General features: G+C 60.8%; 34 protein-coding genes and 18 pseudogenes. 22 read left to right on the top strand and 30 right to left on the bottom strand.

Features of this window, described 5'->3' with window-relative positions:
• Positions 1 to 213: 213 nt before the first annotated feature.
• Positions 214 to 804 (top strand): annotated as a pseudogene (locus tag JEY66_RS43300) (ACT domain-containing protein); the annotation flags it as partial.
• 13 nt (positions 805 to 817) lie between these two features.
• Here the strand turns inward: JEY66_RS43300 and JEY66_RS43295 are convergent.
• The 3 genes and pseudogenes from JEY66_RS43295 to JEY66_RS45340 all read right to left on the bottom strand — a co-directional run.
• Positions 818 to 2,764, bottom strand: a complete 1,947-nt coding sequence (locus JEY66_RS43295) for a glycosyltransferase (RefSeq protein ID WP_026193421.1) — start codon at positions 2,762 to 2,764, stop codon at positions 818 to 820.
• Complete coding sequence (locus tag JEY66_RS43290) at positions 2,761 to 4,128, bottom strand: HlyD family secretion protein (RefSeq protein ID WP_018273926.1); 1,368 nt, start codon at positions 4,126 to 4,128, stop codon at positions 2,761 to 2,763. The genes JEY66_RS43295 and JEY66_RS43290 overlap by 4 nt, the downstream gene beginning before the upstream one ends.
• A gap of 370 nt (positions 4,129 to 4,498) precedes the next feature.
• Positions 4,499 to 4,594: pseudogene (locus tag JEY66_RS45340) on the bottom strand (transposase); the annotation flags it as partial.
• A gap of 81 nt (positions 4,595 to 4,675) precedes the next feature.
• Between JEY66_RS45340 and JEY66_RS43285 the strand changes: the two are divergent.
• Positions 4,676 to 4,945 (top strand): hypothetical protein, encoded by a 270-nt coding sequence (locus JEY66_RS43285; protein WP_018273925.1) that lies wholly within the window; start codon positions 4,676 to 4,678, stop codon positions 4,943 to 4,945.
• On the opposite strand, the gene JEY66_RS43280 is transcribed toward JEY66_RS43285, so the two are convergent.
• From JEY66_RS43280 to recD2, 5 genes are all read right to left on the bottom strand, one after another.
• On the bottom strand, positions 4,923 to 5,273 hold the full coding sequence (locus tag JEY66_RS43280; RefSeq protein ID WP_155258298.1) for a hypothetical protein: 351 nt from the start codon (positions 5,271 to 5,273) through the stop codon (positions 4,923 to 4,925). The two genes, JEY66_RS43285 and JEY66_RS43280, sit on opposite strands and share 23 nt — an antisense overlap.
• Positions 5,274 to 5,298: 25 nt before the next feature.
• The gene (locus JEY66_RS43275; protein ID WP_018273923.1) at positions 5,299 to 6,219 is read right to left on the bottom strand and encodes an SWIM zinc finger family protein; all 921 of its coding nucleotides are present in this window, start codon (positions 6,217 to 6,219) and stop codon (positions 5,299 to 5,301) included.
• Positions 6,220 to 8,922, bottom strand: a complete 2,703-nt coding sequence (locus JEY66_RS43270) for a DEAD/DEAH box helicase (protein ID WP_018273922.1) — start codon at positions 8,920 to 8,922, stop codon at positions 6,220 to 6,222.
• A gap of 87 nt (positions 8,923 to 9,009) precedes the next feature.
• Positions 9,010 to 9,387 carry a hypothetical protein gene (locus tag JEY66_RS43265; RefSeq protein WP_018273921.1) on the bottom strand — a complete coding sequence of 126 codons (378 nt, stop codon included), beginning with the start codon at positions 9,385 to 9,387 and terminating at the stop codon, positions 9,010 to 9,012.
• A gap of 29 nt (positions 9,388 to 9,416) precedes the next feature.
• On the bottom strand, positions 9,417 to 11,561 hold the full coding sequence (gene recD2 / locus JEY66_RS43260) for an SF1B family DNA helicase RecD2 (RefSeq protein WP_051110248.1): 2,145 nt from the start codon (positions 11,559 to 11,561) through the stop codon (positions 9,417 to 9,419).
• Between the two features lie 34 nt (positions 11,562 to 11,595).
• On the opposite strand from recD2, the gene JEY66_RS43255 reads away from it, so the two are divergent.
• Positions 11,596 to 12,725, top strand: a protein-coding gene (locus JEY66_RS43255) for an IS3-like element ISRj2 family transposase (protein WP_085967151.1) whose coding sequence is annotated in 2 segments (ribosomal slippage) — positions 11,596 to 11,848 and positions 11,848 to 12,725 — 1,131 coding nt in all. Because the reading frame shifts where the segments join, the coding sequence is not laid out codon by codon here.
• A gap of 635 nt (positions 12,726 to 13,360) precedes the next feature.
• Here the strand turns inward: JEY66_RS43255 and JEY66_RS43250 are convergent.
• The 5 genes and pseudogenes from JEY66_RS43250 to JEY66_RS43230 all read right to left on the bottom strand — a co-directional run.
• Positions 13,361 to 13,936 (bottom strand): annotated as a pseudogene (locus tag JEY66_RS43250) (transposase); the annotation flags it as partial.
• 414 nt (positions 13,937 to 14,350) lie between these two features.
• Positions 14,351 to 15,902 (bottom strand): annotated as a pseudogene (gene tnpC, locus JEY66_RS43245) (IS66 family transposase).
• Between the two features lie 134 nt (positions 15,903 to 16,036).
• Positions 16,037 to 16,393 carry an IS66 family insertion sequence element accessory protein TnpB gene (tnpB, locus tag JEY66_RS43240; RefSeq protein WP_011090953.1) on the bottom strand — a complete coding sequence of 119 codons (357 nt, stop codon included), beginning with the start codon at positions 16,391 to 16,393 and terminating at the stop codon, positions 16,037 to 16,039.
• On the bottom strand, positions 16,390 to 16,788 hold the full coding sequence (locus JEY66_RS43235; RefSeq protein ID WP_026193420.1) for a transposase: 399 nt from the start codon (positions 16,786 to 16,788) through the stop codon (positions 16,390 to 16,392). Before JEY66_RS43235 ends, tnpB (JEY66_RS43240) begins: the two co-directional genes overlap by 4 nt.
• Positions 16,789 to 16,860: 72 nt before the next feature.
• The gene (locus tag JEY66_RS43230) at positions 16,861 to 20,946 is read right to left on the bottom strand and encodes an amino acid adenylation domain-containing protein (protein ID WP_198390678.1); all 4,086 of its coding nucleotides are present in this window, start codon (positions 20,944 to 20,946) and stop codon (positions 16,861 to 16,863) included.
• 239 nt (positions 20,947 to 21,185) lie between these two features.
• Here JEY66_RS43230 and JEY66_RS43225 point away from each other — a divergent pair.
• A pseudogene (locus JEY66_RS43225) lies at positions 21,186 to 22,467 on the top strand (IS256 family transposase).
• Between the two features lie 849 nt (positions 22,468 to 23,316).
• Positions 23,317 to 23,952 (top strand): annotated as a pseudogene (locus JEY66_RS43220) (IS256 family transposase); the annotation flags it as partial.
• Positions 23,953 to 24,183: 231 nt separating this feature from the next.
• Here JEY66_RS43220 and istA (JEY66_RS43215) read toward each other — a convergent pair.
• Both istA (JEY66_RS43215) and JEY66_RS43210 read right to left on the bottom strand, forming a co-directional pair.
• Positions 24,184 to 25,146, bottom strand: a pseudogene (gene istA / locus JEY66_RS43215) (IS21-like element ISFK1 family transposase); the annotation flags it as partial.
• Positions 25,147 to 25,320: 174 nt separating this feature from the next.
• Positions 25,321 to 25,590, bottom strand: a pseudogene (locus JEY66_RS43210) (transposase); the annotation flags it as partial.
• A 717-nt stretch (positions 25,591 to 26,307) separates the two neighbouring features.
• On the opposite strand from JEY66_RS43210, the pseudogene JEY66_RS43205 reads away from it, so the two are divergent.
• From JEY66_RS43205 to JEY66_RS43185, 5 genes and pseudogenes are all read left to right on the top strand, one after another.
• A pseudogene (locus tag JEY66_RS43205) lies at positions 26,308 to 27,039 on the top strand (transposase); the annotation flags it as partial.
• 120 nt (positions 27,040 to 27,159) lie between these two features.
• Positions 27,160 to 28,701, top strand: a complete 1,542-nt coding sequence (gene istA / locus JEY66_RS43200; RefSeq protein WP_166341218.1) for an IS21-like element ISFK1 family transposase — start codon at positions 27,160 to 27,162, stop codon at positions 28,699 to 28,701.
• 18 nt (positions 28,702 to 28,719) lie between these two features.
• Positions 28,720 to 29,444, top strand: a pseudogene (istB, locus tag JEY66_RS43195) (IS21-like element ISFK1 family helper ATPase IstB).
• 178 nt (positions 29,445 to 29,622) lie between these two features.
• On the top strand, positions 29,623 to 34,779 hold the full coding sequence (locus JEY66_RS43190; protein ID WP_209911825.1) for a Ulp1 family isopeptidase: 5,157 nt from the start codon (positions 29,623 to 29,625) through the stop codon (positions 34,777 to 34,779).
• Positions 34,780 to 35,219: 440 nt separating this feature from the next.
• Entirely contained in the window at positions 35,220 to 36,500 is a 1,281-nt protein-coding gene (locus JEY66_RS43185) for an IS110 family RNA-guided transposase (RefSeq protein ID WP_244620943.1), read from the top strand.
• Positions 36,501 to 36,767: 267 nt separating this feature from the next.
• On the opposite strand, the pseudogene JEY66_RS43180 reads toward JEY66_RS43185, so the two are convergent.
• Positions 36,768 to 37,652 (bottom strand): annotated as a pseudogene (locus tag JEY66_RS43180) (IS256 family transposase); the annotation flags it as partial.
• Between the two features lie 101 nt (positions 37,653 to 37,753).
• Between JEY66_RS43180 and JEY66_RS43175 the strand changes: the two are divergent.
• The 3 genes from JEY66_RS43175 (at position 37,754) to tnpC (JEY66_RS43165) (ending at position 40,184) form a co-directional block, all read left to right on the top strand.
• The gene (locus JEY66_RS43175; RefSeq protein ID WP_026193420.1) at positions 37,754 to 38,152 is read left to right on the top strand and encodes a transposase; all 399 of its coding nucleotides are present in this window, start codon (positions 37,754 to 37,756) and stop codon (positions 38,150 to 38,152) included.
• Entirely contained in the window at positions 38,149 to 38,505 is a 357-nt protein-coding gene (gene tnpB, locus JEY66_RS43170; RefSeq protein WP_011090953.1) for an IS66 family insertion sequence element accessory protein TnpB, read from the top strand. The genes JEY66_RS43175 and tnpB (JEY66_RS43170) overlap by 4 nt, the downstream gene beginning before the upstream one ends.
• Before the next feature lie 134 nt (positions 38,506 to 38,639).
• A complete protein-coding gene (gene tnpC / locus JEY66_RS43165) occupies positions 38,640 to 40,184 on the top strand; it encodes an IS66 family transposase (RefSeq protein WP_224517700.1) in 1,545 nt (514 codons plus the stop codon).
• A 111-nt stretch (positions 40,185 to 40,295) separates the two neighbouring features.
• On the opposite strand, the pseudogene JEY66_RS45245 reads toward tnpC (JEY66_RS43165), so the two are convergent.
• From JEY66_RS45245 to JEY66_RS43155, 3 genes and pseudogenes are all read right to left on the bottom strand, one after another.
• Positions 40,296 to 40,418: pseudogene (locus JEY66_RS45245) on the bottom strand (IS256 family transposase); the annotation flags it as partial.
• Positions 40,419 to 40,790: 372 nt separating this feature from the next.
• Complete coding sequence (locus JEY66_RS43160) at positions 40,791 to 41,672, bottom strand: aldo/keto reductase (RefSeq protein ID WP_018273895.1); 882 nt, start codon at positions 41,670 to 41,672, stop codon at positions 40,791 to 40,793.
• 398 nt (positions 41,673 to 42,070) lie between these two features.
• Positions 42,071 to 43,135 (bottom strand): IS630-like element ISRj1 family transposase, encoded by a 1,065-nt coding sequence (locus JEY66_RS43155; RefSeq protein WP_011084514.1) that lies wholly within the window; start codon positions 43,133 to 43,135, stop codon positions 42,071 to 42,073.
• 437 nt (positions 43,136 to 43,572) lie between these two features.
• On the opposite strand from JEY66_RS43155, the pseudogene JEY66_RS43150 reads away from it, so the two are divergent.
• Positions 43,573 to 43,897, top strand: a pseudogene (locus JEY66_RS43150) (hypothetical protein); the annotation flags it as partial.
• A gap of 142 nt (positions 43,898 to 44,039) precedes the next feature.
• On the opposite strand, the pseudogene JEY66_RS43145 reads toward JEY66_RS43150, so the two are convergent.
• The 3 genes and pseudogenes from JEY66_RS43145 to JEY66_RS43140 form a co-directional block, all read right to left on the bottom strand.
• A pseudogene (locus JEY66_RS43145) lies at positions 44,040 to 45,201 on the bottom strand (transposase).
• A gap of 512 nt (positions 45,202 to 45,713) precedes the next feature.
• Positions 45,714 to 45,866: a transposase gene (locus tag JEY66_RS45635; protein WP_018273892.1), complete on the bottom strand. Its 153-nt coding sequence runs from the start codon at positions 45,864 to 45,866 to the stop codon at positions 45,714 to 45,716.
• A 95-nt stretch (positions 45,867 to 45,961) separates the two neighbouring features.
• Complete coding sequence (locus JEY66_RS43140; protein ID WP_129557537.1) at positions 45,962 to 46,177, bottom strand: hypothetical protein; 216 nt, start codon at positions 46,175 to 46,177, stop codon at positions 45,962 to 45,964.
• Between the two features lie 1,822 nt (positions 46,178 to 47,999).
• Between JEY66_RS43140 and JEY66_RS43130 the strand changes: the two are divergent.
• The 8 genes and pseudogenes from JEY66_RS43130 to tnpC (JEY66_RS43110) all read left to right on the top strand — a co-directional run bounded on the left by JEY66_RS43130 (position 48,000) and on the right by tnpC (JEY66_RS43110) (position 53,889).
• A pseudogene (locus tag JEY66_RS43130) lies at positions 48,000 to 49,084 on the top strand (HlyD family secretion protein).
• 30 nt (positions 49,085 to 49,114) lie between these two features.
• Positions 49,115 to 50,209 (top strand): ABC transporter transmembrane domain-containing protein, encoded by a 1,095-nt coding sequence (locus JEY66_RS45630; protein WP_420888293.1) that lies wholly within the window; start codon positions 49,115 to 49,117, stop codon positions 50,207 to 50,209.
• Between the two features lies 1 nt (position 50,210).
• Positions 50,211 to 50,522 carry a 6TM ABC transporter family protein gene (locus JEY66_RS45625; protein ID WP_420888292.1) on the top strand — a complete coding sequence of 104 codons (312 nt, stop codon included), beginning with the start codon at positions 50,211 to 50,213 and terminating at the stop codon, positions 50,520 to 50,522.
• Positions 50,522 to 50,821, top strand: coding sequence for an ATP-binding cassette domain-containing protein (locus JEY66_RS45620; protein WP_420888291.1), 300 nt, complete (start codon positions 50,522 to 50,524; stop codon positions 50,819 to 50,821). The genes JEY66_RS45625 and JEY66_RS45620 overlap by 1 nt, the downstream gene beginning before the upstream one ends.
• Positions 50,764 to 51,270 carry an ATP-binding cassette domain-containing protein gene (locus JEY66_RS45615; RefSeq protein ID WP_420888290.1) on the top strand — a complete coding sequence of 169 codons (507 nt, stop codon included), beginning with the start codon at positions 50,764 to 50,766 and terminating at the stop codon, positions 51,268 to 51,270. Before JEY66_RS45620 ends, JEY66_RS45615 begins: the two co-directional genes overlap by 58 nt.
• A gap of 190 nt (positions 51,271 to 51,460) precedes the next feature.
• Positions 51,461 to 51,859: a transposase gene (locus JEY66_RS43120; RefSeq protein ID WP_026192391.1), complete on the top strand. Its 399-nt coding sequence runs from the start codon at positions 51,461 to 51,463 to the stop codon at positions 51,857 to 51,859.
• The gene (gene tnpB / locus JEY66_RS43115) at positions 51,856 to 52,212 is read left to right on the top strand and encodes an IS66 family insertion sequence element accessory protein TnpB (protein ID WP_018273887.1); all 357 of its coding nucleotides are present in this window, start codon (positions 51,856 to 51,858) and stop codon (positions 52,210 to 52,212) included. Before JEY66_RS43120 ends, tnpB (JEY66_RS43115) begins: the two co-directional genes overlap by 4 nt.
• Positions 52,213 to 52,346: 134 nt before the next feature.
• Positions 52,347 to 53,889 (top strand): annotated as a pseudogene (gene tnpC, locus JEY66_RS43110) (IS66 family transposase).
• A gap of 260 nt (positions 53,890 to 54,149) precedes the next feature.
• Here tnpC (JEY66_RS43110) and JEY66_RS43105 read toward each other — a convergent pair.
• The 8 genes and pseudogenes from JEY66_RS43105 to JEY66_RS43080 form a co-directional block, all read right to left on the bottom strand.
• Positions 54,150 to 54,255: pseudogene (locus JEY66_RS43105) on the bottom strand (transposase); the annotation flags it as partial.
• Between the two features lie 92 nt (positions 54,256 to 54,347).
• A pseudogene (locus tag JEY66_RS43100) lies at positions 54,348 to 54,611 on the bottom strand (IS110 family transposase); the annotation flags it as partial.
• 1 nt (position 54,612) lies between these two features.
• Positions 54,613 to 54,903: a (2Fe-2S)-binding protein gene (locus tag JEY66_RS45610; protein WP_420888294.1), complete on the bottom strand. Its 291-nt coding sequence runs from the start codon at positions 54,901 to 54,903 to the stop codon at positions 54,613 to 54,615.
• Between the two features lie 119 nt (positions 54,904 to 55,022).
• Positions 55,023 to 55,682, bottom strand: a complete 660-nt coding sequence (locus JEY66_RS43095) for an NAD(P)/FAD-dependent oxidoreductase (RefSeq protein WP_248887636.1) — start codon at positions 55,680 to 55,682, stop codon at positions 55,023 to 55,025.
• Positions 55,683 to 55,851: 169 nt separating this feature from the next.
• The gene (locus tag JEY66_RS43090; RefSeq protein ID WP_248887635.1) at positions 55,852 to 56,019 is read right to left on the bottom strand and encodes an NAD(P)-binding protein; all 168 of its coding nucleotides are present in this window, start codon (positions 56,017 to 56,019) and stop codon (positions 55,852 to 55,854) included.
• Positions 56,012 to 56,305: a (2Fe-2S)-binding protein gene (locus tag JEY66_RS45605; RefSeq protein ID WP_080650474.1), complete on the bottom strand. Its 294-nt coding sequence runs from the start codon at positions 56,303 to 56,305 to the stop codon at positions 56,012 to 56,014. Before JEY66_RS45605 ends, JEY66_RS43090 begins: the two co-directional genes overlap by 8 nt.
• Entirely contained in the window at positions 56,298 to 57,470 is a 1,173-nt protein-coding gene (locus JEY66_RS43085; RefSeq protein WP_248887634.1) for an NAD(P)/FAD-dependent oxidoreductase, read from the bottom strand. Before JEY66_RS43085 ends, JEY66_RS45605 begins: the two co-directional genes overlap by 8 nt.
• Positions 57,463 to 57,660, bottom strand: coding sequence for a hypothetical protein (locus JEY66_RS43080; protein WP_338075596.1), 198 nt, complete (start codon positions 57,658 to 57,660; stop codon positions 57,463 to 57,465). Before JEY66_RS43080 ends, JEY66_RS43085 begins: the two co-directional genes overlap by 8 nt.
• Between the last annotated feature and the right edge of the window lie 11 nt (positions 57,661 to 57,671).

Below are 57,671 nucleotides of genomic sequence, written 5' to 3'. Positions count from 1 at the left end.
CTGAAGGGCGCAAGCGGGAGGCTCCGCGCGGCCACAACGAGCCGTCGACCACAGAAGTTCCGACGTGGCCCTTGAGGAAATGTCCCTGAAAGTCCGTGGTCCCCGTTCCCGCGACCGAGTGCTTCGGAATAACCGTCGCCTGCGAAGCTATGAGGCGTGGCGACCATGAGGCCATCGCCACGAACGCACGATCCGCAATCGATACGCTGTCCTATCCGCGCCGTCACCGAGCTCACGATCCTGGCGACCGACCATCCCTGGCTGCTGTCGATCATCGCCGGCGCCTGCGCCTCGGCCGGCGCCAACATCGTCGACGCGCAGATCTACACCACGACCGACGGCCGCGCGCTCGACACCATCTCGATCTCGCGCGAATACGACCGTGACGATGACGAAGGCCGCCGCGCGACGCGGATCGGCGAGATGATCGAGCAGGTGCTGGAAGGCAAGCTCAGGCTGCCCGAGGCGGTGGCCAAGCGCGCGGTGCGCAGCAAGGCGCGGCCGTTCGTCGTCGAGCCCGAAGTGACCGTCAACAACCAGTGGTCCGACCGCTACACCGTGATCGAGGTCTCCGGCCTCGACCGCCCCGGCCTGCTCTACCAGCTGACGACCGCGATCTCGAAGCTCAACCTCAACATCGCCTCGGCGCACGTCGCGACCTTCGGCGAGCGCGCCCGCGACGTGTTCTATGTCACCGACCTGCTCGGCGCCCAGATCACCGCGCCGACCCGGCAGGCCGCGATCAAGAGCGCGCTACTGCATCTGTTGTCGAGCGAGGACCAGGTGGCGAAGCCGGCAGCATGACGCTCCGCCCGCTCTAGCCGAACAGCCGCATCAGCAACGCCTTGCCGACCGGCGCCGCGCGCACGCTGCGGAAGGCGCGGACATATTCACCGGCATAGAATGCGCGGACGACATTGATCCGCGTCGCAACCGCGTCCTCGAAACGGACGCCGAAGCCGTCGCGGGAGCGGCGGACAACGGTCGCGCTCACGTTCTGGCCGTAGACATTGCACTTGATCGAGGCGCCGATTGCGGGCGGGGCCGGATCGATGAAGCGCGCGCCCGAAATCGAGATGTCGGCCATCCGCACCAGCCGCGGTTCGGCGCCTTCGTGAACCAGGATCGGCTCGTCGCGCTCGAAACGCTCGGCCTTGCGGCGCCGCGGCTGCTCGATGCAGATGAAGCACACGATCGCGAGCACGACGCAATTGTACAGGCTCCAGGCCAGTGCCAGTCCGCCATAGGCGATGTTTTCGCCGCGCAGGTGCAGGATGAAGGCGTAGGCGATCGCCACCAGCGTAATCAGCAAGGCACCGCCATAGAGCCGCAGCAGCGGCCACTCGATGAAGCGGCGGTTGCGGTCGCCGCCCTTGGCGGTCACCTTGAATTTGTGGCCCTGCGGCTTGACGAGGCCGGTCACGACCGCCTTCAGGACCGCCGGCGCCGCGATGTATTGCGAGACGTCGGTCATGATCGCAAGCGAGCGGCCACGCGATATCCAGGCCATCGTGAAGGCGTGCCAGACATAGAACGGCATGAAATATTTCAGCAGCTCGAACAGATCGGCATGGACCGCCTTGATCCCGAACAGCAGATAGAGCCAGGGCACCACCAGGCCGAACACCTTGGTGCCGTAGACCGCCGACCAGCTCATGAAGGCATCGATCAGCGACAGCCGGTCGATGAAGGCGAGCCTGGATTGCCGCGAGAACGGCCCGCTGCGGCCTCTGAAGATCTGCATGAAGCCGAGGCACCACCTCCCGCGCTGGGTGATGTATTCCTTCAGTCCCTCCGGCGCGAGGCCGATGGTCAGGCGCTCGTTGAGATAGACCGTGCGCAGCCCCTTCTCCTTCAGCCGCAGCGTGACGAGATAGTCTTCCGTCACCGAATCGGTCGGGAAGCCGCCGATCTGCATCAGGCCGGAGAAGCGGATCAGCGATGAGGTGCCGCAGCAGAATGCGGTGCCCCACGCATCCTTGGCCGGCATCAGGATATCGAAGAAGAAGCGCTGCTCGTCGGGCCAGACGTCGGTCGCGGCGAGGTTGGTCTGGATCGGATCCGGATTGATGAAGTGCTGCGGCGTCTGCACGACGCCGACGCTGCCGTCCTGCATCAGGCTGATCGCCCGGGTCAGGAAGTCCGGCATCGGGACGAAGTCGGCATCGAGGATCGAGATGAACTCCGGCCTCTCCGGCAGGGTGGATACGTGCCGGAGCGCATGATTGATGTTGCCGGCCTTGGCGTGGCGGTTGTCCGGACGGGTCAGATAGTTGCAGCCGAGCTCCTGGGCGAGCCGGCGCAGCCAGAGCCGCCGCCCATCGTCGAGCACCCAGACGCGGTAATTGGGATAGTTCAGTCCCGTCGCGCCGATGATGGTGCGTTCCAGGATCGCCTTCTCCTCATTGTAGGTGCAGATGAAGACGTCGACGAGCGGCGCATCTGTCGACGCCCTGGATCGGCGAAGGATCGCATTGACCTCGGGCGAGCGGTCGATGGTCCTGGAGAGGAACAGCAATGACAGGCACACCGCGATCATCGAGGCCGCCTCGGCCACCACAAAGGGAAAGCCGACCAGCGCGTCGGCGGTGAGGCCCGGAGGCGGCAAGGTCTGGGTCACCCGCCAGACGAAGTAGTGGAGCAGCAGCACGAACGACACGCCGGTCATCATGACGCGGGCCAGCGTGTGCTCGCGCCGGAGCAGCGGCAGGATCGCAAGGCAGGCGCCAAAGGCGACCAGCCCGGGCGCAAAGGCCGCCATCATGACTTTGCCGCGTCCCCGTTGAACACTACCCGCCCGGTGCGGCCGACCGCGCATTCCTTGCCCGTGCTGTCGAGCGCCGGCATCGAGACCGTCACACGATACGGTTCTTTGTTCAACGCATCCGGATTGATCGCAAGGTTCGCTGGCGCGCCCGATGCGCCGGTGAGATTGACGATCTCACCATGGATCGCCGCACTGCCGTCATTCGGCTCGAAGCTCGCCTGCTCGCCGAGCCGGAGGCGGTTGTAGACGCCTTCGGTGACGTTGGCGGTGACCACGGCGCCGCTGCAATCGAGCAGCTTGAGCAAGGGCTGCCCGGCCCGGACATCCTCGCCCGGCGACGTCATCATCTCCCAGATACGCCCGGCGACCGGCGCCTTGATGTCGGCTTCCGCCCGGTTGACGTAATGCAGCTGCTCGACGGCGATCTCGTGGGTCAGCCAGTCGATCTCGGCATCGGCATGTGCCAGATCGGCGCGCAGATCGCTGGCGCGCTGTCGCATCTCCTCTTCGCGTTGAGCGGAGCTCGGCCGGTCGTTGTAGCTGTCGCCGAGATAGGTGCCGCTCCTGACAGCGGTGAGCTCAACCTTGGCGGCATCGAGCCGGCGGCGGGCACCGATCTCGGTCTGCTGGGCGATCGCCTGCTCGCGCGTCAGGCGGGCCATTTCGACCGTCGAGACGGTGCCCGATTTGATCAGTGAAGAGGCCCGCTCGACGGCGGCCACGGCCTCCTCCCGTCGCGCGGCCGCGGCCTCGATCGCCGACTGGATTTCGGCGATGCGCGCCTCGAGCTGAAGGATGCGGCCATCGCGGAACTGGCCCGCCTGGCGGGCGAGGTCCTGTTGCGCGGTCTCGGCGGCCGCGAGCTTGGCGGCCAGGCTCGGGCGCTCGTTCTCCAGCCGCGACATCTGCCGCCGGAGGTCATCGAGCCGTACGCGATCGCCGCGCGCGTTGACGACATGAAGAATCGCGTCGCCCTCGTGAACCACGCTGAGTTGCGCGGAGCCCTGCGGCTTCGCACTCACGGTGCCGTCGATCGGCGAGCGCAACGTCACGATCCTGGCATTGACCACGGCCTCGACGCTCGAAGTCTGCAGCACGGCCTTCAGCGGCAACCATCCGAAGACGGCCACGATCGCAAGGCCAATGCCGACCTTGAGCAGGCGGCGAACCCACCGGCCCGAGCCTGCAGGTGCTTCGGGATGGGGAGCACTATCGCTGACGGGCTCGCTCACCGGCTCGTCGTGCGCCGGCTGCAACCGATCCTGCAAATCGCGCTGCAATCCGCATGCGCCCGCGTCCTTATCCTTGGTGACGTAAACTTTGTCTTCAGGAGAGGGCTTCTGCTGCTGTGCCTGATTCATTGACCGGCCCCTGAATTGTCAGTGCGGGCGGGGTTCAGAAACCGTAATCCTGAACGGCCAATGTGCTTTTGGGGTGCCCCTTCGACATGGGAGCACCGTCCCACCGAACGGGGCCGTTATACGCTGGCCCATTGATGGCCACTGATGCTATCTTGCTTGCTTGGGTTTCTGAGGCCCAACCCTATGGTTGCACGCAACCTAGACGGTTGCAACAGTCATTTTCTACTCAGGGCGCGACGAAACCGCGCGCTCTCGTAAAGCGGTTGCAAGGCTCGACGTGTGAATCGGCGTGGGGTCCGGACGCCGATCGGCGTCCCAAGCGCGTGATTGACTTCGCGCGTGCGGGGTCAATGTTCGGCCTCGATTCACAGCCCGCCTTCCGGCAAACCTCGGCGACTGGCGTCCTTTCCTCTGCCTGACGCAAAACGAAAGCGATCTGTGCCTCGGTGAACTTCGATGCCTTCATGGAACTCTCCTCGTCCCCAAGGGGATCATAAGTGGAAAATTCCAGCTCCGATTGGCCTAATCTGCGGGGAGCACGTCAGTCTTGGGCCAGAGCGAACTTCAAACTGGATTAAGCCTGAGGGGCAAGGTCATTGCCGATGCTGATCGGATGCACCACGTCGTCTGGGATTTGTCATACGCCGGTGACGAGGGCGGCATCATCTGCCATTTGTCTCGCTCGGAAGAAACAGGCAGAGCGCTTGTCGTCTCCCTCACACCTGTGAGCGTGCCGCGCTCGATGCCACTTGCAGCGGCCGTTCTCGATTATCAGAAGCACCGAGTGAAGAAGCTCAAGAAGCCGGGCCGGAGGTAGCATAGAAATGGCGCACGCGATCATCCGAGGAAAGAATGGTCGCCGATACGAAGTGGATTTTGACGACGCGCCGGTACGCGTCGAAGTTCATGCCAGTGAGGAGACCGTCGAGATTTTTGTGGAGGCAGATTTTGAAACGCACCTGGAAGAACGGCGACGTTTTGCGATAATCAGCATCCCCCGCCACTTGTTCAGCGAGGCCACGGGTCGGACGGCGCGACGCGCAGCGAAGGATCGTTAATGCCGCTGCCGCGCACTCTGTGGCGCTTCCCCCTTCAGGCCGCAGCCATGCGCTCCCTACCGCGGAGCGGTTTAGTGCAACATTCATTCTGGCAACCTCGGCCCGACATAGTTCAACAGCGATCGGGACATCCCCGAGTGCGCCGTTTCCTGGCACTTGCTCGGGTTGTCTTTTTCGTTCCCGAACAGGCCCGAGTCGCACGATGTAAGGCGACATCTGTCTTCGCTGCTCGTTTGGTCTTTCTGGCAGATATCTTGCCTTTTTGCGACTTGGACTGTTGGGGTCTCTTTGAGACTGTGAAGGCAGGATTTGGGGTATCGGGAGTTTCGGCCATCTCCAGCCCGAATAGAGCGGCGACATCGCCTTCATCAAGCACCTTCGCCGCGCCTGGCGCCGTTGTTAGCGGAGAATCCTGTCCAGCGCTGGCGAGCATTTCAGTTTCATCCACATCACGCAGCACAAAAAGAAGCTGAGGCTTTTCATCTAGCCGGGCGCCGACACCATACAGTGCTGCCGCAACGTGCTTGCACATGTCCGCCCAGTCCGGACAGCTGCAGGACAGCTTGATTTCCGTCGGCGACGGAAACAGGCCGTCACCCTCTCGACAGACCCGGTCCATCACGCCTTTCGCCAAGCGGCCCTGCAGGAGCTCAACTAGCGAATCGACGGTCCCGGCGCAGTCCCGACAGATGGATTTCCAGCGTGCCCGCGTAATTGGTGCGATGGCAATCTTGATTTGGTAGACCTCAGACCCGGCGACCATTGCGGAGATCTCGCCCTTGGCAATATGCAGGTCGATAACCGAGCCGTTTCGGACATAGGTCCGACCGCGCGGCAAGCGGTTCTCATAGTCGCTGTATCGTTCGAGGTTGACGCACCAAGAATTGCCCCAGAAGCTCTTGGTAATTTTGCGTCCCTCGATCCTCACGGGCGCAACGGATCGTCCCTGCTTCTTGAGCTTGGCCAACTTGCGTTCTGCCTGCCGCCGCTTCTCAGCTACCGGCACGTAAGCGTGCCACCCGTAGTAGCTCATTCATCCCACTTCCTTCATCGCCGCACCCAAATCGAGAGTCACGAGCTTAAGCAACGCCTCATCTTTCATCTCAGTCAACAGGATGTCAGCTCCACCGCTGAGGAAATCCCCAGCCAATTGTTTCTTCGACTCGATCATATCGTCGATCTTTTCTTCCACGGTGCCGCGACAAAGGAACTTGTGCACAAGCACATTCTTGGTCTGTCCGATCCGGAAGGCACGGTCGGTGGCTTGGTTTTCGACGGCCGGATTCCACCACCTGTCGAAATGAATGACATGCGAGGCCGCTGTGAGATTGAGCCCGGTGCCGCCTGCTTTGACCGAGAGCACGAAGAACGGGACGTCTTCGTCTTCCTGAAATTGGCGCACCAGGTCCTTGCGCTTCTTAATCTCTGTCTCGCCATGCAGGACGAGGCCGGGCCTTCCGAATGCGGAGCCCAGGAACGCCCCTAGTGGCGCCGTTGCCTCCTTGAACTGGGTGAAGACAAGTGCCTTCTCCTGCCGGGCGGCAACCACTTCCGCGATGTCGCGCAGACGCCCAAGCTTACCGCTATCCTCCTCATTCCACGCGCCGTCGCCGAGCCACTGCGATGGATGGTTGCAGATTTGCTTCAAGCGCATGAGAAAAGCTAGGACGATGCCTCTCCGTTTTATTCCATCGACCTCTTCGAGTTGGTCGGCCAGCTCTGCCACTGCTTGCTGATAGAGCGCCGCCTGCTTGCGGCTCAAGGGGCAGAAGGTTTTCACCTCGGTCTTGTCGGGCAGGTCGGCAATGATGCTCTTGTCGGTCTTCAGCCGTCGCAGGATATAGGGGCGCACCAGGTCGCGGAGCGGACCGTAAGGGTTATGTGGCCGGTCGGCGAGGCGTTTGACGAATGCCGAAAATTCCTTCGACGATCCCAACAGGCCAGGATTAATGAAGTCGAAGATCGACCAAAGGTCACCGAGCCGATTCTCGATCGGCGTGCCGGTGAGCGCAATGCGCATTTCTGCCTTGAGCCTCTTGACCGATTTTGTCTGCTTGGCAGCCGGGTTCTTGATGGCCTGTGCTTCATCGAGCACCACAAACCGCCATGATATAGTTTCTAGCCAAGGCGTACGCATCAGAAAGCCGTAGCTCGTGATTACGAGATCGACATCTGCGCATCTGTCCGCACTGTAAGTGTTCAGTTTCTCGGACGGCGCAGCCGATGGATGGACCACGACTGTTTTCAAGCTTGGCGCAAATCGGGAAATCTCGGCGGCCCAATTGGCTAACAACGAGGCGGGGGCTACGAGCAGGCACGGTTTCCGTGCCATGTCCTCATTCTTGATCACCAGCAGCAGCGACAACACCTGGATGGTTTTGCCGAGCCCCATATCGTCGGCAAGGCAAGCCCCAAGCTTGAGCTGCGTTAGCAGATAGAGCCATTGCACACCCGACTGCTGATAGGGTCGCAGCGTACCCTGAAAATATTGACCGGGGTCGACCCGCATGAGCCAATCGGGATGGCGCAAGGTCGCCAGCGTCTCCGCCAGCCAGGGGCCGGCAACGGTCTGGCTCCAATCGATGTCGGCTGGTGCGGCAGTTTTATCTCCGGCAATGCCAGCCCCAGCCAGCAGACGCATCGCCTCACCGAACGAAAGACCCTCGGCGGCGGCACGGCGCTCGATGGCCTCAAATTGCTCGAGTGTGCGATGCAGTCGTTCATGATCGACCTCGACCCACTTGCCACGGATTAAGGTCAATCCATCGGAATGCGCCAGGAGTCGCTTGATCTCGGCCTTCGAGAGGCTTTCGCCCTCGAGCGTCACCTCCATTCGGAAGTCGAGCAGCGCGTCCATCCCCAGCTGTGATGGCGCATTGCCCCCGACCGTTGCTTTCACTTGCGGGCGTGCGGGGTGGTTCATGCGCCAACTCGCCGGCATTCGCACGACCACCCCGGCGCTTTCGATTGCGGGAACATCCTTCAGGAATTGCAGCGCCTGTTGTGGGCTCCAGCGCAGCGGGTGAAAGATATCGCCGGCATTGACCAACGTCTTCAACCAAGGGCTCCTCTCGGCGGCGCGCTGGACGGGCATCAGCAGCGAGAGCAGGCGTTGGCGGTTCCTCGCACCGGAATACTCCTGCAAGGCTTTGCCAAGCGGCAGATGCTGGGCCTTGGCCTCAGCAGAGAGTCGGGTGGTGTAGGTCGCAAGAAACGCGAACGGGGCTTCATCGTCCTTCCGGTTCTCCGCGAGGTTGAAATGAACGCGCCCAACCAAATTCCAAGCCGGATGACGGCTCTTGAGGAACTCCTGCAGGGAGAGCTTGGCTTGCACCAACTCGGCATCAAAGGCCGCATCCATACCTTGCCAAAGATTGGCCAGGACAGACGTCGTCAGGTATTCCGCGCCGGTCATCGGCGGAACAGCCGCTGCCATCGTGTCCAACTCGCCATCGGCGGGGATCGGCACAGGCGGCTTGGTACGGCCGTCTCCAACACTAGGAAGCGCGCACAGCGCAGTCATGTAGCGCATTCCAAGCGCTCGCCAATACGACAACACCGGTGGGAGAACCGTCGCGACTTCGTCGGCGCCGAGCCACAACAATCCGTGCCCTGAGCCACGTAAAAATGCTTTCTCCAGCCGCAAGCCCTGATTGAGCTCCAACGCAGGAGCTTGCGCCGTTTGTCGCAGTGTCAGCAAACCATGCGGGGTAAGAACGGGTTCCAGCGTCATCATGACGGTGAGACCTTATGATCCCACCGGAAATGTCCGCGATTTTGGGGGTGAGCCGCGCGCCACATCGAGATGTAATTCGCCATTCTGTCACGAAGTACCGAGCATGGGCGCGGTCAGCAACTCCTTGACCCGCATGAACTGCTGAACGCACTCCGCGACTGCGGCCGGACTCTCCGGCAGAAGATCATCCTCCTCCAAAACATCGACATTCCTTTCGTTTTGCGAACGCTCGATTTGCGCCAACTGTGCGCCGATCTCATCCGGCGCGAACATGCGTCTCACCTCGGAAACAAACCGCGGCAGTTCCCGCGCGAAGTCGGGATGTCTGGAGGCAGTACTGGTAAAACTCATCAACTTCTCACCGACAAGGTAGTCGAAGGCCGCCGTGAGCCCGAATCGCGCCTTGATCGTTTGAGCCGCTTCGCACTGTTCGATCCAAATCTTATGCGCTTTGCCCGCATTCATAGTCGGCCCTCATCTTGTCGGCATCGATGCTATTCTTGACGCCAGCCACTCTTCAATTTCGACCACCTTCGCCGCCCGGAAACGTTGCGAACCGCGATGGCAACGGCTTTCTTCTGACCGACCAGCACGACCAGCTTCTTGCCCCGGGTGACGCCGGTATAGAGCAGGTTTCGTTGCAGCATGGTGTAGTGCTGCGTCATCACCGGGATCACTACGGCAGGGTATTCCGAACCCTGGCTCTTATGGATAGTTGCTGCGTAAGCCGGCACCAGCGTGTCGAGCTCGCCAAACTCATAAATGACCGAGCGGCCGTCGAAGCTTGCGGTGAGTTCGCTGTCTTCGGAACTGACATCGTCGATATAACCGATGTCACCGTTATAGACCTCCTTGTCGTAATCGTTTTCGATCTGCATCACTTTGTCGCCGGACGCGAACGTCCAACCGAAGCGTTCAACCTTGCGCTCGCCGGCGGGGTTCAGAGCCGCCTGCAGTTCAATGTTTAGCGAGCGCGCACCGACGCCGCCCCGGTTCATTGGACACAGAACCTGAATGTCCCGAATTGGGTCGAGGCCGAAGCGATTGGGGATCCGTGTCTTCACCAACTCGATGATACGCTGTACGGCGGTTTCTGGATCGCCCGCTTGCACGAAGTAGAAATCGCTATCCGTGCCGGGCGGGCTGAGATCGGGGATGGCCCCCTGATTGATGCGATGTGCGCTGATAATGATGCGGCTTTGCGCGGCCTGCCGGAACACCTCGGTGAGACGCACCACCGGCACAGCACCGGATGAGATGACGTCGGCCAGCACTTGGCCTGGCCCAACCGAAGGAAGCTGGTCGATGTCGCCGACGATCAAAAGGGCAGATCTGCCTGGCACGGCCTTGATGAGTGACTGCATCAGCACGACGTCTACCATTGAGGCTTCGTCGACAACAAGCAGGTCGCAGTCGAGCGGATTGTCTTCGCCGCGCTTGAAGCCGCCGCCCTTGGGGTCAACCTCCAGCAGCCGGTGGATCGTCCTGGCCTCAAAACCGGTCGCTTCGGTCATGCGCTTGGCGGCGCGGCCGGTCGGCGCGCATAGCAGGAGCCTCACGCCCTTTGCTGCGAGAATGCGGAGAATACCTTTGACGATGGTGGTCTTGCCGACACCAGGACCGCCGGTCATGACCAACGCTTTGGACATCAATGCGAGCCGGATCGCAGCGACCTGGCTTTCGGCAAGGGTAAGCCCGATCCGTTGCTCGACCCAAGGCAGTGCCTTGTCGGGATTGATCCAGGGCCACGGCAGTGTGCCATTCGCAAGCCGGATCAGTCGCTCGGCAATCGAACGCTCCGCCCGATGCAGGCCCGCCAGAAATACGCATGACGTTTCGCCTACGCTGTCCGCGATGACTGTGCCTGCTATCCGTTCGAGATCAAGCGCAATGCGCACCAGTTCCACCGGGACCTCAAGCAGCTTCTCGGCAAGCGGCACCAGTTCATCCGTCGGCAAACCGCAGTGCCCTTCGTCCATCGCCTCGGTCAGCCCATAGGAGATCCCGGCCCGAACCCGAATCATTGCGGTCTTTTCGATGCCGAGTTTCATCGCGATCGCGTCGGCAGTCTTGAAGCCGATGCCGCGAATGTCACGCGCGAGGCGGTAGGGGTTCTCGGTCATAACCTGTACGGCGTCCGCGCCATAGGTCTTATAGATGCGCACCGCCCGGGCTGTGCCGACGCCATTGCTGTGCAGGAAGACCATGATTTCGCGAACGATCTTCTGTTCAGCCCAGGCGGCCGTGATCCGGTTGGCCCGAACCGGGCCGATGCCCGTTACCTCGCGCAGGCGTTCGGGCTCCGTCTCGATGGTATCGAACACTTTCTCACCGAAGGCGCGCACCAGCTTCTTGGCATAGACTGGCCCGATGCCGCGGATCATTCCGGAGCCGAGGTATTTCTCGATGCCGTCGAGTGATGTCGGTTCCGAGGTCTTTAAGAACTTCGCCCTGTACTGTTGGCCATGGGTGCGGTCATTGATCCATTCGCCCGATGCGGTAATCCACTCGCCAGCGGAGATCACCGCGGCGTGCCCGACTACAGTGACCAGTTCGCGGTGGCCGCGCGCCTTGATCCGCAAAACAGAGCTGGCCCCGCAAATTCGGACAGTAGCTTGAGTGGATTTTCTGCCTGACAGCGGCGAGGATTCTTGCTGCGAATCAGGAGCGAAGATGACGAAGAAGAGCCGCCGGACGCATTCTCCGGCATTCAAGGCGAAGGTTGCTTTGGCTGCGGTCAAAGGCGACAAGACACTGGCGGAGCTGGCGCAACTGTTTGATGTTCATCCGAACCAGATCACGATCTGGAAAAACCAGCTCCTGGAAGGCGCCGCCGGCGTGTTTGGGCATGACAAGACATCGGCCGAGACGCCGGTCGATTTGAAGGCGTTACATGCCAAGATCGGCGAGCTGGCGTTGGAAAACGATTTTTTGTCCGGCGCGCTCACCAAGGCGGGCCTGCTGAGCGCAAAGCGATGATCGACCGCGATCATGATCTTTCTATCGTGCGCCAGGCGAAGGTCCTGAAGCTGGCTCGCAGCACGGTCTACTATGAACCTCGGCCAGTTTCGGCCGAGGACCTTGCCTTGATGCGTCGGCTCGATGAGCTGCATCTCGATTATCCCTTCGCGGGAGCGCGTATGCTGCGATCGTTGCTGCGGCGGGAGGGCGTATACGCCGGTCGCCGCCACATCGCGACGCTGATGAAGCGCATGCGGATCGAGGCGGTCTATCGTCGCCCGAACACGAGCAAGCCGGCTCCGGGTCACAAGATCTACCCGTACCTGTTGCGCGGATTGAAGATCGAGCGGCCCGACCATGCGTGGGCAATGGACATCACCTACATTCCGATGCGGCGTGGCTTCGTCTATCTCGCGGCGGTCGTCGATGTGTTCAGCCGACGGGTCCTGGCCCATCGCGTCTCGATCACAATGGAGGCGGCCTTCTGCGTCGAAGCGGTCCAGGAGGCGTTGGCGAAGCACGGCAGGCCCGAGATTTTCAACACGGATCAGGGCAGCCAGTTCACCAGCCTCGAGTTCACCGATGTGCTGCTGGACGCGAAGATCGCCATCAGCATGGACGGCAAGGGCGCCTGGCGCGACAACGTGTTTGTCGAGCGGCTCTGGCGCACGGTCAAATACGAAGAAGTTTATCTCCGCGCCTACGACAGCGTGTCCGAGGCGCGAGCGTCAATTGCCAAGTATCTGGCCTTCTACAATCAGGGACGCCCTCACTCGAGCCTTGACGGGCGCACGCCCGACGAGGCTTACTTCGGCACGCAAGCTATGGTGATGGCCGCATGACCGTCGCCGACGGTTTTGTCGTCGCTCTGGTCGGGCTACGCCCTCCCGACGCAACGACAAAACCGTAAAGCCCCGCGTTCAGCATAACCCGGCAGGAATCCACTTAAATCCAGCGGGGCGCTGTCCAAACAACCGGGGCCAGCTCTCGTGCCAATTCCAGGCGACCATGTGACTATGATGAGTGTCCCGGAAAACCGCCAAGTTCTGGCTCGACGCCTATCAACGACCTTAAACAGCTCATCGATGCCAGATCGTGTCCCTGAGCATGGTGTAACTGGCGGTGGGACATCGCGTTCGCCGGCGAGGGCCGGACTGGTCAGCTGGCGGTCGCCGGAAGGCTGACGCTTGGATGCTGACGCGGGCGCCTCGTGAGCTGCGCGACGCATTCGACCAAAAAGAGCTCGAGGAACCACTCAAAGTCGTCACGGCAGCTGCAGAGGATATGGGCGTACCCGTTTGAGCGGCCGTACAGGCGTTGATTGATGCTGACCTGCCCCCGAACTTTCATCCAGCGGCAATTAGAGTCTCGACTTATTTTACGCCACGAGGCGCGGGTGGAGCAACATGCGATCGGCGGAGCTGGTCGGGGTTGCGCTAAAATGGACCCGCGGAGCGGGACCGGTTGAACCGGTTTGTTAGTTGGAAACGGATCGCTCCTGATCCCTTTCTATCACGCAGCCAGAGACTCTGTCTGCTGCAGTTGCTGATGGGCATGTGGTCAACGCGTCAGCGTTGTCCACCATGTCCACAGCCTTCGCGGCCTGCATCCGTTCGCGCCAGACCGCCATCGGCGTGCGATAGCCGAGGGACTGATGAAGGCGACGATCGTTGTAGAAGGCGATCCAGCTCGCGATCCCTGCCTTGGCCTCGCGGCCGTCGGCATAGCCCTTGAGATAGATGTCCTCATGCTTGAGCGACCGCCACAGCCGCTCGATGAAGACATTGTCCATCCAACGACCGCGGCCATCCATGGAGATCTTGATCCCTGCGCCCACCAACGCGCCGGTGAAGGCCACGCTGGTGAACTGGCTGCCCTGGTCGGTGTTGAAAATCTCCGGCGTGCCGTACGTCGCCAGCGCCTCTTCCAGAGCCGCCACGCAGAACGAGACGTCCATCGTATTCGACAACCGCCACGCCAGAACCGCACGGCTCGCCCAGTCGATGATGGCGACGAGATAGAGAAAGCCGCGGCCGATGGGCAGTGGAGTAAGAAGCGCGAGCGCGCTTCTCCTCCCCGGTAGGGTCGAAGACTGGCAGCCGACAGGCCTCTCGACCGTGCCACGTTTCCAGTCCCCTCCACGTCGCACGCAGCATGCGGATTTCCCGCACTGCGCGCTCCCATTTGCTTCACGCCAACGCTTATGGGACCTATCCTGCTGGGGCGACTTTCGGCCCGTCGCGTCGCACTCTGTAGGCGTTGAACAGCCCGAGAGTGTCGTACAGCCACCGCCTATTCCATCGTTCCCAGCCGAAGCCCTTTCGTTTCTGAGCATGCGCCAGATGGCGCCTGACCGTAAGCGACGTTCGCGTCCCATTCGCAAAGGTTTGGCGTGGGGATTGCAGTCTGTTGATCAACGTGTTTGCAAATCGTTGGCGGGGGGTATGGAGGCGGCAACGACGGAGAATTACGAGGTGCGGCCGAACGACCAGGGCAGGAGCTCGTCGATCCGGGACTGCGGGTGACCGGTTGCGATCGCTTTGAGCGTCGCTTTCATCCAGACGTAGGGCTCCACGCTGTTGATTTTGCAGGTGGCGATGAGCGAAGCTATGCGCGCCCATGAACGACCACCTTCGTCGTGACCAGCAAATAAACTATTTTTACGCGTCAGAGTCAGCGGCCTGATTTGATTTTCGACGGGATTGGTGTCCATCTCAACGCAACCATCGTCGAGAAACAAGGTGAGGCCATCCCAATGGTTCAGGAGATAGGCGATCGCCTTGCCCATCTCGCTGCCCGGCGACAGGCGACAGGCGAGCGGCTTGCTCGCGCAGAAACCTCTCGAGTTCAGCGACGAGCGGCCGTGATCGCTCGTTACGGGTCGTTTGCCGAGCCGGGGCGTCGGCGCCACGGATCTCCTTCTCGATCGCATAGAGTGCGGCGATGCGCGCGAGAACGGCTTCGGCGATGGGTGAGCCGGCTTTCGGAGTCGCTGCGATGATCTTGCGCCTTGAGTGGGACCAACATGCGGCCAGCCGCAGCGGCACGCCGCCTTTGCGCTTGGGCCGTGCGAGCCGATGATAGCCCTGGTATCCGTCGACCTGAAGGATGCCGTCGAAGCCCTCGAGGATGCGCTCAGCATGGTCACCACCGCGTCCTGGCGCGTAGTGGTAGACCACGATTGGTGGATCAGCGCCGCCGTGGCCGCGATCGTCGCGCAGGACAGCCCACAGATAGCCGGTCTTCGTTCGGCCCCGGCCCGGATCGAGCACAGGCGCCCTGGTCTCGTCTATGAACAAGCGGCCCGATTGCTTCATCACGACGCTCATGCGCTCGACCAGCGGCGCGAGGTGGAAGGCGACCGTTCCCATCCAGTCTGCCAGAACGGCGCGATCGATGAAGATGCCATGCCGAGCCAGAACCTGCGACTGACGATAGAGTGGCATGTGCTCGCTGAACTTGGCGACCGCCACCTGCGCCAGCAGCGCCTCGGTGGGGATGCCACCCTCCACGAGATGGGCGGGCGCCGGCGCCTGAGCAACACCGGTGCAGCCCTTTGCGCAGGCGTAGCGCGGTCGCACCGTCTCGATCACACGATACTGGGCGGCCATGACATCGAGACGGCGGGAGCGATCCTCGCCGATCTGGACCATCCGGCCGCAGCCGCAGGGACACTCGAGGTTCTCGGGTTCGATCACCTGCTCGATGCGCGGCAGGTGCGCGGGAAAGGCACGGGCAGCGCGCCTGGTCCGGCGGCTGGACGGCGCCGTGCCGGCGCGGCGCGCACGATCGTCCTGGCGTTCCTGGACTTCGGCGATGGCAATCTCGATGTCCTCGAGAACCAGTTGCATCTGATCGGGATTGAACTTTTCCGAGCGTTTACCGAAACGTGCGCGCTCGTACTCCTTCACGAGCAGTTCGAGGCGTTCGACGCTCTCTTTGGACGCAGCCAGTTCACTCTCGACATGAAGGCGCGCCGAGCATTCATCGTCTGCGCGACGACGCTCGGCTTCAATCATCGCTTCCTGCGCGCGGAAGAGCGCGCGCAAATCGGCGGGCAGCGCTGCAAGACGGGCGGGATCAATGGGGGACGGCGGCACATCCGCAAGCTATCATCCCAAAGCCCCGCGCGAAACAGGTTGTCGGGTCTGAGTCAGTTCGCCGCAGCTGGCGTCGCGACAATCCGTTCGCCCACTCGCTTCCAGTTCAGCCCTTCAAACAGCGCTTCGAACTGCACGCGCGTCAGATGCATGACGCCGTCGCTGATCTGCGGCCACTCGAAACGACCATCGCGGCCAAGGCGCTTGTAGACCAAAACGAGGCCCGTGCCGTCCCATAGCAAAATCTTCAGCCGGTCGGCGCGCTTCGAACGAAAAACCACGATCAGGCCCGAATGCGGATCGAGCCCAAGCGTGTTTTGCACAAGACCGGCCAGCGCGTCGTGCCCGCACCGGAAGTCAACAGGACGCACAGCAAGCACAATCCGCAGTCCCTGCGCCGGAATGATCATGCGCCGCGCTCGATCGCAGTCACGATCTCCGCGATCCGCACCGCCGACACGTCCGCATCCAGGCGGACCGAAACCTTGCCAATCGTAATCTCGACGGGCCCCTCGCTCTTGCCTGACGCCACTGGATCGCTCAGCTCGATCGACACGAAATCCGCCGCGTCGTCCGTGACCAATGCGAGCCGGCCAGCACGCGCCAATCTGCGCCACCTCGTCAACTGCTGGGCCTTCACACCATAACGCCGTGCGACATCACATACCCGGGCGTCGGGCTTCATGCTCTCGAAAACAGCGCGCCCCTTGATCTCCGCAGACCATAACCGGCCTCCAGAACGCGTCCGGCGCGTAAGCTTCCCTACAAAGCCATCAGCTTCGGCTTCCTCCCCCGATTGTTCCATCGCCTTCAGTCTCCTCTTGGCTCTCTGACCAGCCAAGAATCGCAGAGCGAAAGCCGAAGCGAAACCAATCAATCAAATGGGAGAAAAGCTCCGCTTACGGTGTATCTCAACCGGAAGGGACGGAACTTGATACAAGGCCAGCGCCCGTTGGAACTGCGTGGCCCTTTCATACGTCAGAATGTCATTGCGGAGATCACGATCCAGAGGGATCGCCCCAATTCTCTGAGCCTTTTCAAGCAGTCGGGAAATTGAATTTTGTCCAGCGAAGCGGTCGAGGATTTCGAACTTCTCGTCATCTAATTCGAGAGATTCCAGCAGTACTTCTTGTATCATTTGGGTGGGTGATGTCCTTGATGCATTTGCAAATAAAACAACGTCAATTAGGCCGATGAAGGAAACAGCTTCGTTGAGCTTTAGTAGCTGCTGCGCAATTGCATAAGCCAAGATTCCTCCTGATGAGTATCCAGAGAACCGATATGGACCTCGCGGCTGGATCTCGCGAATCGCCATGCTAGCTTGCGAGGCGATCTCTTGAACAGTTGGAAATTGAGCTGCACTGAATTGCGGCCATGGCAAACCGTAGACAGGACAGTCGACATCCATTTCTTGCGCCAAACTGGCTATATAGGAGCAATCGCCCAAACCTGTGGGAACAAAGAACAGCGGCGGCTGCGATCCGGTTTCTCGAACACAAATCAGTCCCGACCTGCTGGGCTGAGATTCCAAATGAACGTTCGATGCAAGTTCCTTTAGAGCGGGGGCTTGGAAGAGGTCGGCGGCGCTGAACTTGATCCCGAGATCGACTGCGCGACTGAGCAACTGCACCGCCAGCAGCGAGTGTCCGCCGAGTTCGAAGAAATTGTCGTGGCGCCCGACCCGCTCGAGCCCCAGAAGCTCGGCCCAGATCTCGGCCAGCGCCGTCTCGATCTCGCCCCGCGGCGGCTCGTACGTCCGACGCGCATACGCATCATCTTCCGGCGCCGGCAGCGCCTTGCGGTCGAGCTTGCCGTTCACCGTCAGCGGCAGCCCCGATAGCCGCACGAACGCCGAGGGCACCATGTAGTCCGGCAGCCGCGCACTCACATGCGCGCGCAAGGCGCCGGCCAACGTGCTTCCATCTTCCTCGTCCGAGCCGGCCTCGGGCGCGCACACCAGATAGGCCACAAGATGCTTGTCGCCGGCGCCATCCTGTTGCGCCACCACCACCGCCTCGCGCACCAACGGGTGCTCGCAAAGCCGCGCCGCAATCTCCCCGGGCTCGATCCGGAAGCCGCGGATCTTCACCTGCTCGTCGTTGCGGCCCAGGAACTCCAGATTGCCGTCCGGCAAGTACCGCGCAAGATCCCCGGTCCGGTACAGCCGGTCGCCCTCCACAAAGGGGCTGGCGATGAACCGCTCCGCCGTCAGCGCGGGCCGGTTCAGATAGCCCCGCGCAACTCCCGCCCCGCCAATGTAAAGCTCCCCCACCGCCCCAAACGGAACCGGCGCACCATGACCGTCCAGCAGATACACTCGCGTGTTGGCAATCGGACGGCCGATATGCGGCACTACGTCTTCGACGAAGAGCCGTCCCGAGGTCGCTACGACCGTAGCTTCCGTAGGCCCATAGTTGTTTATTAGCTTTAGACCCGCTGGTAGAGGCGCAGGCACACGTTGGAGACGATCACCGCCAATAAGCAAGTACTTCAATGTGGAATTTACCAGCTTATCTTCCAACACGATCGTGGCCAGCGGCGTGATCAAAAAGCCAACTCCCAGCGATTGATCACGCCACCACTTCAGCAGAAGTAGAGAATCTCCGGCCGGTGCTCTGGGCGGGAGCAGCAATGTGCTGCGGTTGTACAACGCAGACCATAGCTCCCAAGTGCTGGCATCGAATGCCATTCCAGCTGTGAGTGCACAGCTGGTTTCTGGTTGCGGACAAAACGTTTGCACATGCCATGCTACAAGATTGACCAATCCCCGATGCTCGACCATGACGCCCTTTGGGGTGCCTGTTGAGCCTGAGGTGTAGATCACATAGGCGAGATGGCGTGAGCTCAGGCCGAGGGCACGCGGGTCGGGGTTCGAGGCCGGCAGCTCGGCCCAGGCCGGTGTCGCCGTCTCGAGATCGACCACCGTCACATCCCCCAGCGCATCGCAGCCAAGCGCCGATCGTCCCGCCGCATCGGCCAGCAGCAGCTGCGGCGCGGCATCGTCGAGCACCTGGCGCAGCCGCGCCGACGGATAGGCCGGATCCAGCGGCAGGTAGGCGCCACCCGCCTTGAGGATCGCCAACAGCCCCACCACCATCGCCGGGCTGCGTTCCAGGCAGATCGCCACCGGCTGGTCCGGCCTGACCCCGAGCCCGATCAGGTGATGCGCCAGCCGGTTGGCCCGCGCATTGAGCTCGCCGTAGCTCAGGCGCTCGTCCTCGAAGACCACCGCCACCGCCTCCGGCGCCTTGCGCACCTGCTCCTCGAACAGCTCATGGATGCACTGCTGCTCAGGATACGGCGCCGCCGTCCGGTTCAGCTCCTCCAACAGATACGCGCGCTCAGCAGTCGACAGCAGATCAATCCGCCCCACCGCTTGTTGCGCATCGGCCATCACAGCAAACAACAAATTTTGCAAATGCTCCGTCAGGCGGTCGACCTGCCTTGGAGCCAAGCGACCTGCATCAAAGTGCCATCGGAAGCTGCCATCCAGAGCGCAAACCTCAAACGTCAAGAGATCGCCGGATAGGACCGTTTCAGAAGTCGGGCTCGAAGCTAGATCATCCGCAGCGCAACAGCTGTTTTCCGTAACAGTAACGCCCATCGGCCAAGGTCGGCGCGACCGTAGCGCCCCCATACCCCGCAACGTCGGGCAGCGCACGATAAGATCCCGCGCAAAGCTATCGTTCTCCCTCAGCTGAGCGCATTCGAAGGCGATTGCCCTGTGCACCTCTGCAAAATCACGATCAAGATCAATGGTAACTTGCATGGGCACGACAGAGGCAACAAGCATCTCCATCGACGATTTCAACCCGGCTCGCGATCCGCTCGGCGCGGGAGTCCATCCCAATTGAAGCTCTGATTCACCAGTGATGCGGGCGAGATATATCAGCCAAGCACTCAGCAAGTGTTCAGTGCGATCAACTGCCGACAACTCGGCCAAAGCAATTGGAATGAGTCGGGAACTCGACTGCCATCTGGGCGAAGCCATAGCCTCTGAAGACGACAGAAAAGGAAGCTGCGACATTTTGAACTGCTGAAGCCGCTGTCGCCAAAAATCCTCCCGAGGCGCCAGCATTTCGTGCGCAACGGTTATGCTCCGCGCCTCGTCATCGCTCAAGATCGGGAGGCGATCGCCTACATAAAGATCGCAGCGCCGCGCGAGTGTCTGCGCGTCCAAAACTTCAGCACCTAAACTGCCAAAGAAGACATAAACGTCATTTGTACCCGTCGCCACCCGCCAATGGCCGGGGTCGACTTCAACCAGGGAGCCCGCTGAAAAGCCCGAGCGGCCAGACGACACCTCCAAGCACCTGACTGCGACAACGTCATCGCCCACAAGAGCCTTAGACAGACATAACGGATTGAAATGATACAGCCCGAAATCTAAGGCGCGTGTCGTCGCTGACAGATCTTGCGCGGAGCGACCCCATCGCAGACAGCCTGCCGCATCTGGACGTCGACGTCTCGGAAAGTAACTTCTGTCCGCCAGCGCCTGCGGCCAGCTACTTAACGCCCCATTCGCTAGACCGGTTAAAAGCTCGCGGAAGCTCTCGACTGCAGCCTCATAACATTTGAGGTTCAGAGTTAACGCCGTGTCGATGGGCGCAATCAAGACTTGGCGCTGAACAACCAGGTCCCCCGTATCAACACCATCATCGATACGATGCCACGTGATGGCATATTCGGTCTCTTGGGCCAGCAGCGCCCAAGACGTCGCATGAACTCCAGCATACCGCGGTAATGGACCGTCATGATAGTTGAAAGCGCCTCGTCGTACGAGACTCATCACATCCGGTGGCAATACGAATGGGTTGGCGACGGAAAACACCCACTCCACTGACTCGGTGTTGAGCACTATCGAGAGCTCTTCAACGCTCGCGACACACAAGATATTAGCGCGAGCAGCCCAATCGCGGAATATGGCGTCGACACACAGCGCCACGCGGATGACGTGCCCCATCTCCATTGCTAGCTGAGCGCACCCAATGGCTAACGTACCGCCACCAACAAAGACCGTAGAACCGATTGGTGACACTAGGGGTCTCTGCTCATCCAAATCGCCTGCTTCGCTGCTCAACAATGCCAACCCACATGGGTCATGGAGCTATCGCTGAAAGTTGGTGACGGCGGGAATCGGGAAGGCGGCATATCGTGGGGGTGCTTGACGCCTCCACTTCTCCACCGAAGGAGCGATATGCCGTGTCCAACGATAACGTCACCAAGCTGATTCAGCCAGGAGTGTTCGACGACCAACTCACCGAAATCTTGCGTAACGGGGCCCGCGCTCTGTTGGCGCAGGCGGTCGAGGCCGAGGTCGCGGACTTTCTCGGCAAGCATGCCGATGTGAAGACCGAGGACGGCCAGCAGCGTGTGGTCCGCCACGGTCACCTGCCGGAGCGCGAGGTGATGACCGGGATCGGTCCAGTCTCCGTCCGCCAGCCGCGTGTGCGCGATCGCGAGGCCGCCGCCGATCCCGACCGTATCCGGTTCTCGCCATCGGTCGTGCCGCCCTACATGCGGCGGTCGAAGTCGATCGAGACGCTGCTGCCGATCCTCTATTTGAAGGGGATCTCGACCGGCGACTTCTCCGAGGCGCTGGCGGCGCTGCTCGGCAAGGATGCTGCCGGGTTGTCGGCATCCGCCGTTGGTCGCCTGAAGGACGGCTGGCTCGACGAGTACGCCGCGTGGCAAAAGCGCGATCTTTCGGCCAGGCGCTATGTCTACATCTGGGCCGATGGCATCCATCTCGAAGCTCGCCTCGAGGACGAGAAGCAGTGCATCCTGGTGCTGATCGGCGCGACGCCGGAAGGCCGCAAGGAACTGGTCGGCTTCACCGATGGCGCCCGCGAGAGCGCGCACGATTGGCGCGATCTGCTGCTCGATCTGAAGCGGCGTGGGCTCGACGTGTCGCCGCGGCTCGTCATTGCCGACGGCGCGCTCGGGTTCTGGAAGGCCGCCGGTGAGGTCTGGCCGACAACGCGCGAGCAGCGCTGCTGGGTGCACAAGACCACCAACGTGCTCGCCAAGCTGCCAAAGAGCCAGCAGCCGAAAGCCAAACGCGCGCTGCAGGAGATTTGGATGGCGGAGTCCAAGGCCACCGCCGAGCTGGCATTCGACGCCTTCATCGAGAGCTACACACCCAAATACGAAAAGGCGGCCGACTGCCTCGGCAAGGATCGGGACACGCTGCTGGCTTTCTACGACTTCCCCGCCGAGCACTGGAAACACCTGCGGACGACCAATCCCATTGAAAGCACCTTCGCCACCGTGCGCCACCGCACGATCCGATCGAAGGGTTGCCTGTCCAACAGGACGGCGCTCGCGATGGTCTTCAAACTGGCCGAGGCCGCGCAGAAAAGTTGGCGTCGACTCGATGGTCACAACCAGTTGCCAAAACTCGTGCTCGGTGTGACATTCAACGACGGGATTGAGGTCATCGCCAAGCACGGCTGACCGTGAGCCCAAAACCGCCGCCGCCTGACCGGCCCGGCCGTCACCAAAATTTGGCGATAGCTCTGGGTCATGACGATCGCGCTTCACATCCATGATAAAGCCTTATCTCTGCCACTAGCGTGGCACCCCACTTCAACGGCAGGTCGATTGACCGGCCAAGCCCCCACAATCCGCACAGGATCTGCGACGACTAGCGATTAAACTTGGCGGCATGTGATACGCCCGACCGCTTGGCCACCAACTCTGAACATGACTAGAGATACGCCAGCGCATCAGCTAATTGCCTATCTAAGCCAACACTGACATCCTTCCATCGCCGTCAGCTCCTGAGAAAACTAGGTCCGCACCCACTGCTGGCGTCGGATCGCCCCGCTTCAGCTGTAGATTGACGCTCGCCAGCTCGATCTGCCACGAATGGCTCGCGGCACCTCTCACCTGGAACGTGGCGCGCAGCACCTCCTCCTTGGCACCGTTGTGGCCAAGTCATCGCCAGAACTCCAAGCGACATGAGCATGTGAGAGACCTCGCGACGGGTGCGCGCCATGGAAGCGGCAGCATCAGCATGCCATGGACATGGATAAATCGAACAGGGTTGATCTGAACTCTTGGCGGAGTGCAGACCATTGTGATGTGACGCCCACCGTCGCAGCAATCGCCGTGCCAAAGACGTTCTGCAAGCTCTTTCCTAAAGAAAGATCTCGTCGTTTCGCGCCGAACGCGGAAATACTGCTGTCCAATTGTCGATCTTAGGACATTGACGGCTTGAACCGGACGAGCCGGGGATGTCCCGGGTTCTGTTGAATTTCTGAAGAGGTCGGCGTTGCCCACCTTGAGCCGGTAGGCTCGGGGTGCTGATTCCACAAAGGAGAGCAACGCCATGACGAGAGATATCACACCGGCTGGTTGGCCGGCGACCGGGGCTGTGGACGAGGCGTTTGCGGAAGTGCGGGCGAGCTTCGATCGGTTCTGCCTGGCGGCAGGGATCGAGGCGCTCGGCATGATGATGGAGGCGGATGTTGTGGCGGCCTGCGGACCGCGCCACGGTCGCGATGCGGCGCGGCGGGCGCACCGTTGGGGCCGAACGCGGGGACGGATTGGTTTCCACGGCGGCAAGATCGAAGTCGAGCGCCCGCGGGTTCGGGGCGTGGACGGCCGCGAGGTCACGATCCCGAGCTGGGAAACGGCGGCGCAGGAGGACTGGCTCGGTCGCTGGGCGATGAACCTGATGCTGATCAATGTGTCGACGCGCCGGTTCGGCCGCGCTGTCCGGCTGCCCGAGGGTGACGTGCCGGCACCGCCCCGATCGGGGGTTTCGAAGTCGGCGGCCTCGCGGAGGTTCGTAGCGCTGTCGGCGGCGCGGCTGGCCGATTTCATGGCTGCCGATCTGTCCGCGCTCGACCTTCTGGTGGTCCAAATCGACGGGCTGCATCTCGGCGACGATCTCGTGCTGGTCGCCGCGATCGGAGTTGACGGCGAAGGCAACAAGCATCCGTTGGCGCTGGTGGAAGATGCTCGTCCGCCGCGATCCCCAGGAGCGTTGTCGTCTCCTTCGAACTGATCAGCTTTCTTCTACCCACCCGCAATCTCCCGCTGCCCTACAGGGACTCATCTCCAATGGGCAAGTGGTTCAGAACTAGCCGCAAGGATGCAACCGGCCAGCCGGTTCTTCTACAGATCTCTCACGAGTGTTCGCACTTCGTTCGATCTTAGCGTGTCTGGAGGAACAGCTCTTGTTCCGACCCCGGGTTAGCTTGGGTTTGTCGAGTTCGGCAAACAGTTCGGCGCGGCTTGAGCCGAAGCCACGCATTTGACGAGCATTGAGTTCGTCGACGAGTGTCTTGATGGCGGCGTTGAGCTCGGCCCGGGAAAAGAAGCACTGATTGCGCAGCCGGGCCAGAATCCAGCGCTGGGCGATTTGCACCGCGACCTCGACCTTCGCCTTGTCTTTTGGGCGCCGCGGCCGTGCGGCGAGAATGGCCGTGCCGTAATGGCTCGCCATCTCGGCATAAGTGCGATTGAGGCCGGGATCGTAGCGGTCGGGGTTGCTGACGGCGGCTTTGAGGTTGTCGCAGACCACGAACGTCGGCGTTCCGCTCAAAAACGTGAACAAGTTGACGTGGGCCCGGATCCAGTCGGCCAAGCTCTCGCTGGGGCAGGCCTCGGCGTAGGTGTAGTTCGAAGCGCCCATCGCCGCGACGAACAGCTTCATCGGCTGCACTTCCCCGGTCAGGGGATCGACGATGTCGATGGTGTCGCCGGCGAAATCCACGAACACCTTCTCGCCGCCCAGATGAATCTGCCGCATCGAAGGTCGGACCCGCCCCTTCCAGGCCTCGTAGGTAGTGCAGAACCACGTGTACCCGAAACCGTCGGGATTAACGGCGCGATACTCCTCCCAGAGCAGGCGACGGGTTACGTTGCGCCGGCGGAGCTCTTTATCGATGTAGCTCCAGTCGGGCACCGGCCGCTGCGGGCTCTGAGACGCTGGTCGTGGGGCCGGGAAAAGCAAAAGCTCCAGGTCTTCATCGGTCATTCCCTCCGGAAGCGGCCAGCTCAACCCAGCAGAGCGGGCGCGGCTCAGGTAGCTGTGCACAACGCCGTTGCTGACGCCCACGCTCCGCGCGATGGCCCGCTCTGGCAGGCCTTGAAAATGTTTTAACCGAAGGACTTCCTTGATCCGGCGCATCGACAATCTCTGGGTAGGCATTGGACTTCCTCGTTAACCACGAGGTCATCCCTAAGCCGGTTGAGTTGTCGGCCGAAGCGCTGCAAGGCTCCGAAAGCCTTGCTCACGATCCCGCGAAATCGTTGCTCACGATCGTCTGAAATCTCTGCTCACGATCCCCTGAAATCCGCGCTCACGATCCCCCGAAACGCGCAACTGGAAGTACGGATCGTGGACCCAGCGCTCGCACACCCCCTCATCGGACAGGCCGTAGATGTGCTTGAGCAGCAGCAATCCGATCATGAATCGGGTCGCGATACCCGGCCTACCGTTGTCGCTGTAGAGCGGCGCGATCTCGCCGTCGATCCAGTCCCAATCGACCCTGCCGGCGAGCAGAACCAGCTCGTGTCGCATGTTGATGATCTGGTCCAGCCGGGACCGGAACAGATCGTTCGAGCCTGTCGTCCTGTGCTTCTTTGGTCGCATCGGTGCCTCCGATGCAGCACAGAATCACGGTTCGCAGCGGCAGGGAAATCCAAAATCGAAATTGCAGGGTTTTGGGCTGTGAAGCCTCAATCCCCTGCAATCTCAAATGCCGCCACAAGCGGAAAACAGACTCCCAATCAAGTGCTTGGAGGCTTGTTCACGGACAACTATTCAATCACGCGATCGATGCTTTTTGCGCTGCCGGTCGTGCTTGAATCGGCGAAACCGAACCTAAAGGCGATCGAGGGCTCAAAGGATCTCGCCGACTCGCCGCAGAATGTAGCCCGATGATCGCCCGCCCCGTGTGGCCTGCGATTGGCTATTTGCGCATACACCGTATTTTATCGGGGTTTCACTAGGCGTGGAAAACTCTAGGTTGGGTTCGCCGGGGCTGGCGTTTCATTACGAGTAAGATTGCAACCGGCAAGGGGCCGCAGAGATGCGGCCCCTTTTCTGTGTGCCGAGTATGAACGACAGCTTGGAGGTGGAAGTCCTCTACCCAGCCTGATGGTGGCGAAGGGTTAGCGAAGCGCAAGGGCGTCGTCGCAAGACGGGGTCTGAAGAAAGCGTGGAGCAAATCCGCGACCCGATGGACAAGAACCGGATAACGCCCCGTGGGTCGGTCAAAATCCCCCGGGTATGGTCACTTGAAACTCCCCCACCTGATGATCGCCGTCAGCGCCGCTGAACAGCAGTAGCCGGTCAGGCAGGACGTTTATGTTCGACCCCTTTAGCCAGCAAGGGGCCGGGGAGTTGAACGTCTTGAAGCGACATCTGCAAAGCACCGTACTTACATTACTTGATCGCAACACCAGCCAGCGCGAGATTCACCGGCTGACGGGTGTCGATCGCAAGACGATCCGGCGTTATCAGGCGCTGCGGGCTGGTGCGGAGGCAAATTCCCCCGGGGAAGTGACCACCGGCTCGGTGAGCGCGGACGGCCAAATTCCTCCACCCCGACCACCGGCTTTTGGGACATCGGAAGCGACGGTTACCAGCAGCCTGGCCCGTTCGGCTTGCGAAGCGCATCGGACGTGGATCGAAGAACAGGTCCGGCTGAAGCGGAACGCGCAGGCGATTTACCAGGACCTGGTTGATCAATTTGGCTTTCCGTCCAGCTACCAGAGTGTCAAGCGGTTTGTGCGCCGGTTGCGGCACGCTGATCCTGAGCAGTTTGATCGTCTTGAGTTCCTCCCCGGCGAGGAAGCTCAGGTCGACTATGGCGAGGGCGCGCCGACGGTTGATCCGAAGAACGGGCGGTACCGTCGTCCCCGCCTGTTCGTGATGACGCTACGCTACTCGCGGCGCAGCTTCCGGCGGGTAGTCTGGAAGTCCAGCCAACAAGTCTGGGCGCAGCTCCACGAAGAGGCGTTCCGGTATTTTGGCGGGGTCCCCATGCGCGTTTCGGGGGATCGTGAGCGCGGATTTCAGGGGATCGTGAGCAGAGATTTCAGACGATCGTGAGCAACGATTTCGCGGGATCGTGAGCAAGGCTTTCGGAGCCTTGCAGCGCTTCGGCCGACAACTCAACCGGCTTAGGGATGACCTCGTGGTTAACGAGGAAGTCCAATGCCTACCCAGAGATTGTCGATGCGCCGGATCAAGGAAGTCCTTCGGTTAAAACATTTTCAAGGCCTGCCAGAGCGGGCCATCGCGCGGAGCGTGGGCGTCAGCAACGGCGTTGTGCACAGCTACCTGAGCCGCGCCCGCTCTGCTGGGTTGAGCTGGCCGCTTCCGGAGGGAATGACCGATGAAGACCTGGAGCTTTTGCTTTTCCCGGCCCCACGACCAGCGTCTCAGAGCCCGCAGCGGCCGGTGCCCGACTGGAGCTACATCGATAAAGAGCTCCGCCGGCGCAACGTAACCCGTCGCCTGCTCTGGGAGGAGTATCGCGCCGTTAATCCCGACGGTTTCGGGTACACGTGGTTCTGCACTACCTACGAGGCCTGGAAGGGGCGGGTCCGACCTTCGATGCGGCAGATTCATCTGGGCGGCGAGAAGGTGTTCGTGGATTTCGCCGGCGACACCATCGACATCGTCGATCCCCTGACCGGGGAAGTGCAGCCGATGAAGCTGTTCGTCGCGGCGATGGGCGCTTCGAACTACACCTACGCCGAGGCCTGCCCCAGCGAGAGCTTGGCCGACTGGATCCGGGCCCACGTCAACTTGTTCACGTTTTTGAGCGGAACGCCGACGTTCGTGGTCTGCGACAACCTCAAAGCCGCCGTCAGCAACCCCGACCGCTACGATCCCGGCCTCAATCGCACTTATGCCGAGATGGCGAGCCATTACGGCACGGCCATTCTCGCCGCACGGCCGCGGCGCCCAAAAGACAAGGCGAAGGTCGAGGTCGCGGTGCAAATCGCCCAGCGCTGGATTCTGGCCCGGCTGCGCAATCAGTGCTTCTTTTCCCGGGCCGAGCTCAACGCCGCCATCAAGACACTCGTCGACGAACTCAATGCTCGTCAAATGCGTGGCTTCGGCTCAAGCCGCGCCGAACTGTTTGCCGAACTCGACAAACCCAAGCTAACCCCGCTGCCAGATCAGCCTTATGGCTTCGCACGCTGGAAGCGCTGCCGCCTCGCTCCCGATTATCATGTCGAGGTCGACGGCCATTGGTACTCCGCGCCGTATCGTCTGATTGGCGAGCTGGTCGATGCCCGTATCGACGATCGGACGGTCGAGATCTTCCACAAGGGCCAGCGGATCGCCAGCCATGCCCGCGCGCCCAACCGACGCGGACACACCACCATCGCCGACCACATGCCCAGCGCCCATCGCCGCTACGGCAAATGGACCCCCGCCGCGGTGATCGCCGCCGGCGAGCGGATCGGTCCTTCGACAGCAGCGTTTTTCCAGGCCGTGATCGACGCCCGGCCCCATCCAGAACAAGGCTTTCGAACCTGCCTTGGCATTCTGGCGCTCGTCAAAAGCTACGGCGCCGAACGCCTCGACGCAGCCTGCCGGAGGGGCATCCTCATCAAGGCGCGCTCCGTCGCCTCGATTAGATCGATCCTCCAGAACGGCCTCGATCGCACGTTCTTCGACGAATCTTTCGAGCACCAGCCCCTGCGCCACGGCAACATCCGCGGACGCGACTACTTCCACTGAAGCAAGGAGAGACCCGGCATGCTTAACCACCCAACCCACGAACGGCTGATCGAGCTTGGCCTGACCGGAATGGCCAAGGCCTTCGAGGAGCAGCGCCGATCGCCCGATCTCGAAGCCCTGCCGTTCGAAGATCGCATCGGCCTGTTGGTCGACCGCGAAGCCGCCGAACGCGACACCAGGCGGCTCACCACGCGCCTCAAGATCGCCGCACTGCGCCAGACTGCTTGCGTCGAGGACGTCGATCTGCGCACCCCGCGGGGCATCGACCGCGCCGTTTTCGCCAAACTCGTCGAAGGTCGCTGGATCGATCGCCACGAGAATTTGCTCGTCACCGGTGGCAACCGGCCTGGGCAAAAGTTGGTTAGCCTGCGCGCTCGGCCACAAGGCCTGCCGCGACAACCGATCAGTCCTCTATCATCGCGTTCCAAGGCTGTTCGAGGCGCTCGCGCTCGCGCGCGGAGACGGACGTTACGCCCGGCTCCTCAAAAGCCTCGGCCGCGCTCAGCTTCTGGGAACGCCGCGATCTGCTCGAAATCCTCGAGGACCGCCATGGCCGCGCATCCACCATCGTCACAAGTCAGCTCCCCGTGGACACCTGGCATGGAGCCATTGGGGACCCCACGGTCGCCGACGCCATTCTCGATCGCCTCGTCCACAACGCCCACCGCCTCCAGCTCACCGGAGAAAGCATGCGAAAACGCAGCGCCAAAACCATCACCCTTGACGGCCAACCAGAACACTGACTCTATCTCCCATCGGCCGTAGCGGGCTGCTCACGATCGCGCGAAATCGATGCTCACGATCCGTGAAATCCGCAGATGCTCCCGGTGCGGGTCTATCGAGGGCTGTAAAGGGTGGTTTGTTGCTGATCGCCAGCATGCCAGATCGAAGCCCTGGTTCATATTTTGAAAGTGAGAACGGATGGATTTCCCCTCGACCAAGCGGGTGCGTGAACAATCGGACAGCACGGGCCCGCAAGAGAGCTCACCCGCGGCTCCGTCCGCAACCGCGGCGACCTTTGAGCGGCAATTGAGCGAGATCGGCAGTTCAGGTGAAGGTGATGGAGCAATGCCGGCCGCCTCGACGCCGCAGCCGGCTCAGTCAAAAGGGATTCTGAGAAGGCTCAGCAAAAGCCCCCTTTATTCCCAGGATGCTCCCCTTATTTTTGGGCTTGAGAAGGCCCTCATCAAGGGCGGGGCCGCCAAAGGCACCGCACAAAATAATCTATATTCTCTTCGCAGCTTTGGCCAGTGGCTCTTCGCAAATAACAAAGATCCCATTGCTGCTCGGCTCGACGACGAAGAGTCGCTGACCGTTGATGCGCGCGTGTTCGAAAAGCGTCCCGCGACACTCCTTAGGGCAATAGACCATCTCAGGACCTCGCGGTCGACGGGCGGAATCGTGCCGATCGCAGGCCGCACTGAGTTGCATCCTTATCCCCAGGACGCAGCTCTGATCGAAGAGTACAAAAACGACGCAGCGACAGATACCGGCAAGAAGGATGCAAGCAAGAATGCAACTGCTCTTCGCAGTTTCAGCGACTACCTGCGTGAAAACAGCAAGAAGGGCATTGCTGCTCGTCTTTCAGACGAGGCGTTGGATGGAGATGTCAAGAGCTATAAGAGGGCCCCCGGTGCTGATTCGAGGATCGGTGCCGCTCTGGCTCATCTCCGAAAATCGCAGGCGGGCGCTAAGGCGATGGAGCTCGAGCGCCATATTGATTCCGAAGACGCGGCCCTGAAGGAGTCGAGGCAGGTCGGCGACGCTGCTGCGCAGCACAGTTCGTCGCAGAAAGCTGGCAGTTGGCCAGAGGAATTGCTTCCTGCGGAAGGCCATGATCAGAATTTGCTTTTGGGTCCGATGGACGAACCCGGCCCGCCGTCCTCGGCGCCGCAGCCGGCTCAGTCAACTGGGGTTGCGATAGGGCACAAGAAGCGGCCTCTTCATTCCGAGGATGTTCCCCTTATTGCGGGGTTTGAGGAGGCCCTCCGGAATGGGAGCGCCGCCGAACGCACCGTCCGAAACTATCTATCTTCTCTTCGCAGCTTTGGCCAGAGGCTCTACGCAAATAACAAAAAGAGCATTTTTGCTCGGCTCGACGACGAAGAGTCACTGACCGCTGATGCGCGCGAGTTGTTCGAAAAGCGTCCCGCGACACTCCTTAGGGCAATAGACCATCTCAGGACCTCGCGGTCGACGGGCGGAATCGTGCCGATCGCAGGCCGCACTGAGTTGCATCCTTATCCCCAGGACGCAGCTCTCATCGAAGAGTACAAAAACGAAGCAGCGACAGATACCGGCAAGAAGGAAGAAGCCAGGAGGGATGCAACGGCTCTTCGCAGTTTCAGTGACTACCTGCGTGAAAACAACAAGAAGGGCATTGCTGGTCGGCTTTCAGGCAAGGCGCTGGATGGAGATGTCAAGAGCTATAAGAAGGACGCCGGTGCTGATTCGAGGATCGGCGCCGCTCTGGCTCATCTCCGAAAATCACAGGTGGGCCCTAAAGCGATGGAGCTCGAGCGCCATATTGATCCCGAAGACGCGGCCGTGATGGAGTCGAGACAGGTCGGCGACGCCGCTGCGCAGCACAGTGCGTGGCAGAAAGCTGGCAGTTGGCTAGAGGAATTGCTTCCTGCGGAAGGCCATGATCAGAATTTGCTTTTGGGGCCGATGGACGAACCCGGCGCGTCGTCCTCGGCGCCGCAGCCGGCTCAGTCAACTGGAATTTTGATAGGGCACGACAAGCAGCCTCTTCATACCGAGGATGCTCCCCTTATTTCGGGGCTTGAGGAGGCCCTCCGTAATGGGAACGCCGCCGAACGCACCGCCAGGGGCTATGTACGTACTCTTCTCAGCTTTGGCCACTGGCTCTTCGCAAATAACAAAGATCCCATTGCTGCTCGGCTCGACGACGAAAAGTCACTGACCGCTGATGCGCGCGAGTTCATCGGAAAGGGTAATCCCTTAAGACTTCTTGCGGCGATAGTTCATCTCCGAACCTCGCAGTCGACGGGCGGAGTCGTGCGGATCGCAGGCCGCACTGAGTTGCATCCTTATCCCCAGGACGCGGCTCTCATCGAAGAGTACAAAAACGAAGCAGCGACAGATACCGGCAAGAAGGATGCAAGCAGGAAGGATGCAACTGCTCTTCGCAGTTTCAGCGACTACCTGCGTGACAACAACAGGCCGGGCATTGCTGCTGGGCTCGGCACGTCGTTTGACGGAGATGTCGAGAGCTATAGGAAGGTCGCCGGTGCTGATTCCAGGATTGGCGCCGCACTGGCTCGTCTCCGAAAATCGCAGGCCGGCGCTGAGGCGATGGAGCACGAGCGCCATATTGATCCCGAAGAGGCGGCCCTGAGGGAGTCGAGGCGGGTCGGCGACGCCGCTGCGCAGCACATTGCGTCGCAGAAGGGTGGCAGTTGGCCAGAGGAATTGCTTCCTGCGGAAGGCCATGATCAGGATTTGCTTTTGGGGCTGATGGATGAACCCGGCCCGTCGTCCTCGGCGCCGCAGTCGGCTCAGTCAACTTGGATTGTGATAGGGAAGAGGAAGCAGCCTCTTTATTCCGTGGATGCTCCCCTTATTTCGGGGCTTGAGAGGGCCCTCATCAAGGGCGGGTTCAGCAAATCCGCTGCCGAGCAGCACGGAGGTTCTCTTCGTAGCTTTAGCCGTTGGCTTTTCGCAAAAGAAAAACCGAGCATTCGTGATCGGCTCGACAATAAGTCGCTGACCGATGGCGGTGAGGTGCTCGAGTTCATCGGAGAGGGTAATCCAAAGAGACTCGTTCAGGCAATCGACTATCTCCGGACCTTGCGGTCGACGGGCGAAGTGCCGATCTCACGACGCGCTAAGCTGAATCCTCACCCCCAGAACGTGGCCTTTATCAATCCCGAAGACACGGTACTGATGGAGCCGAGGCGCGTCGACGCCGCCGCTGCGCAGCACAGCGCGTCGCAGGAAACTGGCCGTCGGCCAGAGGAGCTTCCCGCGGAAGGCCGCGATCAGGATTTGCTTTTGGGGCTGATGGACGAACCCCGCTCGTCGTCATCTCTCGAGCCAGCCGCGCGCCATGACCAGGCACCGGATCCCGGAGAGCCCGACCGCCAGCAGTCCCCGGACGAGCCGATGGCTGCGCTTGCCAGGAGCAACCGCCTGCCAAGCGAGGAGGTCCTCATCAACGATGAGCATGACACAGCTGAGTTGAGGCCAGCGAAGAGGCAGAGGACCCTAAACAATCCGCAAGGCGTTGCCGGCGAGCGGCAGCTGAGCGAGATCGCCAATTCAGGCGGCCAGCCGACACCGGCGCCTACCCATCAACAGGGTACGTCGTCATGGGAGACGCAGCCGATGCTGCTGCGGAGCGGCTACGAAGATGTCACGGCGCCGCATGCGGTCGCGACGTACGTCGGGGGCGCCGCTGCGCAGCACAGCGCGCGGCAGCGAGCTGTCAGTCGGCCATTGGTCCTCCCGGAAGGTTACGATCAGGATCTGCGCTTAATGGTGGAAGACGGCCCATCGTGGCCCGAGGTTCCTCCTGAGCAGGCGCAGGACATAGTCCAAGCTGGGCAGGAACCTGCCTGGCCGACCGTGGAAGCAGCGCCAACGCACTCTGCCAGGGCTCGCTCAAACACCTACGGCGGTATTGAGGTGTCGTTTAATCCGAATTCGCCCGCATCATTTGAGTTGCGTGACAATGCTTGGAGCCCGGCGCCTGGCTTTCCGCCGCCGTTTGCCGGGCCGGTACCGGGGCATCACCAGGGCGCTCAACAGCTCGGCTCGCCGCAGGGGCTTTCTCCGGTGTCCGCCCACTCGGACGATGACGCTTTGGCGTGGTTGAGCGAGGAGCTTGCGCGGCAGATGCAAGAACCGGCATCACCATCAACTGCCAGGGCTCAGGATCTCTATCGTGGGTTTGAGGCACTGCTTGATCCGGATGCGGCCGAGTTGGATGACAGTGCTCACTTTGCGCCAGCGCCTTCTGCCAGGGCTCGCTCAGACACCTACGGCGGTCTTGAGGTATCGTTTAATCCGAATTCGCCCGCATCATTTGAGTTGCGCGACAATGCTTGGAGCCGGGCGCCTGGCTTTCCGCCGCCGTCTGCCGGGCCGGTACCGGGGCATCACCAGGGCGCTCGACAGCTCGGCTCGCCGCAGGGGCTTTCTCCGGTGTCCGCCCACTCGGACGATGACGCTTTGGCGTGGTTGAGCGAGGAGCTTGCGCGGCAGATGCAAGAACCGGCATCACCATCAACTGCCGGGGCTCAGGATCTCTATCGTGGGTTTGGGGCACTGCTTGATCCGGATGCGGCCGAGTTGGATGACAGTGCTCACTTTGCGCCAGCGCCTTCTGCCAGGGCTCGTTCAGACACCTACGACGGTCTTCCATTGGTTGATCTGACCGCGCCCGCACCGTCCCCATTGCGCGACGATATCGTGCGGCGGTTTCCGATCACCTCCTCCGATGCTCAGATCGGGGCGTTGAATCCGATAGCCTTGTCCCACAACCGCGGGCTGGTGCTCGAGGACACGGAATGGCTGGGCGACGAGCATATCCTCAGGGATTACCAGCTTCAGGAGCTGGATTTGCAGAGGAGCGATTCGGATCTCGCCGCCCGGACGCGGTTCGTAGATCCCCTCGAAGCGCTGCGGCTGCGCCTGGGCGCGGAGAGCGACGTGCTACGCGTATTCCATCGCATCGTCCATGATCGGCGTGATAACGATACAGCCGACTTCCTGTTGCTGCCAGTGAACGATGCCAGTGCTACGGACCGCGGCAGGCATTGGTCGCTGCTGTTCGTTGATCGCAGCAACCGGCAATGGCCTGTCGCCTATCACTACGATTCCTACGGGAGATACAACGAGACGCATGCAAGACAACTCGCAGAAAGGCTGAACATCGCCCTGCAGCCCGCCGGCATGGCCCAGCAGCAGAACACTTATGATTGCGGCGTCTTTGTCGTGGACGGCACGCGGGAGCTGGTTAGGCAATTGGCGCAAGGACGGGAGCCAGACCAGCTGAACCTCAGCAACGTCGTTGCCAATCGGCAGGCACTGCAAGCGCGACTCAGGGGGTGATGTCGCCGTGGGCGGACCCTCGCGGCGCTTCTCTTTGAGCTTGAATGACGGCTGGAAGAAGTTCACCAGCAGGCGCGCCGCGGCGTAGAGACGTGCCATCACGCGGGCCGTCTCGCCCCCGTCGAAGCGCCCGTATCCGACGAGCCGCCGGACCACCGCTTGATCTCGCCGTTGAGGCGCTCGATCGGGTTGGTAACCGGTATGAGATGGCTCGGTGCCAACGTTCCGCTGCGGTGTTCCTACATCGTGGCGTATGGTGCGACCATCGGGACAGAGGCACCGGGAGCACGAAGTGCGGGCAGGCCGATGCACACGATGAGCCGAGAGCTCGAGTTAGTAGCTGGCCGCCTCTGCGACTCGCCCGGTTGCGCCGCGAGCGCGAATCCGTAGTTGTCGTGTCGCCCGCAGCTCCCGTCATGTGTTCGGCAGAGGAGGTGCGAATGCGACGGATAATTGGCATTGATGTCCACCGAACCTTCGGGGAGGTGGTATTTTGGGAGAACGGCAGGCTTCGACATGCGGGGCGCATTGATATGACGCGGACTGCGCTGGAGGGATTTGGCAAAACCCTGCTGGCCGGTGATGAGGTGGTGCTCGAAGCGACTGGTAACAGCTTGGCGGTGTCGCGGGTTCTGGCGCCATTCGTGGCGCGGGGGATCATCGCCAATCCGTTGCAGGTGAAGGCGATCGCCCAGGCTCACGTCAAGACCGACAAGATCGATGCCGGCACGCTCGCCAGTCTGCAGGCGGCGGGATACCTGCCGCAGATCTGGACGCCTGACGCGGAGACCGAGCGCAAGCGTAGGCTGGTGGCGCGGCGCTACCAGGTCGTGCGGCATCGCACGCGGCTCAAGAACGCGGTGCATTCGATCCTGCACGCGCACCTGATCCCGAAGTGCCCGCATGCCGATCTTTTCAACGCCCGCGGCCGGGCATGGTTGGCCGCTCAACAGTTGCCGGACGATGAGCGAGCGGCCATCGACCGGCATGTCCGTGAGCTTGACCGGCTGGCGGAAGACCTGGTCCTGCTCGACCGCGAGATCGCGCGGGACGCAATCGAGGATTTCGCGGTCAACAGATTGATGACGATCACCGGCGTGAACCTGGCGGTCGCCGCCGGCATCGTGGCGGCGATCGGCGACATCAGCTGGTTCAACAGCCCGCAGAAGTTGGTGAGCTATTTCGGGCTGAACCCGCGGGTGCGGCAGTCCGGGTTGGGAGCAGCCCACCACGGCCGTATCAGCAAGATCGGCCCGCAGTCATGCGCGCGCCATGCTGGTCGAAGCGGCCTGGGCAGCGGCCAAGGCGCCCGGTCCACTGCATGCTTTTTTCGTACGCATCCGCGCCCGGCGCGGCCATCAGATCGCCGCGGTGGCCGTGGCTCGGAAGCTCACTGTGCTCTGCTGGCACTTGCTGACAAAGGGCGAGGATTACCTGTGGGCGCGCCCGGCGCTGGTCGCCAACAAGACCCGCGCGATGCAACTTCAAGCCGGACATCCACAACAGAAAGGGAGCCGCCGTGGACCAGCCTATGCCTACAACATCAAGTCGCTGCGCGACCGCGAGATGTTGATTGCCGCCCAGGCCGAGCAAAGCTACGAACGATTCGTGTCGCAATGGAAGTCGCGGCACCCAAAAAGTGGCGCGCGAGCGCCTCAGTTCGGCAGGACAAAATAGGCAGTCCGGTGACGCTTGCAGCCACGCGTCACGCTTCGCCATGAGGTCGCCCGCGCCCAACAACCATAATCGCGGCTGATGGCAAATTCTAGCCAGGAATGCAGTCCCGTTCCACTGCCAGTGTGCCGCCGTGCTCGGGCCGGTCAAGGCCAAGCCTTGCGGTGGCCGCAGACGCGGCAGCCTTGACCGCCCCGGCGCGCGGCGGCTGCGAGATTGGTGGCCGGGACGGAAGAATGGCCCGCAGCGCAGCCGAACAAAAGAATGGACTTACAGCAATCTCCGCAGTCGTCGTCTCGGCCCCGAAGAAATCGCTTGTCCATCTCATCCGTGGAGTGCAGCTTGGTGCGGTGCTGCGGCGGGAACGTCATATAGGCCAGCACATCGGTCTCGGCCTCGTCGAGGAAGCCGGCAAGCTTGGGCAGCTTGGGACGGAGTTGGTCGGAGACCTTGCGCCACTGCATTTTAGCGGCCTCGGCATCGTCCTGGGCAAACGCGGTGGCGATGAAGGCGGAGACGACGCGGCGGCCGCTCTTGCCGGCATGGGCCAGCGCGTTGCGCATGAAGTGCACCCGGCAACGCTGCCAGGAGGCATTGAGCACCTTGGCCACGGTGGCCTTGATGCCCTCGTGGGCGTCGGAGACGACCAGCTTGACGCCGCGCAGACCGCGGCGGGCGAGCTTGCGCAGGAACGCGGTCCAGAATGTCTCAGCCTCTGAGGGACCGATATCCATACCGAGAACCTCGCGCCGGCCATCACTGTTGACGCCGACCGCGACGATCACTGCGACCGACACGATGCGCCCGTTCTGGCGCAGCTTCACATAGGTGGCGTCGATCCACAGGTACGGCCAGTCGCCCTCGATCGGACGAGCGAGGAACGCCTTCACCTTGTCGTCGATCTCGGCGCAGAGCCGGCTCACCTGGCTCTTGGAGATGCCGCTCATGCCCATCGCCTGCACCAGATCGTCGACCGAGCGGGTCGAGACGCCTTGCACATAGGCTTCCTGCACCACGGCGGTGAGCGCCTTCTCGGCCATGTGGCGCGGCTCCAGAAAGCCGGGAAAGTAGGAGCCCTTGCGCAGCTTGGGGATGCGAAGCTCGACCGCGCCGGCACGGGTCTCCCAGGTCCGGTCGCGGTAGCCGTTGCGCTGGGCCAGGCGCTCGGGGGTCTTCTCGCCGTAGGCGGCCCCGGTCTGGCCGTAAGCGGAGCTTTTCTCCCATTTGATTGATTGGTTTCGCTTCGGCTTTCGCTCTGCGATTCTTGGCTGGTCAGAGAGCCAAGAGGAGACTGAAGGCGATGGAACAATCGGGGGAGGAAGCCGAAGCTGATGGCTTTGTAGGGAAGCTTACGCGCCGGACGCGTTCTGGAGGCCGGTTATGGTCTGCGGAGATCAAGGGGCGCGCTGTTTTCGAGAGCATGAAGCCCGACGCCCGGGTATGTGATGTCGCACGGCGTTATGGTGTGAAGGCCCAGCAGTTGACGAGGTGGCGCAGATTGGCGCGTGCTGGCCGGCTCGCATTGGTCACGGACGACGCGGCGGATTTCGTGTCGATCGAGCTGAGCGATCCAGTGGCGTCAGGCAAGAGCGAGGGGCCCGTCGAGATTACGATTGGCAAGGTTTCGGTCCGCCTGGATGCGGACGTGTCGGCGGTGCGGATCGCGGAGATCGTGACTGCGATCGAGCGCGGCGCATGATCATTCCGGCGCAGGGACTGCGGATTGTGCTTGCTGTGCGTCCTGTTGACTTCCGGTGCGGGCACGACGCGCTGGCCGGTCTTGTGCAAAACACGCTTGGGCTCGATCCGCATTCGGGCCTGATCGTGGTTTTTCGTTCGAAGCGCGCCGACCGGCTGAAGATTTTGCTATGGGACGGCACGGGCCTCGTTTTGGTCTACAAGCGCCTTGGCCGCGATGGTCGTTTCGAGTGGCCGCAGATCAGCGACGGCGTCATGCATCTGACGCGCGTGCAGTTCGAAGCGCTGTTTGAAGGGCTGAACTGGAAGCGAGTGGGCGAACGGATTGTCGCGACGCCAGCTGCGGCGAACTGACTCAGACCCGACAACCTGTTTCGCGCGGGGCTTTGGGATGATAGCTTGCGGATGTGCCGCCGTCCCCCTTTGATCCCGCCCGTCTTGCAGCGCTGCCCGCCGATTTGCGCGCGCTCTTCCGCGCGCAGGAAGCGATGATTGAAGCCGAGCGTCGTCGCGCAGACGATGAATGCTCGGCGCGCCTTCATGTCGAGAGTGAACTGGCTGCGTCCAAAGAGAGCGTCGAACGCCTCGAACTGCTCGTGAAGGAGTACGAGCGCGCACGTTTCGGTAAACGCTCGGAGAAGTTCAATCCCGATCAGATGCAACTGGTTCTCGAGGACATCGAGATTGCCATCGCCGAAGTCCAGGAACGCCAGGACGATCGTGCGCGCCGCGCCGGCACGGCGCCGTCCAGCCGCCGGACCAGGCGCGCTGCCCGTGCCTTTCCCGCGCACCTGCCGCGCATCGAGCAGGTGATCGAACCCGAGAACCTCGAGTGTCCCTGCGGCTGCGGCCGGATGGTCCAGATCGGCGAGGATCGCTCCCGCCGTCTCGATGTCATGGCCGCCCAGTATCGTGTGATCGAGACGGTGCGACCGCGCTACGCCTGCGCAAAGGGCTGCACCGGTGTTGCTCAGGCGCCGGCGCCCGCCCATCTCGTGGAGGGTGGCATCCCCACCGAGGCGCTGCTGGCGCAGGTGGCGGTCGCCAAGTTCAGCGAGCACATGCCACTCTATCGTCAGTCGCAGGTTCTGGCTCGGCATGGCATCTTCATCGATCGCGCCGTTCTGGCAGACTGGATGGGAACGGTCGCCTTCCACCTCGCGCCGCTGGTCGAGCGCATGAGCGTCGTGATGAAGCAATCGGGCCGCTTGTTCATAGACGAGACCAGGGCGCCTGTGCTCGATCCGGGCCGGGGCCGAACGAAGACCGGCTATCTGTGGGCTGTCCTGCGCGACGATCGCGGCCACGGCGGCGCTGATCCACCAATCGTGGTCTACCACTACGCGCCAGGACGCGGTGGTGACCATGCTGAGCGCATCCTCGAGGGCTTCGACGGCATCCTTCAGGTCGACGGATACCAGGGCTATCATCGGCTCGCACGGCCCAAGCGCAAAGGCGGCGTGCCGCTGCGGCTGGCCGCATGTTGGTCCCACTCAAGGCGCAAGATCATCGCAGCGACTCCGAAAGCCGGCTCACCCATCGCCGAAGCCGTTCTCGCGCGCATCGCCGCACTCTATGCGATCGAGAAGGAGATCCGTGGCGCCGACGCCCCGGCTCGGCAAACGACCCGTAACGAGCGATCACGGCCGCTCGTCGCTGAACTCGAGAGGTTTCTGCGCGAGCAAGCCGCTCGCCTGTCGCCGGGCAGCGAGATGGGCAAGGCGATCGCCTATCTCCTGAACCATTGGGATGGCCTCACCTTGTTTCTCGACGATGGTTGCGTTGAGATGGACACCAATCCCGTCGAAAATCAAATCAGGCCGCTGACTCTGACGCGTAAAAATAGTTTATTTGCTGGTCACGACGAAGGTGGTCGTTCATGGGCGCGCATAGCTTCGCTCATCGCCACCTGCAAAATCAACAGCGTGGAGCCCTACGTCTGGATGAAAGCGACGCTCAAAGCGATCGCAACCGGTCACCCGCAGTCCCGGATCGACGAGCTCCTGCCCTGGTCGTTCGGCCGCACCTCGTAATTCTCCGTCGTTGCCGCCTCCATACCCCCCGCCAACGATTTGCAAACACGTTGATCAACAGACTGCAATCCCCACGCCAAACCTTTGCGAATGGGACGCGAACGTCGCTTACGTCTGGCCTTCGACTTCCAGCTCCATCAATCGCTGGGCGGCAAAGCCGATCATCTCGCGCAACAGATCGGCATCAGGGGTCTTCTCCACGAGCGTGCGGAGGTTCATCATCTCATCGGTCACCGGTGGTTCCTCGAATCAGGTTGGTGTCAGCAACCCGACCCTACCGGCGAACTGCCGGTGACCACCGCAAAGCCGCCCGCCCGCTACGGCGCTATTGGGGGGCGCGCGTCCGGGCGGCTTTGCTCTACCGAGCTACACCACATCCGGGGACACGACCGAGCTCGGATCGAAAAGTCGTCGAATATCCGTCGAATAAGCGCTGACGAAACTTGCCGCACTCATTCATTGAATCCGATCACTGAGCTCTCTTGATAGCTGAATAATCCAACCCGACGCGCGAAGCAGATCGCGGCGAGCTCGTCTGCCCGCAATTGTGCGAGAAGTCGTAGATGGTAATTCGGGGCAACGCACGCAGAGTTGAGTCTTGCTGAATCAGTCTGCGGCTCGGGCAACCATAAGGTGATCGAGGGCAACTCGCTGCTCCGAAGATAGAGGCACCGACGCTGCGGCAAAGTTCGCATTCAGTTGCTCTACCGAAGTAGCGCCTGGAATGACCCGGATGTTGGGTGACCTCCCCAGCAGCCATGCGAGGGCGACTGTAGCTGGCCTGACCAAGTGAGCAGCCGCTATGTCCCAAAGCGGATCGAGAGCAAGGCTGAGCTCGGCCAGACGTGTCGGTTCGAAGCGGGGGTCCTTGTTACGATAGTCGGTCGGCGAACGCTTTGCTTCCACGTCGGGTATCCGCGCGAGGATGCCCCGCCCAAGTGGTGAGTAGCACACGAAATCGGTGCCTGTGCCGTTCAGATAGGCAAGTAGTCCCTGCTCGGGCTGCCGCTGGATAAGGGAGTATTCGTTTTGAACGAAAGATATCCGGTGTATTGCGGACGCTCGCTGCACCGTTTCTATATCGGTAGCAGACAGGCCAAGCTCAAGCACTTTCCCTTCTTTCACGAGGTCCGACATCGTGCCGACGACCTCTTCGACCGGAATGTTTGGGTCAGGGCGATGCTGATAGAGGACGTCAATGTAGTCGCGCCGCAGTCGGCGCAGCGACCCTTCCACGGCTGAACGAATCGATTGCGGACGGGAATCCAATCCTGCGATCTTGCCGGCTTCGAGCCGATATCCGAATTTCGTGGCTATCTCGACACGGGTGCGACGGGAGCCAAGCGCATCAGCTAATAGCTCTTCGTTGACAAACGGACCGTAGAGCTCGGCCGTGTCGAAATGGGTGACACCCATGTCGAATGCGTGGCGGATGATATCAATGGCAACATCGCGGGCGATATGGCCGTAAATGCCAGTCAGTGCCATGCACCCCAAACCGCGCAACGGCACGCTTTCAAGATATTTGACCCGGCGATTTTTCAGATTGCGTTGCGGATCGGTACAAAATTCGAGGGGCTAATGTGAGCGCGACGGGCGGTGCGCCGGGACAAGCACGAGCAGACCCGCTCGGCCTCATTCTGCTCTGGAGAACGTGACGACATACATAAAAAGAGAGGCCGCCTGCGTTGCCACAAGCGGCCCAAGTCTAGGGAGGAAACGCCCAAGGAGGGCAGCGATAGCGAGAGCGCTACCGCATACCCTAGCTAAGACGATCGCGATCAGCGGCTCAATTGCACGTAGGTAAACGTCGGGCATCTAAAGGGGTCACGGACCTATACGAAGGTTTATGGCAGAGCCGACCACTTCCGCACTAGTACCCGGAATCAGAGCTGAGTGATACGGCGGCCTTTGAAACGGCGTTGACGGACCTTTTTCTTGGTCCAGACGAAGGGCTCGGCTCTGTCGTTGTATGCGTTGACGTAGGCATCGATGTGTTCCTGAAGCTGCTTGAGGCTCGTGAAGGAGGTGCCGCTGAGCGACTGCCCCTGCAAGATGGAAAACCATACTTCGACCTGATTGAGCCATGACGCACTTGTCGGCGTGAAATGAAATTGCACGTTGGGGTGGGCCTTGAGCCAGTCCTCGTTCTTTTTATGGGTGTTGAGGTTGTCGAGGATGACGTGAAGCTTGCGGTTCGGAAAAGTCGCGGTGACGCTGTTCATGAAATCGAGAAACTCGACGCGGCGCCGGCGTTTTGAATGGGTCGCGATGATCTTTCCGGTGGCGACTTCGAGCGCCGCAAACAATGTTGTGGTGCCATGCCGCTTGTAATCGTGGCTTTGGCCGGTCAAGGCGCGGCCATTGGGCAACTTCAGATAACCCTGCGCTCGCTCCAAAGCCTGGATCGAGGGCTTCTCGTCCACGCACAGCACAATGGCCTTCGCCGGCGGCGCGACATAGAGGCCGACAACATCGGCGGCTTTGGCCGTAAAGTTCGGGTCGTTGCTCTCGCACCAGGACTTGCGAGCCACCAGGTCAATCTTGTGGCTGCGCAGGAACCGCCAGACATATTGGACATCGACATCGCCCAGCGCCTCGGCCAGCAGGGGGCCGGTCCAGCGCGCAAACCCTTGCGGTGGCGGCTTATCCAGCAGCTTCAGAATCCGCTTGTCGGTCGTCTTCGTATAGATCGGCTGCTTGCCAGGCCGCGGCTTGTCTTGCAGCCCTTCAAGGCCATGGTCGGCATAGCGATGCCGCCAAAGGCTGACAATCCGCGGCTGGACCCCAACTTCCTTGGCGATCGACCGGGTGCTGCGCCCATCCGCCGCCAACAGAACTATCCGCGCCCGCTTCAAATCGCGCTGCAACGTCACCGGTGAGCGACAGCACGCCTCAAGCACCTTGCGATCTTTCCTCGAAAGGTGGACTTCTCTTGCTTCGGGTATCATCCCGACCTTGAATCACGACTCACGTTCCAAGAAAAGTGGGTACTAGGTGTAGGCCGTCACTGCCTGCGCATTACGTCGAGCATCGAGTACGGCATCGCCCTCGACCTCGATGCGTGGTGGTGACCGTCATTGGATATGCGCGGAGACGAAAGCGCACAGTAGCGATTTGTCGCACGCGACCGTCCTTCTGATGAATTAACATTAGGGAAGAGACCGGCCTGACGGAGATCAGCGCTATGGGGTCCCTTGAAGCACTCGCCATCGTCGTTGTTTTTGTTCTGGTGGCAGTGGTCGTGACCACGCTCGTGCAAACCCGGAAACGATAGCAGCTTGATCCGCCGCTTTTGGGACGTGGTCGCCTCCGTTGTGCCCGGCGCGTTATCCACCGCAAGCTGTAGCGGCTTGCCGACGCTCTACCTCCGGGCGATGCTCGCGCGATGGGCACCAAATCACGCGAGACCATTTACGGTGGGTCGGTCCGGGCAGCGGCAGAACGGGCGACCGAAGCGCGGAAGGAGGCCGACCGGCTCGCCGTTGCGGCGTGGAACGCGCGCATGCTCGGTTTCCAGGGGCCCGCGCAACCGTCGCCCACGCTCGGCGATGCGCTTAATGCCGGTTACCGCTACCTCGAAGTGCGCTGCCTTGGCTGCGACACGCACCAGACCGTCGCCCTTGGACATCGTGCGGCGACCGAAGGCGACGCCGGTTCATGAACTGGAGCGCTACATGCGGTGCAAGGACTGCTCGGAGGTGCGCGGCTACAGGAACCCGAACCGACGTGATATATCGACGGTCGTAACACAAAGGATGTCCTGAGCGTTCGAAGCTTTTTGTCCGTCGTCAGATAATTTGAGACTGGTCAGGCTTTTTGAGAAGGGAGGCTCTGGTTCATCAGGGTTAGAGTTTAAGCGACCTGCAGTTGATGCTGCAAGCGGCGGTTCGCGATGGTGTCGCGCTTGATGCGGTTTCGTTCTGCGAGGATCGCCTCAGCCCTGCCGAAGTAGACATCGGCTGGCGTGAGGTTGTCGATGCTCTCATGATAGCGGACGTGATTATAGTGTTCGACGAAGGCTCCTACTTGACGCTCGAGATCACCGGGTAGGTAATAGTTGTCGAGCAGGATGCGGTTCTTCAGCGTCTGATGCCAGCGCTCGATCTTTCCCTGGGTCTGAGGATGGTACGGAGCGCCGCGCACATGCTGCATGCCCTTCTGGTCGAGCCACTCGGCCAGATCATCCGCCACGTAACTCGAACCATTGTCGCTGAGAAGCCTTGGCCAGTGCGCGACGGCGCCGTCGTCTTGTCCTCGAACTCGTTCGCGGCCTCGATCACCACATAGGCCGGGCTGGTGATGAGGTCATGCGCCTTCAGCAGCCGATAGATCGACGCCTCGGATACAAAGTACTTTCGTTCGTCGGTGAACCGCACGGCCAGCTCGCGTGGCGACAGCTCAGGTAACTCCAGCGCCAGGTCGATGATCTGGCCCCGCACATCGTCCGGGATGCGGTTCCAGACCCGGTCTGGTCGAGACCGATGATCGGCCAGCGCCTCAACGCCTCCCTCGCGGTAGCGATCATACCAGCGATAGAATGTGGCGCGCGGGATCCCGAGCTTGTCCAGTGTGCGCTTGGCCGGAAGGTGCGATTGCTCGACCAAATGGATGATCTCGGCCTTCTCTGAGGCGGGATACCTCATGCCTCGTCCTCCCCATCTCCGTTCATACTTGTTTGAACAGACGGTTCTCCAGGGGCAGATCGGCGACGGCCTCCTTCAAGGCGGCGGCCTCCCGGCGGAGGTCCTTCACCTCGCCGGAGGTCGTAGCTCGTGCCGTGTCGCCGGCCAGGCGGCGCTTGCCGGCCTCGAGAACTCCTTGGACCAGCCGTAGTACACATCGAGGCGGCAATGCCTTCTCGGCGACAAAGCTCGGAGATGTTCTCCTCGCCGCGCAATCCTTCCAGCACGATGCGGATCTTCTCTTCCGCCGAATACTGCCGGCGGTTCTGGCGCCGAATGTCCTTTCGCACTTGGTCTGCCGACGCTTTGCCCGGTCCGGATTTCTGTTTCATCTTCGCTGCTGGTGGCTACGATGAACCAGAAATCCTTCCAGGGCTGCGTCCTTACGGACACGCGAAAGGAGTTCTGGGGTAAGCCGGTCCGTGGCTGCGCCGCGGACCGGCTACAAAATGCCTTTACAAGAGCTCCTCGTGAGAGCTCAGGGGGGGGCAGGACCATTTCTGCTCATCCGGGTTCCAAACACACCAAGGCTGACCGCCGACAGCGGCGCACGCATCTTCGAAAGTCAGTTCGGTTACGCCATAATCTGAGATATCCATAGTTGTTTCCTTTCCTACAAGGCGTCAGCTGCCGCTGCCGCAACGCAGAGAATTCAAATCGCGTGCCACGCAGCGGAGTGGCGATAGAGGCGCCAAACAGGCCTTTTTTGCCGGAGCGTATGTGAAAAGCGCGGCGGTCTCTTCGTGCCAACGTCGTCTGCTGGACATTCATGTCGCGGCGCGTATCCAGCATTCCCTTTCGTTGTGCCGACGCGCATTCCGATGTCGGCTTTCCCTCGCCGTCCCTAATTCATCTTCCGCTCGAGCCACTTCTTGATGCTGTCGCCGGCGCGTGTAGTCAGGCCAAGCCTGTTCTTTCCGGCCGTCGAGCGGTTCTTTAGTTTCAGGCAGAGCCATGCCGCAAAGTTTCTTGCCGACTTGAACCCGCGCGCATCCACGACCTTGATCGACAGCAGCTCGCAACGATCGAATCGACCCCCGAGATAGCCGGCAGCCGTTCACTCATCTCTTTACTCCGGCGGAGTTGCATGAGCTACTTGCCGACCTTTGCGATCTGGTCCTCGACGTGCGCCAGTTCTGCTGCCAGAGCGTCCACCCAGCTGCTTTGTAAAGTCGGAGACTTTGCGTCGGCCTGAATGTCGATCAGCAACCGCGAAAGCCCCTTAGGCGCGGCAAAGCCGTATTCCGCGGCGTAGCCGCGGATTGAATTGGCAAACCGGGTCCGCCTGCCGATGAACTGGTTGCGCACACGCTCCAACATTTGTGCGCCCTTGCTCGGGACTTTTGATGGGCACAAAGTTCTTACGCAGTTTCGGCCGGCTTGCCGCACGCAAATATATTGCGATCGGCATCATCGCCACTTCATGCCGGTTTGATTGCAATTCCCACGCCTAACAATGCGATGCCCGCAGGCCTCCAGAGCCACAAGCGCACGCGGCAGCGCTTGAAGAACTTCTAAACCAGCCCGCGGCTCAATTTAAGCCGCAAAACCGGCTGCTCGTTCCCATCAACGCCATGCAGCTGAAACACACTCTGGACGTATGCAAACCGACGCGAACAATCGCTTTTATGCGCCCCGACGCGTCGCACTCTGCGCCGTTCTTTGCCCAAGCCTGCCAAGCGATTTGGATTTGATCGCTCAGCTCGCCCCGCTGCTTCTTTGATGATACCGAAAGCGACCTAGTGGGGCCGCGGCGACATCCGCATTGCCGCGATGCCGAATGAACCTCTCGCGCAGCCAACCCTGAAGGCCATGGAGTCGTTTCGGGGCGTTCAGGCGACTTGAACGTTTCACCCCGCCCGCCACCACGTAGTCTTTCACCGAGATGGCTGCAGCCCAGCTGCCGCGGAATCCGCTTCAGAGCCAGCCGCACGCCCTCAGGCGCAACACGTCCGCCACGTCATCCGGCGTCTTCATCACCTGCCCCCCGTGGATCAATCCACGAGGAGCCTTCCGTGATTCGTTCCTCGTTCATTCGCTCTCTCCTCAGCTATCCAAGAAGGGGCAATTGCTCGTGACGCTGAGGGGGCATGACCTTTTGCCCCTAAGTGTTATCAAGTCCTGAGTTCGCCCCGGCTGTTGGATTTGCCCAGGTTGGGCGGTGGTAGCGACGTGAGCTGGCGGATAGCTCGAAGGCTTCCTGAAGCATGCCGTGTTCGCCCTGTTCGATTTGTCGCATTTGCAACCACAATGATGTTCGGGCGGTCTGCCGCACATTTGCTGTTTAGCATCATAAAAGCAAGGAGAGCGTTTTCTGCCGTTCCTGAGCAGTTGGCACGAGACTTGAAGTTGCTACGGGGTCGGCAGCAGTTGCTGGTCGACCACACTCACGGCTATTGAAAAGGAAACAACATGAGAAGCTATATGTCAGCTTCCGGAATTGACTCCTGAAGAAGCATGGGCAACTGCGGGAAGGAAGGTATCGCTCGGACGTGGCGCGGTTGCGGTTGGGAGGTTCGTCCCATTGAGGGCGGTGGTTGCAGCATCATTCCAATTCCTTGCCCTGAGGAGCCTAGCCCTTAATTGCAAAAGTGTCTGCAGCCTGCCTGCGGCGCCAGGCAGGCTCTTCTTCATGCCGCCCCGCGAAAGTTTCGCGCCGGACGAAAGGTCTTTGGGCGCGCCGCGGTTGAACGTTTGAGAAATTCCGTTCAACGGCTCTGTCGCGGGCGCAACGATAAGACTTCACCGGCGTGCGGGGGCTCTCAGCTGAGTGGCAGGATCGAATGCAAATCAAATACAAAGCGGCTGCTCTGGATTTGTTGTGGAGCAATCGCATGATCGCTCCACACCTCTTTTCGGGTAATCAACGAAATTGGCCGAGCAGCACCAGCGAGTGTTCCACATCTGACAAGGAGATAACAATGAAAGTCGATACGTTAGTTGGCTACCCTTAGGTGTGAAGGACAATAGCTGGCGCACCTTCCCCGTGCGTCGCTCAATCCTGATGAGTCGTTTGGCACTGCCAATCGTCGTAATCCGTGACAGGGCTGCTATGGCTGATGTAATGCTGCCTCCGGAGACGGTCTGCTACACTGCAGAGAGCATCCTATCGCGAGAATCAGGACGATCTTTGGCGATCTACAAGATAATTGTGTTGTCTGTCGTTGCGACGTTTGTGTCGCTGCCAGTCATCACCGTGACGCTGTCTGCTCAAAGTGCCGGTACCATTCGTCCCACAATCGAGAAAACTCCTCTGATAGCACCCGTCTCCGGACGAATTTCTCGTGTTCTTGCCGTCGAGAACGATCTCGTTGCACAAGGACGAGAGATCCTAGCTCTCGACGATGTGGTCATTAAGGAAAAGATCGGTGCGCTTACAGGCGAAATCCGTCTGAAGCGCGATCGTGCCAGCGACCTCCAGGCCCTGATCTCTTCCGGCGCACAGTCCGACGCCCCAGTCCGCCTCCGCTCGGAGTTCGCCACGGCCGAGCGCCTGCATTTTCTCAACCTGTTGCGGGAGAACCAATATGCCCGCAGCAACGCCGCGGCAGAACTCGAGCGCGCTCAGCGACTCGTCGCGGTTGCTGCAGCGCCCACCAAGGCGGTTGAAGAAAAGGCTTTCGCGTTGCAGAGCCTCGAGGTGAAGGGCGAGATCCTCGTCCGGAGCAAATCCGCCGAATGGAATCAGCAGCTCTTCGATACAAACCTCCGCCTTCAGGAACTCACCGCCAGCTTGCACCAACTTGAGAACGAACGCGACTTGACCCAGATTCGCGCTCCCGTGTCCGGCGCACTCGAGCAATTCAACGGCGTCACCCCAGGCAGCTACGTCCAGGCGGGGCAAACTGTCGGTTGGGTCTCGCCCGACGGCGAACTGGTGGCGGATATCTACGTTTCGCCCAAAGACATCGGCTTCGTGCAGCCTGGCCAGGCGGTGAGGCTCCAGGTCGATGCCTTCAACTACAATCAATGGGGATGATTGACGCGACAGTGCTAGACGTCGCGCAGGACTTTACCCTGCAGGAGAAGAGCCCGGTCTTCAAGGTTCGCTGCGCGCTTTCTCGCAGTTACCTCGAGCTCACAAATGGCATCATTGGTCATCTGAAGAAAGGCATGACGGTGAGAGCCCGTTTTCTCGTGGCGGAGCGCACTCTGCTGCAACTTCTCTACAATGAGATTGACGATTGGCTCAACCCGGTCCTAGCGGCTCGTTAATTATCCATTCCAAGAAGCCGGTGAGCCGCCATGTTGGGTCAAATCATCAAAGTCAAGCAGCGCGACATCACGGATTGTGGGGCTGCCAGCCTCGCTTCCGTTGGAGCCTTCTACGGTTACAAGTTGCCATTGTCGCGCATTCGCCAGTATGCGTCGACGGACCAATCGGGCACCACCGTGTCGGGTCTTCTGCTAGCGGCTCATCAGCTGGGGTTCATTGCCAAGGGCGTCAAGGGCGGCTTCGACAGCTTGTACAAGATCCCCAAGCCGGCCATCGCGCATGTGATCATCAAGGATGTCTTGCACCACTTCGTAGTGATCCAGGCGATCGACACGAGGTGGGTCACCGTCATGGACCCCGCGTACGGCGAAATCCGCAAGCTATCGCATGAAGAATTCAAGAGGCAATGGACTGGCGTCCTGGTGCTCCTGGTTCCGGCCGACACCTTCAAGCGCCGCGATGAGACCACCTCACCTCTTCTCCGCTTCGCCCGGCTGCTTGCATCGCACAAAGCGGCGCTAACGCAGGCTCTCGTCGGCGCACTGGTAACCACCCTCCTGGGGCTGTCGACAGCCATTTACGTCCAGAAGATCGTCGACCACGTGATCACAGCGGGCAACCGCAATTTGCTCAATCTCATGAGCGTCGTGATGCTGCTGATCCTGGTGCCGCAGATCGTAATCAACCTGCTCAGAAACCGGCTAGTCCTGCAAACAGGTCAGAAGATCGATGTCTGCTTGATCCTCGGCTACTACAATCACATCCTAAGCCTACCACAAAAATTCTTCGACAGCATGCGCATGGGAGAAATCGTCTCCCGGATGAATGATGCGGTGAAAATCAGGAGCTTTCTGAACGACGTCTCGATCACCATGTTCGTCAACATGCTGGTCATACTGTTCTCGTTCGGCCTGATGTTCATCTACTCGTGGAAGATCGCCTTGGTCGTGGCTATCTCCATCCCACTATATGTCTTAGTCTATTGGACCGTTAACCGACTCAATAGGAAGCGCCAGCGCGCGATCATGGAGAATGCCGCCGAACTGGAGGCGCAATTGGTTGAATCACTCGGAGCTGTTTTCCACGGTCAAGACTTTCGGCGTGGAGAGCTTCGCTTGCCTTAAGATGGAAACTCGCTTTGTCAAGACCCTGCAATCGGTCTACAGCTCCGGCCTCATCTCGATCGTCGGAGACAATGCTTCTACCTTTCTCTCAACTCTCTTCACAATCCTGCTAATGTGGTTTGGCGCGACGCTTGCTATGGATCAGGCCGTGACTCCGGGTGAGTTACTTTCCTGCTACGCACTGCTCGGCTATATCACCCGGCCTGTCGCCAACCTGATCCAAACCAACAGAATCGTTCAGGACGCGTTTATCGCGGCGGATCGCCTGTTCGAGATTTTCGACCTTGAGCCGGCACGCAGCCGGCGGTATTGATGCCACCAAATCCGAGCTTTGGTGATATCCGCCTGGAGAACGTCACCTTCCGCCATGGCTCGCAGCCGAAGCTCTTTGAAGATCTTAACCTCACCTTTCGTCGAGGTGAAATGACGGCCGTGGTGGGAGAAAGCGGCTCAGGCAAGAGCTCCCTTGCGGCGCTGCTGCAGAACGTCTACCCGCTCGAAAGCGGCCGCATTCGGATCGGTCCCTATGACTTAAAGACTTCTCGACCGTATCCTTGCGTAGGGTTATTGCTTCGGTACCGCAGTCGACGGACGTATTCTCAGGCTCGCTGATCGAGAACATCGCGCTCGGCGAGTTCGAACCGGAGATCGACAGGATCATGAAGGTCTGCGATCAAACTGGGCTGCGGGAGGCGATCGAGAATTGGCCGGGAGGCTTCCAGGCCTATCTAGGCGAAAACGGCGTACGGCTCTCTGGCGGCGAAAAGCAGCGCCTTTCGTTGGCCCGAGCTCTGTATCGGGATCCGGACATCCTGATCCTGACGAGCCTACCTCTTCTCTGGACTCCGTTTGCCGAAGCCACCATTCACCAGCTCCTTGATGATTTGCGTGGCGCCGGCAAGACCATCGTGGTCATCTCTCACCGACCCAGCACCATCCGCACTGCCGAGAAGCTTGTCATGTTACACAAGGGGCGGATCGTTGCTGAAGGCAGGCATACTGATCTGCTGGGTGAAGCCGCTTACCTTCGCTTGTGGCAGACGCAAACAGGGGTCAGCTAGAGTTGCAGAATTTGCTGTGACCTCCTCCGAATGAGTGGACACCTGTAGTAGGCTCATTGAGCCCGGAGGTGTCGAATGGAACGTCAACGTCGTAAGCGGAGCTTTTCTCCCATTTGATTGACTGGTTTCGCTTCGGCTTTCGCTCTGCGATCCCTTGGCTTGTCAGAGAGCCGAGAGGAGACTGAAGGCGATGGAACAATCGGGGGAGGAAGCCGAAGCTGATGGCTTTGTGGGGAAGCTTACGCGCCGGACGCGTTCTGGAGGCCGGTTATGGTCTGCGGAGATCAAGGGGCGCGCTGTTTTCGAGAGCATGAAGCCCGACGCCCGGGTATGTGATGTCGCACGGCGTTATGGTGTGAAGGCCCAGCAGTTGACGACGTGGCGCAGATTGGCGCGTGCTGGCCGGCTCGCATTGGTCACGGACGACGCGGCGGATTTCGTGTCGATCGAGCTGAGCGATCCAGTGGCGTCAGGCAAGAGCGAGGGGCCCGTCGAGATTACGATTGGCAAGGTTTCGGTCCGCCTGGATGCGGACGTGTCGGCGGTGCGGATCGCGGAGATCGTGACTGCGATCGAGCGCGGCGCATGATCATTCCGGCGCAGGGACTGCGGATTGTGCTTGCTGTGCGTCCTGTTGACTTCCGGTGCGGGCACGACGCGCTGGCCGGTCTTGTGCAAAACACGCTTGGGCTCGATCCGCATTCGGGCCTGATCGTGGTTTGTCGTTCGAAGCGCGCCGACCGGCTGAAGATTTTGCTATGGGACGGCACGGGCCTCGTTTTGGTCTACAAGCGCCTTGGCCGCGATGGTCGTTTCGAGTGGCCGCAGATCAGCGACGGCGTCATGCATCTGACGCGCGTGCAGTTCGAAGCGCTGTTTGAAGGGCTGAACTGGAAGCGAGTGGGCGAACGGATTGTCGCGACGCCAGCTGCGGCGAACTGACTCAGACCCGACAACCTGTTTCGCGCGGGGCTTTGGGATGATAGCTTGCGGATGTGCCGCCGTCCCCCATTGATCCCGCCCGTCTTGCAGCGCTGCCCGCCGATTTGCGCGCGCTCTTCCGCGCGCAGGAAGCGATGATTGAAGCCGAGCGTCGTCGCGCAGACGATGAATGCTCGGCGCGCCTTCATGTCGAGAGTGAACTGGCTGCGTCCAAAGAGAGCGTCGAACGCCTCGAACTGCTCGTGAAGGAGTACGAGCGCGCACGTTTCGGTAAACGCTCGGAGAAGTTCAATCCCGATCAGATGCAACTGGTTCTCGAGGACATCGAGATTGCCATCGCCGAAGTCCAGGAACGCCAGGACGATCGTGCGCGCCGCGCCGGCACGGCGCCGTCCAGCCGCCGGACCAGGCGCGCTGCCCGTGCCTTTCCCGCGCACCTGCCGCGCATCGAGCAGGTGATCGAACCCGAGAACCTCGAGTGTCCCTGCGGCTGCGGCCGGATGGTCCAGATCGGCGAGGATCGCTCCCGCCGTCTCGATGTCATGGCCGCCCAGTATCGTGTGATCGAGACGGTGCGACCGCGCTACGCCTGCGCAAAGGGCTGCACCGGTGTTGCTCAGGCGCCGGCGCCCGCCCATCTCGTGGAGGGTGGCATCCCACCGAGGCGCTGCTGGCGCAGGTGGCGGTCGCCAAGTTCAGCGAGCACATGCCACTCTATCGTCAGTCGCAGGTTCTGGCTCGGCATGGCATCTTCATCGATCGCGCCGTTCTGGCAGACTGGATGGGAACGGTCGCCTTCCACCTCGCGCCGCTGGTCGAGCGCATGAGCGTCGTGATGAAGCAATCGGGCCGCTTGTTCATAGACGAGACCAGGGCGCCTGTGCTCGATCCGGGCCGGGGCCGAACGAAGACCGGCTATCTGTGGGCTGTCCCTGCGCGACGATCGCGGCCACGGCGGCGCTGATCCACCAATCGTGGTCTACCACTACGCGCCAGGACGCGGTGGTGACCATGCTGAGCGCATCCTCGAGGGCTTCGACGGCATCCTTCAGGTCGACGATACCAGGGCTATCATCGGCTCGCACGGCCCAAGCGCAAAGGCGGCGTGCCGCTGCGCTGGCCGCATGTTGGTCCCACTCAAGGCGCAAGATCATCGCAGCGACTCCGAAAGCCGGCTCACCCATCGCCGAAGCCGTCCTCGCGCGCATCGCCGCACTCTATGCGATCGAGAAGGAGATCCGTGGCGCCGACGCCCCGGCTCGGCAAACGACCCGTAACGAGCGATCACGGCCGCTCGTCGCTGAACTCGAGAGGTTTCTGCGCGAGCAAGCCGCTCGCCTGTCGCCGGGCAGCGAGATGGGCAAGGCGATCGCCTATCTCCTGAACCATTGGGATGGCCTCACCTTGTTTCTCGACGATGGTTGCGTTGAGATGGACACCAATCCCGTCGAAAATCAAATCAGGCCGCTGACTCTGACGCGTAAAAATAGTTTATTTGCTGGTCACGACGAAGGTGGTCGTTCATGGGCGCGCATAGCTTCGCTCATCGCCACCTGCAAAATCAACAGCGTGGAGCCCTACGTCTGGATGAAAGCGACGCTCAAAGCGATCGCAACCGGTCACCCGCAGTCCCGGATCGACGAGCTCCTGCCCTGGTCGTTCGGCCGCACCTCGTAATTCTCCGTCGTTGCCGCCTCCATACCCCCGCCAACGATTTGCAAACACGTTGATCAACAGACTGCAATCCCCACGCCAAACCTTTGCGAATGGGACGCGAACGTCGCTTACCATCAACCGCGGACGGCTGACGGAAAGCAAGAACATTGGTAGTCTCGGTCATGGCGTATCGCTCTCCTCGAGAGGTTCTGGCAGGCTCGTCACCCGCCTCGATACGCCGCCTTCCTCACACCGTCATCACCCAGATTCCGCCATAGCTCGCCATAGCGCGACCGCCACTTGTAGAACGTCATCGCTGATGTCGTGCTTACGGCAGAGATCGCTCGCCGACATCCCGGCGGCGTGTTCCTTCAAGACCCCGATGATCTTCTGTGAACCTGCCTTTACGCATCGCCTGTCTTCTCGGTGGAGGACAGAACCCTAACTCAAAACCGAGGGCGTTTCAGGGGAGCAGGTCACTTCTGTTTCTGAAACCAGCGCAGATAACTCCAGCCCTTCTTGCGGGGATAGGTGCGGCCGTGCTGGGCATGTAACCACCTGTTGCCGATGGGACCCGCAGCGCTTCAACCGCTGCCGCTCGGGCGCGAACGAGATCGCGCATCGCCTCGGGCCTTCATCGGGAACCCATATGTTGCCACCACCGTGCGTTCACGGCCGAGGAACCGGATCAGGCGATAAAGGCCATAGCCAGTCGGGCCGGCCTCGTAACAGAAAAGGCATCTGCTAAACATCTGATAAATCTCTGGCCGAAATTGGCTTGATCGGCACCCGAGCCGTAAACTCTCCGCACCGCTCAACGGGCTGACTTGTGGCATTGGACAGGATTTGCGCAAGTGTGTGATGACAATATCGTCCTTGACAAAAGCCCATACCAGTACGGCAGGCTAGCTTAACACTGTTGATCGAGGTCGTGTGGCTATTTCTCTCTAGAAACTTCGTGACTGCAGAACGTTTCACATCCTCGCATCGACAGATCACAGTTCCATCGCTTGCCAGATCAGACAGCGCTCTCATGTTAGGTTGAAAAAATTTCGCGACTCGATCCGAGAATTTCCGATTACGCTTCGTCTGCGACAGGTTACGGCGGATCAATCGATCATCTCGCCGCTGCGGGATCAAGTCTTGCACAATCATTAGCCCGCGAGTTCGCCTTCAGTACGAGCGCTCGCAGCGCCGCGGATGCCCGCTGGTTCTCCCGCCACGTAGACGTTTCTCACAGTGGTACGCTGAAATCCATCATGCTTCACTATCCAGCCGCCATTTCGGCTATCCCATTGTGTTGCACAACCTATCTGGCGGCAAAGCTCAGTGGACGGAAGCAATCCGAAGCCCGTCCCGAGAATATCCGTTTCAAACACACGGTGCGCTCCGCTCGGAATCCAATCGCGATCACAATCTGACAACGTAACGTGAGTCAGTCCCTCCTCGTTACCGCGAGCTTCGACCATAATCCTCCCGAACCGAATCGACACACGCGCTTTTGTGAGTTTGTAAAGAGAGCTAGCAGTCTCTTTAAAAATTGGAATATTCCCAGGAACGGCGAGCAATCCATCCAAGATCTCTCGAAAACGAGGGCGCGACCTCGCGATTGCAACTTCCTGTATCTCCGCACCGGCCGCGAGAAGCATATCGGCAACGAGAATAAGAAGCGGGTGTGATCCCGCCAATACGAACCGCCGCCCAAGCAAGACATTTTGGCTCCTGAGCAGCGTCTGGATCGCTCCCACCCCCATTACGCCAGGAAGCGTCCATCCCGGGAAAGCTACTGGCATTTCATAGGCGCCGGTGGCCACCAACGTCTTCCTCGCCAAGACGGTTGTTTTGTTTGTACAACGCGGATTCGATCCTCATCGGGAAATATGCCCCAAACTGTCTGTCTGAATCGCCAGTCTATGCGCGACTCGGCCTCCGCCTTTCTCACTAATACATCGCCAAAGGGATAGAGACGGCAAGCGGGAGAGTTCACTTGGACGGAGGGGTGCGGCGGCGGCTGTCGAAATATCTGCCCCCTGCCCGTCCTTGCTCATCGAAAACAACGACGGATAGGTTTCGACAACATTCAAGCGCTGCGGACATACCGGCCGGACCTGCACCAATGATGGCCACGTCAAAACACTTGAGATCAGCCATCAGTCTTGTCTCCGGTCTCGACGGCCATCCCGGGCTCGGCATCAATCATGCATGCCCTTATGTATGACGTCCCATTCACAGTAACCATGCAGTCGAAACAGACCCCCGTATTGCAGCATGGCGCACGCGGCTCATTGCTAACGATCGACCGACGAAAGGATCGCAGGCCGGACGCAAGGAGGGCGGCAAGCAAAGTATCACCGCGGTGGCAAACGACGGAATTGCCATTCACGGATAGTTCTATTTCCGAACCGCGTGAACCCGGGAGGTAATGCCCATTAAGCATTATTTAGACTCACGAAGCGGCCGGGATCGAAGCGCGACACATCGAGATCAACAGGCTTCTCCAAGATCATGCTTGCAAGTACCCGCGTAGGTGGGCCCGAGCGTGAACGCGGATCCTCCTGTTGCAATGAAGAGATCCGAGCGGCGCGGCAAGGCTCCGACAAGAGGCAATTGATCGGCAACGAGCAAGGTTGCACCACTCCATATGCGAAGGACCGGGATCTCACCAATCCTCGGCACCACCGAAACGGCGGCGCGCAAATTGCCCTGAATCGATGAAGGCAAGATTTCGGGCGGCAGATCCAGATCATAAACTCCGCCTGTCTCATGCAGGCGTGCGGGCCATCCCCACCTACCAGAATGGTACCCTCGGCCGATTGATTCAATGATAGACGCCGTCCTGCATGTTGGATGAGATGCTTGATAAATGGCGCCACTTGGACCGTTGCCGCCATCATCAATCCGATCGGCACGACTGGAAGGGCAATCCCTGCCATAGCGGCGATGCGAGCCGACCAGGGACCTGCAGCAATGGCGACCTTACGCGCTAAAATTTCGCTCCCGTCGGAAAGGGTTGTCCTCCAGCGGCCCCGTTGTTGTTTCACGCCGGTCACGGCTATACCCGCCCGGATCCGTGCTCCAAACTCCTCAGCAACTTTGGCAAATGCCAAAGTGGCGCCGCGCGGATTCGCCTTACCCTCTAGAGGGCAAAGCGCCGCTGCAACAATTGCCGAGCTGAGATAAGGTGCTCTCTGGTGAATCTCATCGCTCGAAAGCATTCGATTCTCCAGCCCATAACTGCGCTCGAGTTCGGTTTTTCTCTCCAGGAGTAGCGCCTGCTCGCTCGTTTCCGCAAGCATCATTCCGCCACTCTGCAAGACGCCAACATTCTCACCTATTCTAGTGCTCAGCAGGCTCCACTCCCGCGCGGCATCGAGATGTAGTGGCAGGGCCTCAGCCGCCTTCTTCGCTGCATCCAGTCCGTGCTCAATCATTCGATATTCGAGCTGGAAATGGAGGCTGCCCGCATTTCGCCCGGAGGCGTGCTGATTCAGTTGGTCTTTCTCAACAAGACACGCGGTGCTCCCCGAACACACCAAGTAATACGCCAGTGCCGAGCCTAGCAAGCCGCCGCCGACCACTAGGCAATCGACTGTTTCAGGCATCTTCGTTCACAACCTCAATCCCGAGGCGCTGGAGCGTGTCCGCGACGCGTCGAACCTCCTCGGCAGCGAGATCAAGAAGGGGCCTGCGAACGTACCCAGCAGGGACACCCCGCAACCGCAGAGCAGTTTTGAGAATTGCCTGCGCATTACCAAATGCACCAGCGTAGTCCTTGTTAAACAATTCGCGCATGATGATCCGGT

The sequence above is a fragment of the Bradyrhizobium elkanii USDA 76 genome, from assembly GCF_023278185.1.
Taxonomy (GTDB): Bacteria; Pseudomonadota; Alphaproteobacteria; order Rhizobiales; family Xanthobacteraceae; genus Bradyrhizobium; species Bradyrhizobium elkanii.
This window is presented reverse-complemented; position numbering and strand designations above follow the sequence as displayed.

Excerpts from the sequence above, each read along its gene's own strand:
- JEY66_RS43085 (WP_248887634.1), bottom strand. The coding sequence starts at position 57,470 with ATGCCTGAAACAGTCGATTGCCTAGTGGTCGGCGGCGGCTTGCTAGGC.
- JEY66_RS43270 (WP_018273922.1), bottom strand. The coding sequence starts at position 8,922 with ATGATGACGCTGGAACCCGTTCTTACCCCGCATGGTTTGCTGACACTG.
- tnpB (WP_018273887.1), top strand. The coding sequence starts at position 51,856 with ATGATCATTCCGGCGCAGGGACTGCGGATTGTGCTTGCTGTGCGTCCT.
- JEY66_RS45625 (WP_420888292.1), top strand. The coding sequence starts at position 50,211 with ATGGAAACTCGCTTTGTCAAGACCCTGCAATCGGTCTACAGCTCCGGC.
- JEY66_RS43120 (WP_026192391.1), top strand. The coding sequence starts at position 51,461 with ATGGAACAATCGGGGGAGGAAGCCGAAGCTGATGGCTTTGTGGGGAAG.
- JEY66_RS43155 (WP_011084514.1), bottom strand. The coding sequence starts at position 43,135 with ATGATACCCGAAGCAAGAGAAGTCCACCTTTCGAGGAAAGATCGCAAG.
- JEY66_RS45630 (WP_420888293.1), top strand. The coding sequence starts at position 49,115 with ATGTTGGGTCAAATCATCAAAGTCAAGCAGCGCGACATCACGGATTGT.
- JEY66_RS43190 (WP_209911825.1), top strand. The coding sequence starts at position 29,623 with ATGGATTTCCCCTCGACCAAGCGGGTGCGTGAACAATCGGACAGCACG.
- tnpC (WP_224517700.1), top strand. The coding sequence starts at position 38,640 with ATGATTGAAGCCGAGCGTCGTCGCGCAGACGATGAATGCTCGGCGCGC.
- JEY66_RS43175 (WP_026193420.1), top strand. The coding sequence starts at position 37,754 with ATGGAACAATCGGGGGAGGAAGCCGAAGCTGATGGCTTTGTAGGGAAG.
- JEY66_RS43090 (WP_248887635.1), bottom strand. The coding sequence starts at position 56,019 with ATGGCTGATCTCAAGTGTTTTGACGTGGCCATCATTGGTGCAGGTCCG.
- JEY66_RS43080 (WP_338075596.1), bottom strand. The coding sequence starts at position 57,660 with ATGCGCGAATTGTTTAACAAGGACTACGCTGGTGCATTTGGTAATGCG.
- JEY66_RS45610 (WP_420888294.1), bottom strand. The coding sequence starts at position 54,903 with ATGAGAGCGCTGTCTGATCTGGCAAGCGATGGAACTGTGATCTGTCGA.
- tnpB (WP_011090953.1), bottom strand. The coding sequence starts at position 16,393 with ATGATCATTCCGGCGCAGGGACTGCGGATTGTGCTTGCTGTGCGTCCT.
- JEY66_RS43235 (WP_026193420.1), bottom strand. The coding sequence starts at position 16,788 with ATGGAACAATCGGGGGAGGAAGCCGAAGCTGATGGCTTTGTAGGGAAG.
- JEY66_RS43290 (WP_018273926.1), bottom strand. The coding sequence starts at position 4,128 with ATGAATCAGGCACAGCAGCAGAAGCCCTCTCCTGAAGACAAAGTTTAC.
- JEY66_RS43265 (WP_018273921.1), bottom strand. The coding sequence starts at position 9,387 with ATGAATGCGGGCAAAGCGCATAAGATTTGGATCGAACAGTGCGAAGCG.
- JEY66_RS43280 (WP_155258298.1), bottom strand. The coding sequence starts at position 5,273 with ATGAATGTTGCACTAAACCGCTCCGCGGTAGGGAGCGCATGGCTGCGG.
- JEY66_RS45605 (WP_080650474.1), bottom strand. The coding sequence starts at position 56,305 with ATGCTTAATGGGCATTACCTCCCGGGTTCACGCGGTTCGGAAATAGAA.
- JEY66_RS43230 (WP_198390678.1), bottom strand. The coding sequence starts at position 20,946 with ATGGGGCACGTCATCCGCGTGGCGCTGTGTGTCGACGCCATATTCCGC.
- istA (WP_166341218.1), top strand. The coding sequence starts at position 27,160 with ATGCCTACCCAGAGATTGTCGATGCGCCGGATCAAGGAAGTCCTTCGG.
- JEY66_RS43160 (WP_018273895.1), bottom strand. The coding sequence starts at position 41,672 with ATGGCACTGACTGGCATTTACGGCCATATCGCCCGCGATGTTGCCATT.
- JEY66_RS43185 (WP_244620943.1), top strand. The coding sequence starts at position 35,220 with ATGCGACGGATAATTGGCATTGATGTCCACCGAACCTTCGGGGAGGTG.
- JEY66_RS45620 (WP_420888291.1), top strand. The coding sequence starts at position 50,522 with ATGCCACCAAATCCGAGCTTTGGTGATATCCGCCTGGAGAACGTCACC.
- JEY66_RS43275 (WP_018273923.1), bottom strand. The coding sequence starts at position 6,219 with ATGAGCTACTACGGGTGGCACGCTTACGTGCCGGTAGCTGAGAAGCGG.
- tnpB (WP_011090953.1), top strand. The coding sequence starts at position 38,149 with ATGATCATTCCGGCGCAGGGACTGCGGATTGTGCTTGCTGTGCGTCCT.
- JEY66_RS43295 (WP_026193421.1), bottom strand. The coding sequence starts at position 2,764 with ATGATGGCGGCCTTTGCGCCCGGGCTGGTCGCCTTTGGCGCCTGCCTT.